This window comes from Myroides sp. WP-1, assembly GCF_014145635.1.
Taxonomy (GTDB): domain Bacteria; phylum Bacteroidota; class Bacteroidia; order Flavobacteriales; family Flavobacteriaceae; genus Flavobacterium.
Genome location: NZ_JACHTC010000011.1, coordinates 1 through 57,671, shown reverse-complemented (window position 1 = coordinate 57,671; position 57,671 = coordinate 1). Strand labels below are relative to the sequence as shown.

The window sequence follows — 57,671 nt, the reverse complement described above, 5'->3', positions numbered from 1 at the left end:
CATCAGCCACATGCTCAAATCCATTGGCTTGTAGCTCTCTTTCAATATCAGGATGTATCGCGTTTTCTTTGCGTTCAGAGTTTGCAAATTTTAGCGAATACAAGGCATTATAGCAAAGCGAATTGACAAATTCATTTTTTGATATATTCGTATGTTCTCTTCTCAATGTAAATACTCCCACACTTCCTCGCATACCGATAAAAAACAGAGGAAAAATTAACAATCCTATTAATCCATATAGTTTTGCACGTGTCTTGGTAGGTTTGACTAAATTGCGCTTTATACGCTTACTCCAATACAACCAAGCAAGGATAACAAAAATATAAACCAAGGCAATATAAAACAGTGGATAATCTGTCCAAACTGAAGTTAAAACTGCTGTCGTGTCGTCATTGAAAATTCCGAAAAACAACAGGTTTATATGAGATTGAAAAAATTGATAGAAAAAATAATCAATAATGATAAGTGTAACAAACACAATCGCTACAAACAACAAGTAATAACGGGAAAAAGTAGCATAAATTCGACTAAATCCCGCATCCCCTTTTTTAGGAACAAACAAAGAAGTTAACCAAAAAAGTACCAGAGGAAGAAATCCATAACAGATCGCAGATACATCAAAACGAGCACCTACTAAAAAAGCTTCTCCAATTTTCCATTTTTCGTTTTCAAAGACTTCGGAAGATCCATAACTCCATAAAAACACAAATCGTCCGACCGCAAATAGTAAAACAAAAAACAAAAAATAACACAGTCCATTCCAAACTGTTTTGCGAAAAAGAGTAAGATTCATATTCTATTTTTTCATAAGACTCAATTCGCAAAAGTAAGGATTTAATGACATTCTACTCTTGTATTTAGCAAGAAATAACGACCTTTTGCCTAGCTTTTCATTTCGATAAGCAAAAAAATCTCCAAATGCCTTAACAATTTAGAAATGCCCAAGTTTTGTTCTCTATTGTGATACGTAAACAAAAGTACAAGTGAAAAATAACTATAATTAGGGATTTCTCATTTTGAGAAAAATAGAGAATTTTGACTCAAGTAAGAAAAAGTAAAATTGCGCTGAAAAACAACTATATTATTACTTACAAGTTTGTTTACGATCGCTCTTAGTTTACTAGGAGCGATTTTTTTTATGTGAAGTTGTTTACCCTTTACTTAAAAAAACTCACCTCGTAAATATTATTCATACCACACAACTTCCCCTATAATTAGGGATGGTTTACTGGGATAATTAAGCGTAATTTTAGCTTAAATAAAAAACACTATGAATTTAGAAGAATACAAAAAGACTTATAATGAAGAAGATGCTGTGGGATGGGATTGCATTACTGCTTCCTTGGATAAGATCTATGGCACACAAGAACCACAACACTTCGGCAATCAGCTACCTTATTCTTTAGGAGGTGAAAACCCTTTGGATGGACTAAGTGTATATCAAAGTAACCAACAAGAAGATCACTTTCACTTGGTGAGCTATGGATTTTCAAATTTGTATTACGATGAGGAAAAAATCGAGGCTGAGTACAGTGATTTTGGATTTGAACTGACTTTTCGCATAAAAAAACAAGGAGATGAAAATATTCATTGGGCGATGAATTTGATGCAAAATTTAGCTAAATATGTATTCGATTCAGGAAAATGGTTTGAAGCTTTTCATTTCATTCCCACTAACAGTCCTATCCGAATAGGATATGATACTGATTTAGTAGGAGTTGCTTTTGTACAAGATCCTGAACTAGGTTTTATTGATACTCCTCATGGTCGAGTAGATTTTTTACAAATGGTGGGAATCACACAACGTGAACTAGATCAATTATGGGAAAATCCGAAACTAGAAGAAACTGAAAAACTATTGGCACAATTACAACTAAACAATCCTCTATTAATCACTGATTTAGATCGAAAGTAAACCAAAATGAAACCCCATATAACCACTTTTCTTTTTTTTATTCTTGTTGGATGTAGTTCAACGCCGTTAACCTTGTCTCCAACGAAATACACGATCGAAGGAAAAGAACGCGTCAAACAACCTGACAAAAGCAATCCTAAACTAGAACCAACAGTGTGTTTAAAAGATATTAAAAATTCGATTTGGGGACGTAAGGCGGTAGTAAAAATTCAAGGATGGTACAGCTCTCAAGGACATCAAGCTCGAAGATTGAAAGAAATTAAGTGGACGAAAGAAATTGACGGCGATCAGTTAACTCTTATCTTTTATGTGCAACCCAAAACGGGTGTAGGCAAAGAAAATGCTTATGTAAATGGGTACAACTATCACCAAGAAGTAACGTTCAAAATCCCTTCGGCAGTACGTCAATTAAATTTTAAATTAATTGAACAGCACGCCACACAACAGGATATTTTGAGTTACCAATCACGTGAATTTTTACCTCAAGTACACTAGCCTATGCCTAATGTATATATTTCAGTGCGTAGATCATAAACAGCTATATCTCACTATAAACTAACAAAACAATACGCTTTATACAGTAATTAACAAATAGTTTGTGTTCATATGAAATCTAAGTATAAAAAAGCAGGAAACTCCATTTTTACTTTTCATTAAATTATCGAAAGAAAAAACAGATTAACTTCAAAAAACAACTTAAATCCCATTTATTTTTTCGATTTTTCCTTATCTTCACTTCTACTTAACACAATCCTTATGAAAATACAACTACCTAAGCTAAACTATTCTTTACTGACCTATCTTATTGCGTCAATCATTGGGATGATCTTCTTTTTTAACAACAATACGGATGGACGTTATTTATATTTGCTGCTTTCTGTTGCGCTTGTAATGATTCTTTCAACAAGTTGTTTTCATGCACTAACTTTTAGAAGTTATCGAAGTGTGTTATGGCCATTTATACTCAATATGGTTTTACTTATTGTTTATGTTATCGCTAATGAAGGTATAGGTAATACTTCATTCTTTGGATCGAATAATGTTGCTCTAACGCTATTTTTTACCATTTTAGGATTTAACTCTCATTGGTATATTCTACTAAATTCTGCTCCATTATCTGATTTTAATTTCCTACTAATCAATGTCGTACTTTCTTTTATAATACCAAGTCTAGGATATGTTTCAGGATACATTTATACATCGAAAATCAAACAAAAAGAAACCTCTACATATTCTAACTCGTGAATTTGATCATTCTTTTTTGTTTAAAAACATCAAATAGGATTGGTTACTATGGCTATTTGCAGTAAATCGATATTTATTCGACTGAAGAAATGTACCTTTGAATGAAACTAAGTCAATTTTGCAAAAGCAGGTATTTAGTTCTGCTTTTCCTTATTACCTAATCCATCTTTCAAAAACATGCAAGAAGAACACATCGAATGTAGCATACACGGTCAACAAGCAATGGCTTTGTTATGTACACATTTAGCACATAGTTTACACCATCGAAATCCTGTTGGCTTTTTTGAATACGACACTGGAGACACAGGAAGACCAGATGCCTGGTGTAATGCTTGTGAAGAAGCTTGGAATCACACCCAAACGGAGTCTGATCGAGAGCAATGGTTTATCAATTGTCAACACAAATTGGTATGTGTTGGTTGTTGGGATGAAGCCAAAATATTGAATAAGCCTGCATCCATCATTACCTTCAACCTATTGACCTTAGGGGAAATACAAACTATCTTAGCAAACGAACAAAAGGCGAAACAGAACTTTCCTTCTTCTGTTTCTTTTCCATTTTCTTTGTTATATCGTGATTTGGTTACGTCTATTCCGACTTTAACCATCTCTTCAGAAGCTATTTTATATGGCTCAGTAGAAGCTGTGATAGAAAACAAAGACCGTGAACATCCTACCTATTGGATATTTGCGGGAAATGGTCAAGGTGATCGTTGGTTAATGGACGCAGAAGGGCAAGTTTTCTTCGGCGATCACGATGAAACCCCGATGTCTCTACATCCATTAGCTCTTGATTTTCAACAATGGCTACAAATGGCTTTCCTAACCCAGCAATTGGATGAATGGTATAACGGAGATTACGATATGAAGCAAACGAATAGGGCTTTTGTCCGTAGTTTAAATCAAATTCACCCTAAGCTAGAAGAAAATTATCCCTTTGAAATTGAATACGAATAAAATCCATTTTATGAAAAAGCACATCGCATTAGCTGTTTGTGGTAGTTTCTTGATATTTACAAATTGTCAGACTAAAGAAAAAGAACAAACAGCCACTCTTTCTGCGGAAGAAATAGAAAATTATGCAGAAGAAATCCCTCACCCTCCCAAAGAAGAACAACCAGACTTTATTCTATCTCCAGATCATAAAACCAACACCATCTCACTAGATATCGATGGAGATGGTCAAACGGACTACATCGAAATTGTCAAATCAACTTCGGATGGTTCATATGGAATTGTTGTAAAACGAGGCAATGGCACATTGGATATTATAGGTCCCCTTACGGGATCGACACATCGTGTTTTATCCATCGATATGGAAGATTTAATTTGGGCTCAAGATATATCTGTTGAAGAAAAGAATACGGTAATTTACGAAGTTACCGATGAAAATGGCGATTTGCGTTCCGAAGAGGACGTTCCTGATGAAGAAAAAAGCATATTACCCTATGAGAGCTTACACCTTAGTGTGCCCGAGAGTTGTGGAAGTGGATTACTATACTGGTTAGATGGAACCTATCATTGGCATCAAACAAGCTAAATACAAAAAGCGCTATTCGAATTGAATAGCGCTTTTACTTATCTTTTATATCGTTCAAAAGACTGCCAGTATTTATCTTTATAGATTGCATACCCAACAGTAAAATTCTCTTGGTATTTTTTCTTCTTTTGCTCTAAAACTCGAGCAGCTGTTCGAAAATCTTTACAGGCAAAGAATATATCCCGATTGCCATCAACAGTTTCTCTTCCAAGATTTAAATATCCCTTTTCATCTGGTAATATCTCGATTAACTCGTCTTCAAATTCATTCAATAATTGATAGGTATCTTGATCAGGAAAACCATTTTCATTCGCTTGATAAGCAATTTCTACGCGAACAATCCAAGGATGAGATGCTTTGGCATCCCAATCTAAAATGGTTCTATTAATTAATGCAATTAAAGGCATTCCATTTTCTAAAGTTGCTTCTAAACCAACATAAGAATCGTTTGCTGTATTGTAGCGTGTACCTTCGTACTTTTCGATAAATTCCTTCTCACGCCATACTAAATAATCTTTGAGCTTTAAAATGGGAATTAATTCTCCCTCTGCTTCATTTGGTCCTACTACTCTTAAATTATCAATGGAAGTAATTGCATTTAATTCACCTATAAAATTATCCAAAAAGATATAAATTCCATTGGTAATTGCTGATCTATCGCTTTCTGCAAAGTCTTCATAAACAAACACTAAATCTACTTCATCAGGATAATTGGGATGTTCAATGGCATAGAAGCTAATTTTTTCTTTCGAAAACTCGTAGTTATTCATGCGTATATTAAACTGATTAATGTCTACAGCTGGTTTTAAAGCCGTAAACTTCCAGTTGGTCAATGCAGGTGCCGCTTGTACTAAATCTTCAACAAAAGCAACGTTTTTGATGATACCATCAGGAGTAAAAATCAACTCCGCTGTATGCTCATTCGACATTCCTGAAAGGAAAAAAACGCCTTCTTTCAGTCCTTGTAATTTGGGAGCTAAGCGATCAAAGAATTGTTCTTCAATAGCATCGCGTTCTTTAACCACTTTAAAAAATGCTTGTTCATTTTCTGCAAACCATTGCCAAAATTCTTCAATGGTCTGAATGGGTTTTTCTTTTTTAGCAAAAATATTTTTTAGTATACTCATATAATAATAGTATTCGCTTTCAAGAGGTTAACTTCTTTAAAAGCTATAATTGTGATTTTATTTTATCTTGAATAGATGTTACCCAAATTTGCGGTTCATTCACTCGAAACTTAAACGTCATATTCTCTTTCGTCCGAATAAGAATTCCAAACTCAAATAACCACATAGATTTGTAAACTTCAACTTGCACAATATTTTCAAAAGCAATAGACAAAGGGCTTTCTATAAAATTAGTTGTTTCGGGGATAAAAATCAATTGTTTTTCTTGTGCATACATAACGCCCATAATCCCTGATGTTTTTTTTACTTGATGCGCTACCCCATAAAAAGAAACTTCTTGAAGTCCAATAACATCAACCATCGGTTTTTCCTGTCTTTTTATTTTCAATCGAAAGAAAATGAAATACCAGAATAAAGCAAAAAAAACAACTTGAAAGACTACTTGAATCGGATCAATCGGCTCCTTACTCAAAAGTCGAAAAAGACAGTGAACAAGCGCGTAACTTACTCCCATTATCGCTCCAAAATAAATGCGATATTGTTTATTTAATTCTATTAGATCTCCACCAATTTTCATTTGTTTATATTTAAAAATATTCAAATAAAGGCTATTTACTTTGCTGTACTTGTTTTTTTCATCTTTGCTTTGATAAACTCAAAAATAATAGGCAATATCGAAATAAAAATAATTAACAAGGCAATTTTAGAGAAGTTATCCTTTACAATAGGAAGGTTGCCTAAGAAGTATCCCGCTAAAGTTAAACCAACAACCCAAACAATACCACCTATCACATTGTAGGTCATAAAAATGCGATAGCGCATACTCCCTACTCCCGCAACAAAAGGTGCTAGAGTTCGTACAATAGGAATGAATCGCGCAATAACAATTGTTCGCTCTCCGTATTTTTCATAAAAAGCATGGGTTTTATCTAGATGTTCTTCTTTGATCACCTGCTTGCCAAACAAGCGTATTTTCGTCATTTTCATGCCTACTTTTCGACCGATAAAATAATTTAAAGAATCTCCTGAAATAGCAGCAATCAAAAGTAAAATGATCGCCACGGTAATATCCAATTCAGACGATTGAGCCACGAGCATTCCCGTTGCAAAAAGCAAAGAATCTCCAGGTAAAAAAGGCATAATAACCAATCCTGTCTCTACGAAAATAATCAAAAATAGAATAGCGTAGATCCAAGCTCCATAATCTGCAATTAGCATATGTAAGTATTGGTCAATGTGAAAGATAAAATCTAATAACTCCATGTTTTTAAAAGTGAGTGTAAAATTGAACGATTTAGTTTGTAACACAAAGATGTAAAGATTATTCTAATTAGAAAGAAAAAAATAGCCTTTCTCCCTTCTATTTTTTTTCTCAGACTCCTCATTTATACTTAAATTAGTTTATGTTTGTTACGTATTACATACACTAATAAAATTACTTTAAAAATGAGCATTATATTCTGGCAATTATTTCTAATTGGTATTCTTCTCTTTACTATTTACAGCTTATATCAGGTAAGCCAATCAAAAGAAAGTTCCAATCAAAAACTTCTATATGCCTTTCTAATCTTGTTTTTTCCTCTTTTAGGAAGTCTCTTTTACTTTTTTGTAAGCCGAAATAAACAAAGAGCCAACTAGGAATTTTTACTTTATTAACATCCTTTTTTTACTATAGTCGTGATTGATTGAGAAAAATTAAATATTTTTATCTATTCATTAGGAGATTAAAATTGAAATCATGATGTTGTTATCCCTTCTCACCCCTTTAGGAACAAACCTCGCTTCACTACAAGCGATTACAAACATGTTACACCTTTGCTTTGGTGTTGCACTCCTCGTTGTATTGAGTCGACTTTTTCGCGATTTTTTCTTCTATAGACATTCGTTCAAACAAGCTTTCAATAGGCGAAAAGCTCCCTTGTTCATCTTGGCTGTCGTTTATATCGCAACGATGTTCGCGATTTATTTTTTATGGTAAAGGAACATGGAAAGAGGAAATCGAAACGAAGAAAGAGGAAAGAGGAAAGAGGAAATCGAAACGAAGTGAAAATCGAAACGCAGTCGAGATTCATCGAACACAAAAACCAATATAAAATAGGTGAGATAGATTGAGATGTTGAGAAGTGAGTCATCAACCGTCAACGGCACTCATCAACTCACCACCTCATCACCTCATCAACTCATCAACTCATCAACTCATCAACTCATCAACTCATCAACTCACCACACTCACCATCTCATCAACTCACCAACTCACCAACTCACCACCTCATCAACTCACCACATTCCCCAACAAAAAAAGGAAGACCTCTCAGCCTTCCTTTGTATTTTATACCGTACTTTCACTTATATGCTATTAACCGTAAACGGTTAACTAATCTTCTTCGTCTTCTTCGTAAAAATCAAGCCATTCGACGTCTTCTGTCATGGTTTTGTCAACAAACATATCCAATTGTTCAACATAATCAGTAGCGAAGTAAACGCGTTGTGTTTTTCCGATACTCTCTGATAATCGGTATAAACGAGGTTCATGTCTATTTCTCAATTGCTGATCTACGTCGTCAATGATATACATTTTTAATTGATTGACGTCAAATCCTGCACCGCTAAACATCAAATTTAAGCGTTCTGCTGTTCCAATAAGAATATCATTCCCCAGAGACATTTGATTCTTATCATCATCCAAATCAGTATAATCGTGTACACCAAATACGCGGATATTCATTTTATCTCCTATGCGGTCAAACTCCTCCAAAAGGCGTTCCACTTCAAATTTATCTTTCACAACGATCAACACGCGAGTGGAGATCATATCGTCTACAGGTGCTTCAACGCGTTGTAAAGCTGCCATGATTAACGTTGTTGTTTTTCCTTCTTCTTGGGGTGCAATCAGCACAAAATCCTGTCCACTTTTAATGCGTCCAAAAGCTGACTTCTGTAAAACAGTTGGTTCAACAAACCCGTTTTGACTCAAATTATTTTGTAGGACTGGATGTATTTTTTTTAATTTCATATTATTTTGTAGCAAATAGCTTTACGTCTTCTAGTGTTACTTGATTTCCGCCTAAAATGATTAATCGTTCAATTACATTTCGCAACTCTCTAATATTTCCACTCCAATCATATTGTTGCAACAATTTAATGGCTTCTGGGGTAAATATCTTAGGTGCCGTTCCATGTTCGGCTGCAATTTGTTTGACGAAATGTTCGAGCAACAAAGGTATATCATCTCGACGATCATTCAAAGCGGGAACTTTGATTAATATAACAGCCAAACGATGATATAAATCCTCTCTAAAACGTCCTTCTTCAATTTCTTTGCGCAAGTCTTTATTCGTTGCTGCTAATACGCGAACATCTATTTTTTGATCTTTCTCTGCACCAACGCGTGTAATTACATTTTCCTGTAATGCACGTAGTACTTTTGCTTGAGCAGACATACTCATATCGCCAATTTCATCCAAAAAAATAGTTCCTTTATCTGCGAGTTCAAATTTTCCAGGACGATCTTTTACGGCAGAGGTAAAAGCACCTTTGACATGACCAAACAGTTCACTTTCGATTAATTCGGACGGAATAGCTGCACAGTTCACTTCGATCAAGGGCTTAGCCGAACGCTGACTTTGAGAATGGATTTGGTGTGCTACCAATTCTTTTCCTGTTCCATTCGCTCCTGTAATCAAAACACGCGCCTCAGTTGGTGCCACCTTTTCAATCATCGCCTTGATTTGTTGAATGGATTCATTCTGACCAATGATTTCGTACTTTCTAGATACTTTTTTCTTGAGGATTGTATTCTCAACCACCAATTTACTTTTATCTAAAGCATTGCGCACTGTTGTTAGTAAACGATTTAAATCAGGTGGTTTTGAAATGTAATCATAGGCACCTAATTTCATCGTATTGATTGCTGTTTCCAGATCACCGTGTCCTGAGATCATAACAAAAACAGTTTCTGGTTTTATCTTTTTTGCTTCCACGAGTAGCTCATCACCACTCATCTTTGGCATTTTTATATCAGAAATTACCAAATCATAATCTTCTTGGGTAATTTTCTGTAGTCCTTCCGCTCCATCTTCTGCCCCATCTACTTTGTAATCAGACGATTCCTCTTCTAAAATCCGAATTAATACACGGCGAATAGCGGATTCATCTTCAACAATTAAAATCTTAGATTCTTTACTCATAACGTTTTTTTTAGCAGGAAATGATTAATATTTCAACCATTTATATAGTTCTTTCCACGAAGGGCGTTTTCCATACATCAAGATACCTATTCGGTAGATTTTTGCTGCAAACCATACGGTTAATATAAATGTAGCAAACAACAACACAATAGATAATATTACCTCCCAAATTGGAACGCCAAAAGGGATTCTCATTAACATCACTACAGGAGAAGTAAAGGGAATCATGGAAAATACAGTGGCTACTGTACCATGAGGATCTTTAATCACTGTAAAAAAACCAATGTATACCCCCAACATCAAGGGTAAAAGAACAGGAAATACAAATTGTTGTGTATCAGTTTCGTTATCCACTGCAGCACCAATAGCTGCATACAGGGAACTATAAAGGAAATAACCTCCAATAAAGAAAATGATAAAATACACAAACCAAGAAAACAAAGGTAAACTCAGTACTTCTGCCATATAATTTTGGATATCCGTCATCATATCTGTTGGCATAGTAGCTGCCATTTGAGCAGCCTCTACTTGTGCAGCACCAGCACTTAATCCAAATACAGAAGTGGCGACAAACAGTAGTATTCCACCAATAACGCCCCAGATTAAAAACTGTAATAATCCAGCCATAGAGGTTCCTATAATTTTCCCCATCATCAATTGGAAAGGTTTTACTGAAGATACAATAACTTCAATAATGCGATTCGTTTTTTCCTCTATTACAGAGCGCATTACCATATTACCATAAATAATAATGAACATCATAATACAGTAACCAAATATAGATCCGATGAAGATCTTAATTTCATTTAACCCTCTTACTGTTTGCTCTCCAGAAGCTTTTTCTAAATGTAAATTTACACTGGCTTGGTTTTCTTTGATCACCTGAGGATCGATCCCTTTTTCAATGAGACTTAAACTGGAAACTTTATTTTCAATAGCAGATTCAATTTTGCTAATAAAGGCAATACCTGGACTTTCATTAGAGATATAGTAAACCCCATTTTCATAAGCGATGATTTGTTCTTGCTTAGGAATGTATAACAAACCGTCGTATTTTTCCTCTAGGACATTCGTTTTTAATACATCAATGGGTACTTCGGATAAATTCTTATACTCGTATTCATCCGAGTTATCGAAATCACCTTTAAATAGTCCGCTTTCATCGTGAATAGCAATAACTTTCGTCGTTGACTTCATTGTACTCAAATACCCTACAAGTACCGCAATAGCCACAAAGAAAAGAGGAGCCAAGAAAGTCATCACAATAAATGCTTTATTGCGAACTTTAGAAATAAACTCTCTTTTTATAATTAGTTTTAAAATACTCATACCTATTTGCTTACTGTTTGAATAAAAATATCATTTGCCGTTGGTAATTTTTCGACAAAATGTGTGACTTGTCCATTGTTAGATAAAATATGCAGCAACTCATTAGGCATTGCATTTCCAAGATCCACCTCCAACTGTAGTTCATCGTTTAGAGATTTAAACGACGTTGGTTGTACAGTAAATTTTTGAGAGAGCTCAAACATCAAACGATGAACATCGCTAGATAAGATTCCTACTTGATATAAATTGGTGCGAAAATCTCTTTTTACATCGACTAATCTCCCTTCGATTAATTTATTTGATTTATGTATAAGCGCAATATAATCACACATTTCTTCTACACTCTCCATACGGTGTGTTGAAAAAATAATCGTAGCTCCTTTTTCTTTAAGTTCAAGAATTTCGTCTTTAATAATATTGGCATTAACAGGATCAAAACCTGAAAAAGGTTCATCGAAGATCAGCAGTTTAGGTTTGTGTAATACAGTTACCACAAACTGTATTTTTTGTGCCATTCCCTTAGAGAGTTCTTGAATTTTTTTATTCCACCAACCTTTGATATCCAATTTATCAAACCAGTAATCAAGTTGTTCTTTGGCTTCTGCCTTACTCAATCCTTTCAGCTGTGCGAGATATAGCGCTTGTTCTCCCACTTTCATGGTTTTGTACAATCCGCGTTCTTCTGGCATATAGCCAATATCTTTAATATGATGTGGACTCAAAGGTTGTCCATCCAAGATAATTTGCCCCTGATCAGGATATGTAATTTGATTTATAATTCGAATTAGTGATGTTTTTCCTGCACCATTTGGTCCTAGTAGACCATATACAGATCCTTTTGGGATGGTTAGCGAAACATTATTTAAAGCTATTTTATCAGAATATCTTTTTTCTACATTCTTAACTTCTAAGATAGGTTGCATCAATCGATCTTTTATATTTCTTGTAAAAATAAATCTTTTATTTCAACTTGCGAAGTAGAAGGTATATTTTGATTACAAATAGGCATAAAAAAACCCAACCTTATATTACTATAAGGTTGGGAAAAATTGCTATGAAAAAGAAAATCCACTGTTTAATAAGTGTGCATCAAATGTATGACTTCTTTTCTAATTATGAAAACATTTCTTTGACTTTTTCGAAAAAAGATTTATCTCCTTTACCTGGAGCTGGTTTAAAGTTACCATCTTCCTCCATTTTTTCGAAAAATTCTTTTTGTTCTTTTGTCAACTTTTTCGGTGTCCAAACGTTTACATGCACGAGTAAATCACCACTGCCATAACTATTTAAATGCGGCAATCCTTTTCCTCTCAATCGGAGAATTTTACCCGATTGAATTCCTTCTTCTAATTTAATGCGCACATTACCTGTTACAGTATAAATTTCTTTATTACCACCTAAAGCGGCTTCTGAGAAGCTAATATAAAGATCATAATGCAAGTTATCGCCCTCTCTTTTTAGCGTTTCGTGTTCTAATTCTTCAATTACAACCAATAAATCACCTGCTACACTGTTATTTCCAGGTGCTTCATTTCCTTTTCCTGCTACTTTGAGTTGCATTCCTTCTGCTACTCCAGCAGGAATTTTGATTGAAACTGTTTCCTCTTGCAAAATCATTCCTTCCGCATCTGAACCTGCAGGTTTTTGATCAATCATTTGTCCTGTACCCTGACAAGTATGACATGGCGAGGCTGTTTGCATACGGCCAAACACTGTATTGGCCACTTTTGTCACCTGTCCTGATCCGTTACAAGTTGCACATGTCTTATAAGTAACACCAGCTGCTTTAGTCTTGCGTTTTACTTTTACTTTCTTTTCAACACCATTTGCGATGTCTTCCAACGTTAGTTTTACTTTTATACGCAAGCTTGTTCCTTTAGCTCGGCGTTGACCACCGCCGCCAAAGCCACCAAAGCCACCGAAACCTCCGCCACCGAAAGCGCTTCCGAAAATATCTCCAAATTGACTGAAGATATCATCCATATTCATATGACCTCCGCCAAATCCTCCTCCGCCTTCGAATGCAGCATGTCCGTATTGATCGTAACGTGCCTTTTTATCCGGATCACTTAATACTTCATAAGCTTCCGCAGCTTCCTTAAATTTTTCTTCGGCTTCTTTATCCCCTGGATTTTTATCTGGGTGAAATTCAATCGCCTTTTTACGGTATGCCTTTTTAATGGCAGCTGCATCTGCTCCTTTATCTATACCTAATATTTCGTAATAATCTTTCTTCATTTGGATTCTGAGTTTCTATTAATAAATTGATCGCAACACAAGTTTATTGACCAATAACAACTTTAGGAAAACGAATAATCTTATCGCCTAGTTTATATCCCTTTTCAACAACATCAACTACTTTTCCTTTTAGATCATCTCCTGCAGGAATTTGCGTGATTGCTTCAGACAAATCCGCGTTAAAGACATCGCCATTTTGAATGACAACCTCTTCTAGTCCTTTTGCTGCCAAAATATCTACTAATTTGGTTGAAATTAGACGCACACCTGTTAGATGATCACTTTCTCCTTGTTTTTCTAACTCCGATAAAGCACGACCAAAATCGTCCAAAATAGGAAGCATCGCCGATAAAACTTCTTCGTTTGCAGTTTTAAATAACTCTAAACGCTCTTTTGAAGTACGGCGTTTGTAATTTTCAAACTCAGCAAATAAGCGCAAATACTTGTCTTTCTCTTCTGCAATCTTTGCGTTTAACGTATCTTCTACCGACTCCGTATTCGCTGTCGTTGCTTCTGTTTCTGGCGTACTCTCTGTGTTTAAATCCACTTCTTCCTTGTTTATATCTTTATTTTCCATACGTATACTCTAATTTATTATTGCTTTCTTTTAATCAAATCCTTTGCCAACTGTTTATTTATGTCATAATGGCAGATTTTTGAGGAATCTGATAACAGTTAACAGCGATTGCTTAACGACAAACGAAAAAGGTGAGGTGATGAGGTGATGAGGTGGTGAGGTGGTGAGGTGATGAGGTGGTGAAATCGAAACGTAGTGTAGATTCATCGAACACCAAAACAAATATAAAATAGGTGAGATAGATGATGAGGTGATGAGGTGATGAGGTGATGAGGTGATGAGAGGATGAGAGGATGAGAGGATGAGAGGATGAAATCGAAACGCAGTGAAAATCGAAACGCAGTGAAAATCGAAACGCAGTGTAGATTCATCGAACACCAAAACAAATATAAACTAGGTGAGATATATTCATCGAACACTAAAACCAATATAAACTAGGTGAGATATATTCATCGAACACTAAAACCAATATAAAATAGGTGAGATAGAGGATGAGAGGATGAGGTGGTGAGGTGGTGAGGTGATGAGAGGATGAGGTGGTGAGTCGAACCTCACAAAGAAACGAGCAACAACAAACAAACCTATCCTTTATACAACTCAGCAAAAGCTTTCTTTAATGTAGGAAAGTGAAAATGAAAATCCAAAGCGAGTATTTTAGTACAACTAATTCGTTGACCTTTAGTTACTAGCATGGCCTTTTCACCCAAAGCTAGTTTCAATACCCAAGTGGGGACTGCTGGTAAAATCATCTTTCGATTTAAAGCACGACAAAGTGCTTGAGTAAATGCTTTATTTGTTTCGGGTTCAGGCGAAACAGCGTTGAAAATACCTGCTAAACGATTATCTAATACAAACAGAAAAAGTCGAACCAAATCATTTAAATGAATCCAAGAATAGTATTGACGTCCTGTTCCAAGCGGAGAAGCCAGATACAATCGCGCCACTTGTTCCATTTTAGGTAAAGCACCTCCCTGACGAGCAAGAACCAAACCAATGCGCAAGATAGAAACCGATATTCCTAAAGTTTCGAAACTCCTGTTTTCTCCTTCCCATTGTTGTACTACTTTTCCTAAAAAATTAGTCGCCGGTATGTATTTATCTTCTGTTTGCATCTCCTCTATCGTATCGTAAATACCTACAGCCGAAGCGCAAATAATTTGCTTTACTTGATGAGTTTCTTTACTCAATAATTGATAAAGTGTACGAGACCCCTCTACACGACTATTGATAATTAGCTGTTTTCCTGCAGTAGACCAAGATCCGTCTATAGAACTACCTGCCAAATGAATGATAATCTCTACTCCTGTAAGGCAATTAGAATCAATCTCTCCCTTTTGCGGATTCCAATAATACCCATTACCCCCTGGCAGATGATCCAATTTATCTTTCGTCGTAGTTAAGAACGCAACCTCAATGCCTTTTGCTTGCAATTGTTTCAATAACTCCTTCCCCACCAATCCTGTTGCTCCTGTAACTAAAACTCTCATACCTAAACTTTTATTTTATTTCTTTGTTCGCACTTTTAATGTCCATTCAAAATTAAACGTCGACACTTCATCTCCCTTTTCATCAATCCCTACCGATTTCATCCAGATCGTTACCCCTTCCTGTGTGTCAATTGCCTTTTTAATAGCCTCATCTAACAGGTGACCCTCTGTGCAAATAAAAGAAATCTTTCCCGTTGCTTTTTTGACAAAAACCGAATTATTCTGAGCCACAAGCATTGAAATACGTTGACCACTTTCGTTTATCTTCTTCATGACCAATGCACCTGTAGACAATTCAGCGGCCATAGCTTGCACAGCAAAATACATCGATCGAAAAGGGTTTTGATTCACCCATTTATGTCGAACAGTTGTCGTAGCCTGTGTATCGGAAATCTCTTTTAGTCGCACACCCGTCCAATAGGCTGATGGCAACTTAAAGAATAAAAACTTATTGATTGATGAAACTGAAAATTCCATGATATTCTATTTTATTTTAGCCTAAATATACAAAAATATACTATTGAAAACCCTCAAAATTAAAATATCCCCCTCCTGGATTCCCTCCTCTTTTATTCTTTTACTTTCTTATTGACAAAGCGTCATTATTTCAAAAAAACAAACAAACCCCTTATAAATAAACAACTTACACTTACAACACTCTTACTATAGCAAATATAAAAACGTTAAATCTAAGTTAATTATAAGTACTTTGCAATACATAGTACATGCTTTTAGCTATATCTTTGCATAAGATAAATCATTGAACCTATGAATAGTGAAAATACAAAAGCGCAAATGCGCAAAGGTATCTTAGAGTTCTGTATTCTTTCCATTCTAAAAGAGCGCGATTATTATACCTCTGAAATATTAGAGGAACTTAAAAAAGTAAAGCTTTTAGTGGTAGAGGGCACAGTATATCCTTTGCTAACAAGACTTAAAAATGGAGATTTGTTAACCTACAGATGGGAGGAATCCAATGCAGGTCCTCCAAGAAAATATTACAAACTAACGGAAAAAGGTGAAGCTTTTTTGACTGAATTGGCAGAAACTTGGGAAGAACTATCCCATGCTGTTCAAGAAATAACCACAAAAACACAAGAAAATGAATAGAACATTAACAATAAATATAGGTGGTTTAGTTTTTCACATTGAAGAGCAAGCCTTCCAGCGATTAGAGCAATATATCAAAGCAGTTCGTCGATCTATCGCGATTGAAGAACAAGATGAAGTGATTCAGGATATTGAATTGCGCATTGCAGAGATTTTTAATTCTAAAATCACAACGACGAAACAGGTTATTACTTCTGAAGATGTAGATGAAGTTATCCAAATCATGGGGCGACCTGAAGATTATTCAATCGATGATGATACGACCTATCAACAGAGTGAAAAGGCGTATTATCGCGAAAAGAAGTTATTTCGAGATACAGACAATCGCATTCTAGGTGGGGTTTTAGCAGGATTAGCTCATTATTTCAAAATCGATACGATTTGGGTTCGCTTAATCTTTATCTTTTTGGTTTTCTTCTACGGAACGGGAATCTTACTATACTTTGTTTTGTGGATTATCATTCCCAGTGCCAAGACAGCGAGTGAAAAGTTGGATATGATGGGAGAACCTGTCAATATTGAAACGATAGAACGCAAAATTAAAGAAGGGGTTGATTATACGACAACTAAAATCAACAATATCGATTACGAAAAGTTCAAGCATCAAACGCAAAGAGCAACAAACCAAGGAACTAAGGTTATTCGTTATATTTTGGGAATTGGTTTTATTGTAGTAGCTGTGGTAGGTATGCTTGTCAGTTTTTTTGTCAACCTGATGATCATTGTCAACACAAGTGTTGTCATGAGAGAACTTGATCTTCCAGCTGATATTATTGATCCTAATATTCCTCGTTGGATTTTGCATACTTGTATTAGTTTAATTACGTTCTTACCTTTTATTGTCATGTTGTTATTGGGGTTAAAGCTACTCTACACCAACATGAAATACATTTGGATTACGGCTATCACCATTTTCGTTTTGTGGATTGGAAGTTTGATTGTTTTTCCGATTATGATTACCAATGGAGAAACTGGAGGGTTTACTAAAACGAGCAAAGGATATGGCTATACCATCACGTATTCATCTGACGACTCAACACAACAAACACCAGATGATTATACTTTATTTACGACCAGTAAAGATTTAGTATTACAACTAGCGGATACGATACAATCGACAGATGATTATGTCAATAAAATCGAAATTGTGCCTTCTTACCAAGACAATGCCTATGGGAAATTTGGCAATACAGGAGCTGAACACTTAGCTGTTTTTCAGACGGAGGAAAACGATACTCAATACATCGTTCAAATTACAGAGGAACAATTAAAACTCGATCCTTTTTTTACGATATATCTGCCAATAGGAAAAAAGGTTTTGATTGACGATAAGCTAAAACCATTCTTGTTTTTACAGCTTCAATCTAGTATAAAACCGGGAACACACTGGTATGAAATGAGAGACGATTTCAACTTACACTGCACAGACTGCAACTAAAAAAAGGGAGCCAAATGGCTCCCTTTTATATTTTAAATGTGATTACATCGTAGCTGCTTCGTTTTGAGCATCGATAATCATTTGTTCGTTTGCTTTAATAGCAAATTCTACGCGACGGTTTTTAGCTCTTCCTGCTTCTGTATCATTACTAGCAACAGGGTCAGCAATTCCCATTCCCTCCGTAGCTAAGCGCTTGTTAGAAACACCGTTTTGCATCAAATACGTTTTTACAGCATTCGCGCGTTGACGTGATAATTTTAAATTGTACTCTTCTCTACCTGTGTTGTCCGTATAACCAAAAATACTAATGTTTGTATTTGGATTTTCTTTGAAGACAACGATTAGTTTATCTAAGTTTTGTTTTGCTTTATCTGTCAAAGTAGCTTGATTCAAATTAAAGTTAACTGAGCTTTCTCCTAACGTCAATTTGATTCCCTCTCCTACGCGCTCAACTTGAGCCCCTGGAACAGTTTGTTCTATTTGACGAGCTTGTTTATCCATATTGTTTCCAATAACACCACCTGCAGCTCCACCAATAACACCACCTAATACAGCTCCTAAAGCACTATTACCGCCTTTTATATTATTTCCTAATACTCCTCCGATAATTGCTCCTCCAACAGCGCCAATTGTCGCTCCTTTTTGCGTATTATTCGCATTTTTGACAGATTCACAGCTTGTCAGCGATAAAGACCCTACAAGCAAAGCTCCTGCTAATAGGGTAGTTGTTGTTTTTTTCATAATATTACCTTCTTGTTGTTTCTTAATTTTTTACAAAGTGATATGTCACATCATATCCTTGTCCATCTACATAAAAGTTATCGATCAAATCAAAACTCGAAGCGGTTTGATTTTTAACTTTCATCTTATATCCTGTAGTAACATTTTTAGCTTTTAATCCCGCATCGATGAACTTAAATTCAAATTCGCCATTCGGATTTACAAACCACTTAAAATTACTCTCAAACATAGGGCATGAGTTTCCGCCCTGTAAACTAACGACGCCAGTATTATTGTTTGAAACAAATTTCCACTGACTTCCTTTAAAACAATGAGCATCAGCAATATTAAAAGAAGTAACTTTTACAAACTCCCCTCCGATATGAGACACATTGGTTAATGTCCAATCTCCTTTGATTCCGTATTGCGACTGCTTATCCATTGTCGGCTTACAAGAAACTAATGCTAAACCTATAAAACTTAATAAAAATAACTTTTTCATAATATTTTCTCTATTTTATACAATAATACAAACTTTCTAGGTATAATTAGATTTTAGCCCCTAAAAAAAAAGCTTTCTAATGACAAATTGACATCTGCTTTTGGGTTGGTATCTTTTTTGCCTATTCATATTCTATATAAAAATATTAAAAATAATAATACCATAATAAATATGACATCTGGAAAAATTAATGTTACTGTAGAGAATATCTTTCCTCTGATTAAAAAGTTTTTATATAGTGATCACGAGATATTCTTAAGAGAGTTAGTTTCGAATGCAACTGATGCTACATTAAAACTAAAACACCTAACAAGTATAGGAGAAGCTAATGTAGAATATGGCCATCCTATTATTGAAGTTAAAATTGACAAAGACAACAAAAAACTGCACATCATTGACCAAGGATTGGGGATGACTAAAGAAGAGGTTGAAAAATACATCAACCAAGTGGCTTTCTCTGGAGCAGAAGAGTTTTTAGAAAAATACAAAGACAGTGCGAAAGACACAGGGATTATTGGACACTTTGGTTTAGGATTCTATTCTGCCTTTATGGTAGCAGACAAAGTGGAGATTATCACCAAATCTTTCAAAGATGCACCAGCTGCACATTGGACATGTGATGGAAGTCCGGAATACACTTTAGAAGAGGCAGACAAACAAGATAGAGGTACGGAAATCATTTTGCATATTGCAGAGGATTCGCTTGATTTCTTAGAAGAGTACAAAATCCGTGAGCTTCTAACGAAATACAATAAATTCATGCCAGTACCCATCAAATTTGGAACACATGAAGAAGGTGAAGGTGATGACAAAGTAGAAGTAGATACCATCATCAACAACCCTAATCCTGCTTGGACTAAACAACCTGCGGACTTAACAGATGAAGATTACAAAAACTTCTACCGTGAGTTATATCCGATGCAGTTCGAAGAGCCTTTATTCCATATTCACCTGAATGTAGACTATCCGTTTAATTTAACGGGAATCTTGTATTTCCCTAAATTGAGCGCAGATATGCAAATGCAAAAGGACAAAATTCAATTGTACCAAAATCAAGTATTTGTAACGGATAACGTGGAAGGAATTGTTCCTGACTTCTTAACGATGTTAAAAGGGGTGATTGACTCACCAGATATTCCGTTAAACGTGTCTCGTTCTTACTTACAAGCGGATGGTAACGTAAAAAAAATATCCAACTACATCACGCGTAAAGTAGCGGATAAATTAAAATCCCTATTCAACGAGAATAGAGCTGATTTTGAAAGCAAGTGGAACGATATTAAAGTAGTGTTGGAATACGGTATGTTATCTGAGGAGAAATTTGCTGAAAAAGCAGGTGCTTTTATGCTATATCCAACAACAGACAATACCTATTATACAATAGAAGAATTAAAAGAAGCAACAAAGGATCTACAAACAGACAAAGATGGTAACCTTGTTGTTTTATATACATCAAACAAAGATGCGCAACACAGCTATATCAGTGCTGCAAAAGAAAAAGGATACCAAGTAATTGTTCTTGATTCTCCAATTGTGTCACACTTGATTCAAAAATTAGAGAGTGAGAATGAAAAAATGACCTTTGCTCGTGTGGATTCAGATCACATCAATAACTTGATTAAGAAAGAGGAAAACTCAATTTCTAAATTATCAGAAGAAGAACAAACTACATTGCAATCATTTATTGAGCAAGTGGTACCGAAAGAAAAATACACGGTAAAGCTAGAATCAATGGATAGCCAAGACGCTCCTTTAATTTTAACACAACCAGAGTTCATGCGTCGTATGAAAGAGATGAGTCAATCAGGTGGTGGTGGAATGTTTGGTATGGGTAATTTCCCAGAGATGTACAATTTAGTAGTGAATACCAACTCGGAATTTGCTTCTAAAATCTTAAACAATACCAATGAAGCAGAACGTACATCTGCTTTCAGTCAAGCCTTAGATTTAGCGAAATTATCGCAAGGATTATTGAAAGGCGAAGAATTAACTGCTTTCGTGAAGCGAAATTTTGAAAAATTATAATACATCGTTTTTCTTATATGAAGGTTCATATCCGATTTGGATATGAACCTTTTTCTTTTCTTATGAGGTAGACATTTGTCCTAGACCTCCAAAAAAATAATACCTACCTTTGCGCCGTTAAAAATAGAGCAATGAAAGAACAAAATTTGGTAAAGGGCGTATTTTTAGTAGCTATTGGAGCATCTAGCTTTGGAATGTTGGCTTCTTTTGTAAAATTGGCGTATTCTCACGGTTATACGACTGCCGAAGTAACCCTATCTCAAGTATTACTAGGGTTAATCGGTATGTTTATCATCAACCTGATTCGCAAAAAACAACCCAATGAATTAACAGCATCAAAGAAAGACATCCGCAACCTCGTTTTAGCGGGTACTTCTATGGGATTCACTTCTGTGTTATACTATATGGCGGTGAGTTATATTGACGCTTCTATTGCGGTTGTATTATTGATGCAATCGGTGTGGATTGGCGTAGTTATTGAAAGTGTAGTAACCAAACAATTTCCAAGCCTACTTAAAATCATCGCTGTTGCCCTAATCTTATTCGGAACCGTATTAGCAACTAATGTATTAGCCAATGAAATTGAACTAGATTACAGAGGGGTAATCTTCGGTTTTCTTGCTTCTTGTTCTTTTGCAACAACCATGTTTGCCTCTAATGTAGTAGCCAATCACCTCGCTGCTCCTAAACGAAGTTTATTCATGCTTTGTGGTGCAACGACCATTGTGCTTATTTTTTGTTTCATTACACAAATAGGCCCTAACAACTCTGACACTATGCTGTCTTTTTATCAGCTATTTACAGACAATACAGCGGGTATTCGCGATTTCGATTGGAGTATTTTCTACTCTTGGGGATTGCTATTGGCCCTTTTTGGAACCATCCTTCCTCCTATCTTCTTAAATATGGGATTCCCTCATACAGGAGTGGGACTAGGAAGTATTGTCGCTTCAATTGAATTACCTGTGTCTGTTACTGTTGCCTTTATGGTTTTACAAGAACAAGTTGTCCTAATTCAATGGGTGGGAATTCTCCTCATCTTGAGCGCGATCTTTTTAATGAATAGTCGACTCATTTTTAAGAAAAAAGAATCCTTAGCCTAAGTACTAAGCAACTGAACATAAATCCAAAAGTCTTTGTATCAACTACAAAGACTTTTTTTATGCTTTATACTGAAATATGCTACATTCACTAAAAGTAGTGATGTTGTTTTTCTGTGGTTTTATCTACATTTGTTGTACAATAAAAACACATAGTAAAATGTACAAAAAACTATTACCTATTGCCTTGTTATTTTCTTCTGCCATCTACAGTCAAACGGCAAAAGATACCTTATGGGTAAATACCTATGATGAAGTTACAACCAAAGCGTTGGCTAGTTCATTCAAAATTGCTAAGCCTGTAAAAAATAAAGAAGGTTTTAAAGAAATTTCAACCTATAACAAAGAAACAAAAGCAATTGAAGTTAAAGGTATGGGTAGTTTTGACCAAAACAACACCATTACTTATGATGGAAAAGTAACGTATTTCAACGCAGATGGTTCCGTTAATTTCGACATGTTTTTTGAACAGGGAAATGCAACAAAAATTACGTCTATTGACCCTTTTACACAAGAAGACTACACCTTGACCTATGAAAACGGTTATCCGTATGATGGAACCATGGTGCAATTATATAAAAATGCTTATTTCTACTATGCTATTAGTGAAGGAGTTTACTTGTCTTACATCTATGTGAATAAAGACAATGCAGATGAAAAATACATCTTTACTTTTGATGAGGATAACAATATTGTAGACGAACAATTCATCAATGCAGAAGGAGAAATCGTTTATTCGGCAGCATATGAAGATGGAATGGTAAAAAACGGTACGTCAATCACGTTAGACTATGACACTTTCCGTCCTATCTCAACTAATGTTTATGTCAATGGTGTCAATACTGAATCTGTATTTTACTATAAATCAGGACAGGTAAAATACAAAACAACCACTAGCACTACAAAAACAACTACAGTGTTCTATGACAGCAAAGGAACGAAAGTAGGAACTTATACGGCAGATGTAGATGAATATGGTTCAGAATCAAACCAAGAAGGAATCTATTTATTCTACAACGAGTATAGTGATGCTCCTGATGAAGTAACGAGTCAATCTGAATACAAAAAAGGCAGTTTGGTGAAAGAAACTATTTTCTATGCACAACCGACTGCTTTTGTTCCTAAATCGATTAAATATTACAAAGGTGATTATTACCTAGAGAAAATCGAATACTTCAACGAAAATGGAAGTAAAAAAGGAGAATTAATCTACAACGAAGATGGATATACACCTCAAAATGGAGTTGCTTATGATGACGATTCTGTAACTACTTATAAGGATGGTATTCTAATAGCGAAGAAGTTGTTTTATTCTACAGGAGAACTTTTTGAAGAAGCGAATGAGAACACGTCTACGTATTACAATAAAAAAGGAAGTGTAATCGGTAAGCTACAATCTAAAAAAGGAGAACCTGGATACTATACAGAACCTTATCAAGGAGATTATCTCACTTTGACTAATGATGAAATTGGCACTAAAATCTCGTATGACAAAGGTCAGATTGTGTATTCTGCTACTTATGAACCGTATCCATCGTATGACAGTAAGCCCGTCTTGAGAGAAGAGACCTTTTCTCCAGTAAATGGACCTTCAAAACGCATCTACTACAGTAGAGAAGGTAAAAAAAGCAGAGAGGAAATCCTCAACAAAAGCGATTACGATCAAAGCATCTTAAAAGTTACGTATTTTGATGCTAAGGGGAAAGTAACGGGTGTTTTTGACAATGTAGAAAAAGAGGGAACACAATATGCATTCTTTGACAATGACGCTATTCAATCTGTTAGTACATACAGCAAAGGGCAATTGACTTATAAAAAAGAATATGCCAATAAAAACGGAATGTACAGTGAGGATATTGTTCCTTATTTAGTTTCTGAGATTAACTACAACAAAGAAGGTGTTTTTTACGATGCTGAAGGCAATCAAATCGCAAAAGCTTCTTATAAAGATGGTAAACCCTACACTGGTACAGTGAGCACTACTGATGGTTATTCAACAACAGTTACTACATACGCTAAAGGATTAAAAGAAGGGTTAGAGACATTTCAGAGCGATTATTCCGATTCTATCGACAACAAAACCTACTATGAAGCAGGAGAAATTGTAAAAGAAGAAGTATATAGCGACTCCTATTTACAATCAACCAAAACCTACAAAAAAGGAGAAGTACTAGACACAACAGTATTCTATGATGAATCGGGAGAAGAAATAGCTCATTTACAATACAGAGATGGATATCCTTATGAAGGTACATTCATTGCATACGGATATGAAAGCAACGTATACACAACTTACGAAGAGAGTCGCATTACCTATGAGAAAGGAGTAAATACGTATACTGGAAACACAGTGTATGAGAAACAGCTTTTACCTGACGGATCAATGCAACGCAGTGTGTACGACGAGAACGAAACCCTTGTTTACCAATTTGGCATCAAAGATTATACGTTACATGGATCGTGTATTTACTATGAAAATGGCAAAGCAAAATACAAAAGTAGATTCGAAGATGGCCATTTAGTAGAAGGAACTGTTGCCTTAAAAACGTGGACTGATTCTTACAACTACTACAGTTATGACGAATCGACTTATTTTGTATGTACAGTACAAAAGAGCAGCATGACCATCCAACGTTTATCAACAGAGACTAACAAAGTGACATTCGAGTTAACGAGCAAGCTTAAAAAAGGTGAAATGAAAGATAATCCTATTCTTCAAAACGCTATTGACAGCAGTAACCTTTATCCATATTACGAAGGTAATTCTTCATACTAAAAACAAAAGGTCATCCCATAGGATGACCTTTTTTTATGCTCAATAGTTCTTAGATGAACTGTAGTAATCATACGTTCTCTTTTCGTTTAACTCCTTCTCTTCTTCCATAAACTCTTGCGGAATTACTTTTAAGAATGAAGGATGTTGCTCAATAGCCATTTCAATTTGTTCAACAATTTCATCAATGCTACTGTCCTCGTAATCTATTTCTAAAGGTTCTTTAATAACCATAGATTGGAGAATCCCTTTCTTTTTCAGGTGCAATCCCTTTTTATCAAAAGAACGGCGAAAACCGTCAATTACGATAGGAACTACAACAGGCTTATAATTTTTAATAATATGTGCTGTTCCTTTTCGAATAGGTTTAAATGACTTGGTTGTTCCCTGTGGAAACGTAATGACCCAACCGTCATCTAAGGCAATTTTAATACTTTCAACTTGATCCTGGTTAACCTCGCGTTTTTCATCAATATCAACGCCTTTACTTCTCCAAGTTCGATCCACTTGAACAGCCCCTACGTAAGCCATAATACGAGGTAATAATCCTGCTTTCATCGTTTCTGCCGCAGCTACATAGTAAAGATTGAGCTTGGGTTTCCAGATGTACATAATATTTTTAATTGAATTATCTCGTCCTTTCAGACTAGCATTAAATACGTGATACATAGCTACCACATCGGCAAAATAAGTCTGATGATTTGAGATAAACAATACATTTTTATCGGGCAAATGGCGTAAAACTTCTGATCCTTCGATTTGTAAGTCGTTAAAACCTCTAAAACGTTGATGGGTTAAAAAACCAAACGTTCTAATGATCCATTTTTTAAGCCATAAAATATGTCCAAACGGATTTCTTTTAAATAATCCCATGTTCCTACATCCTGATTAATGAACTACAAATTTAATGCTTTTAATACTTTCAATAGGTTAAAATTTGCTAATTCCTCCTTATTTATATGTTTTTAATGCGAATTTCAAGGTTTCTTTGAGTTCACTCAACATCATAGCCGTTGCCCCCCAAATTGTATACTCCTTGTAGATAAATGCCGGAACATGTGTCCAAGAAGCATAACTCGTTTTCATTTCCACCTCTTTGACAATACTATCTTCTAGCAAAACATGCAAAGGAAGTTCTATGATATTAGCCACTTCAAACGCATTGGGACTAAAGACAAGTTCCTTTTCAGCAATCCCCAAGTAGGGTTGAACATAAAAGTTGCTTGGAGGAATATAGATCTTCGTAAACGGTTGAATAATTTGAATATCCCTTTGTACTATTCCAACTTCTTCGTGAGTTTCTCTCAAAGCAGTTTGTTGTAAATCCAGATCGTTGAGTTCATATTTTCCCCCAGGAAAACCAACCTGTCCCGAATGAACACCTTTATACGTTGCTCTTTCTATAAGTAATACATTGGTTTCTTTTCCCTTAGGATACAACAACATCATTACTGCAGATTCTTTTGGATGTTGCTCCACAAAATCTTCTGCATACAAGTAGGGAATCCTTTCGACAGGGATCATCAATCGGTGCGCATCAATTCCAACAGGAGTTGCACCTTTAATTTGCTCAATCTTATGCAAAAAAGAATCAAAAGTCATAGATTTGCTATATCAAATTAACACATACCTAAATTTACGACTTTATCAACAATGTATAGTAAAGAAGACGCTAAAAGAATAAAAAAAGAATTTTGGATCCAGTTTGCTGAAACCTATCCAAGAAAATGGTTATTGCACAATACCAAGATTAAGGATGTTTCTTTTAAGTTCTACGCCGACAATAAAAAAGCAGAAGTTCTATTAGATATTGAACCTCGAGATGAAGAAAAACGAAAAATCTATTACGAGAAGGTAGAGTCACTCAAGGGAATTCTCTTAGAGGATCACCTTCCTGATGCTTTATTTGAACGTGAATATTATCTTGAAAATGGAAAATTAATCAGCCGTATATGGGTTTCCTTAGAAGGGGTTTCAATCAATAATCCGAAGACTTGGGATCAGATGTTTGATTTTTTTAATGAAAAAATGACTGCTTTTGAAATTTTCTTTTATGAGTATGAAGATTATATCCGAGATTTAGAAATAAATACTTAACTTTTGCGTTACAATAATCGAGTTGCTCTACGCCAAAAAACCAATGCTGAGATTTATCACCTTTTTAATTTTCGTTTGTCTCACTGTGCAAGTAAATTATGCGCAGGTTAGACCTATTCTAAAAGTAGATACAATCGTACCGAAGTTTGAGCCGACTAAACTCGAAAAACTACCTTTTCAAGTTGAAAAAGATACCACCGAGATTTTTGCTAATTTTAAAGAGAAAAACAAAGGAAGTAAATTAGGTCGTTTATTCAATAAACTCGTATACAAGAGCAACAAGCGCTTAGTAGCACACGCTCCCGAAGTTCAAATCAATCGACACTTGGACAAAGGAGAAGGAAAAATCATTCGAAATATCAATATCACGACTTTAGATCCTTTTGGTTATTCGGAAAAAGACTCCCTCAAAAAGCCTACAAAATCTTTAGAAGTATGGGGAAATCGATTGCACTTAAAAACGAAAAAATTTACCGTTCGCAATTTTTTACTCTTCAAGGAGGGGGATGTTTTTGACTCGCTAAAAGTAAAGGAATCCGAGCGTTTAATCCGTACCCAACGATATGTAAGACGAGTAATGATCTCGGCTATTCCTACCTCCTCGCCAGATTCAGTGGATATAGCGATTCGAGAATTAGACTCTTGGACGATTTATCCCAGTGGTTCTATTTCAACTTCTTCCATGCGCGTGAAATTGACAGATCGCAATTTCGGTGGTTTTGGTCATGATGTAACCGTGCAATACATTACGCGTTTCAAAGAAAATAAACAAGGTGCTTATTTCAGTTATTCTGTCAATAACATTCAAAATACCTTTATTCGCTCTAATATTTTGTTTAATCAAGATACTTGGGGCAATTATGTCAAAGGCGTCTCTTTAAATAGACCTTTTTACTCTCCCTATGCAAAATGGGCTGGTGGCTTTAGCGCGCAACAGCGTTTTAGACGAGACTCTCTCCCAGATCAAGACATGAAGTATAGTCTCGAATCAATCAAATACAACACCTATGATTACTGGGCGGGATATTCCATTCCGGTATCAACGAAGAGTCCTATTATAACGAATTTGCGTACCTCGTTGCGCTTTGTAAAAGAAAACTACCACTCAACCCCTGGAAAAGAGTACGATCCGTATAATTATTATCGAGATCAACGCTTGTATTTAGCTTCTGTTAGTTTAAGTTCTACCAACTATGTACAAGATCGATTCATCTTCAATTACGATATCATTGAAGACGTTCAAGTAGGTAAGATTTTAGCGCTTACTGGTGGGATGCGAGATCGGTATGACAAAAGACGGGCTTATTTAGGTGCTAAATTTTCTATGGGCGGCTATACTAAATTGGGGTATTTTTCAGGAAATATTGAATGGGGAGGCCATTTTCACGGTGGCAAAACCGAACAAGCAGCCTTTCGTTTAGAGGGAACCTATTTTACTCGACTCTTTGTTTTGGGGAATTGGAAATTCAGACATTTCTTTGTACCTCAACTAGTTATAGGATCACATCGCCTTGATCATATCGGTGATGAATTGAAAATTGAAGGTATTATTCAAGGAATACGCGCACAAAAAATTACGGGTACTAAACGATTATCCTTGGCCTATCAATGGCAATCGTATGCTCCTTATGAATGGAAAGGATTCCGCTTCAACCCTTATTTTAGTTTTGAAGGTGCCTTTATTGGCGACAGCAGCAACCGCTTACTCGATCCTAAACTCTACTCTCGCTTTAGCTTAGGTCTAGTTGCAAATAACGACTATCTCGTATTTAGCAAGGTTACCATTTCTTTAGTTTACTACCCTACCATGCCTGATTCTGGGAATAGCGTGTTCCGCGCCAATTCAGTTCAATACAACATGGATTTACCAAACTTCAATTACGATCGACCGCAAACGGTTTCGTATTATTAGAGAAATGAGAAGGGAAAGAAGAAAGGAGTGATTTTTTTTGAGGTTTGTGAGGTTTGTGAGGTTTGTGAGGTTTGTGAGGTTTGTGAGGTTTGTGAGGTTTGTGAGGTTTGTGAAGTTTGTGAGGTTTGTGAGGTTTGCTCTTTGTGGTTTGTATTTTGTGATATAATTCTCGATTAAAGTAAAAAGCACAAGCAACACTAAATAAAAAAACAAAGGACGAGTATGGCTCGTCCTTTGTTTTTTTATACTAAGTAGAAACTGGTTTAAATTGAAAAAATCTCTATCCTCTCTCCTTTTTCTAATAAGCCAATTTTGCTTGAAAGCGTTCCAATCTATTATCTTCTGCTAAATGGCGAATAATATCTTCTTCTATTGGCGTCCATTCAACATGGCGACGACTCATGACAATTTTCATAGTAGCAATGGCTTTATCGACATCATATACATCGTCTAAGTCTTTACCTCCCCAAGTAAAACTTGGTAAAAATGTTTTGGGAAAACCACCGCCAAAAATACTACAAGCAACACCTACTACAGTTCCTGTATTAAACATGGTATTGATTCCACTTTTACTGTGATCTCCCATCATTAATCCACAAAACTGCAAGCCTGTATTTTCTGTTGTATTCGTTTGGTAATTCCACAATTTTACTGGTGCATAGTTGTTTTTAAGATTCGAATTATTGGTATCCGCACCTAAGTTACACCATTCACCCAAAACAGAATTCCCTAAAAATCCATCATGCCCTTTGTTGGTATAGCCAAACATAACTGAGTTACTCACTTCACCTCCTACTCTACATTCTGGTCCTATTGTTGTTGCCCCATAAATTTTAGCGCCCATTTTCACCTGTGCGCCTTCGCACAATGCAAAAGGGCCGCGAATAATTGCCCCTTCCATAATTTCTGTATTTCGACCAATATAGATAGGTCCTGTAGTTGCATTCAGGGTAACAAAATTCAAGACAGCACCTTCTTCTATAAATACCTGTTCCTTACCTAGTACTTGCACTGTTGAAGGAATAGGTTCTGAAATACGATCTTCAGTCAGCAACGTATAATCTTGACGAATTGCAATATCATTGAATTGGAAAATATCCCATTTATGCGCGATTTTGATTAACTTATCTGTATAATCCAAAACCTCATATTCATCAAAATCAATTTCTTCTTGTTCTTCTTCAGTAAAAAAAGCAACAATATCATCTTGATAAGAGATGGCTTGGTTCGGTTGCAAATCTTGAATTAATCCAACTAATTTTTCATTGGGCAAGAAAGCACTATTAATCATAATATTTTGAGCAGCTTCCACCATAGGAAACTTTGCTTCCAAATATTCTTCAGTAACCGTTGTAGTAGTATAGCCCAAATACTTTTCCCACTTTTCGCGAATCGTTAGAATTCCAACGCGTATATCAGCTACCGGTCTTGTAAAAGTAAAAGGCAATAAAGCATTTCTTACTTCTCCATCAAATAAAATATAATTCATAACAATAAATATCGGTTCATCTAATAGTCAAAGTTAAGAGAAACTCCTATAAAAAACACAACATCTTAAATATATATACAAAAAAAACCTCCCAATTGCTTGGAAGGTTTTCGTTATCTTGATTAAATTCAGACTATTTGTTGAATTTAGCATATTTGCTTTTGAATTTATCGATACGTCCTGCAGTATCAATAAGTTTAGATTTACCTGTGTAGAATGGGTGAGATGTACGAGAGATCTCCATTTTGAACACTGGGTATTCTACTCCATCAACTTCAATTGTTTCTTTTGTTTCAACTGTTGATTTTGTAATGAATACGTCATCATTTGACATATCTTTAAATGCTACTAATCTGTAATTTTCTGGGTGAATACCTTTTTTCATGATAAATCTATTTTAAAAAATTGAGCTATTCTCTATTTCGAAGCTTTCTGTTTTCAAGAAAGGTGTAAACGTCAAATAACTTTTGGGTTATACTTATTTTCTTTAAGCATGCAAATTTACAATTTAATTTGAATCTACAAATACTTTTTCACTTTTTTGTAGCTGTTTTTTTGTTGTTTGTTGAATACCCCTAAATACGGTTGACCATTTTTGAAACATTAATTTCACTAGTAAAGATTGTATTACTAGAAATAGTTTGCTCTATCTTAACGAAACGATATAATAAAGAATAGCATTTAGGAACTATCGTTGTACCGTCAGAGCAGCACTCTAACTAGTTCGTACGAGATGAGTCCATAGTGCGTCCATTAATGATTGTTTTTAATAGACTCACCATAGACTCATTAATGAGGTACATTGGAGGTAAACTATACTTAACTCCTATCGTGTCAAACTAAAGTGATCCATTATCAGTTGATTCACTCATCGAACGACACTCCTACAACTCTTCTGCTTTAAATCCTTTTTTATTAATGATAGCTACTACTTCTTCAGCCGTTAATGCATCGTTTTTAACTGTTAGAATTTTATCACTTACAGAAGTATCTACAGACCATTGTCCTTCCCCTAGGGCTTCATTTAAATCTGCTGTTACTTTTCCTACACAGCTTGAACAATTTAAATTAGTTTTGTATTGACTTGTATTATTTACCATATTCTTTCATTTTTAATGTTAAATACTTCAACAAAGTTCTTTTCTTTTGTATGAAATATCGTTATATAATTCTTGTTATAATTTGTGAGATTTCACGGTTTCATCGGCTGAATTCTATTTAAAATAGCTCTTCCTATAAGCTTACGCCCTACTTTTTCCACTTCAATCGCAAGCTATTACTCACCACACTTACACTACTCAGTGCCATAGCTGCGCCAGCAATCATTGGATTTAGCAGAAATCCATTCACGGCATATAGAATACCTGCAGCAATGGGAATTCCAATTAAATTATAGATAAACGCCCAGAATAAATTTTGCTTAATGGTACTTACTGTTTGTTTAGACAATCGAATGGCTTGTGGAATTTTGGTTAAATCTGAAGAGATGATAGTCATTTTGGCCACATCCATAGCAATATCACTTCCTTTTCCCATGGCAATACTCACGTCTGCTGTTGCTAAAGCTGTACTATCGTTAATTCCATCCCCTACCATAGCTACGATATGACCTTGTTTTTGTAAATCTTTGACAAACTCTGCTTTGTGTTGTGGTAAAACTTCTGCTTGATAGTGTTGTATTCCTGTTTGATCTGCAATAGCTTGGGCTGTAGCTTTATTATCACCTGTTAACATATACAATTGAATACCCATATTTTGCATTTCTCGAATCGCTTGAACCGAAGTTTGTTTGATTTGATCAGAAATAGCAAGGACAGCTAAGGCTTGTTGATCATCTGCAAACCAAATGACTGTTTTTGATTCTTGTTCCCACTGATTGGCTTGTTGTTGCAAAACGGGAGCAATTGCAATCTGATGTTCGTTCAACAATTTTTTATTTCCCACAGAATAGGTAATCCCTTGATGATCTGCCTGCGCTCCTTTTCCAGTGATACTTTCAAAATTTGAAATTACCGTGGTCTTCACTTCCTTCAAATAAGTTACAACCGCTTCCGCCAAAGGATGTTCCGATTGTTTTTCTATACTCAGTAACACCTCTTTTCTTTCCTCCTGATCTTTGAGCCATTTTACTCCAGTTACTTGAGGTCTACCTTCAGTAATAGTTCCTGTTTTATCTAAGACAATAGCTGTAATTTTCTTGGCTAATTCTAAACTTTCGGCATCTTTGATAAGGATTCCGTTCTCTGCTCCTTTCCCTACACCTACCATAATTGCTGTTGGGGTTGCCAACCCTAATGCACAAGGACAAGCGATAACTAAAACCGTTACAGCGGCTAATAATCCCTGAACCACCCCGTGTTCTCCACCAAGTACAACCCATAACAGGAAGGTTAATATTGCTATTCCAATAACTACAGGTACAAATATTCCCGCAATCTTATCCACTAATTTTTGTACAGGGGCTTTACTTCCTTGTGCATCTTGTACCATGCGAATGATCTGAGCCAACAAGGTTTCTTTTCCCACTTTTATGGCTTTAAACTGAAAACTGCCCTTTTGATTCATTGTTCCTGCAAACACTTTTTCTCCCTCTTTCTTCAATACAGGAACCGGTTCGCCACTTAGCATACTCTCATCTACATAAGAACTACCAGTAACAACCATTCCATCTACCGCAATCTTTTCACCTGGTTTGACAACAATCACATCCCCTACTTCAACTAGTTCAATAGGTATTTGTTTTTCGGTTCCATCTACTTGTAATACAAGCACCGTCTTAGGTTGAAGTCCCATTAATTTCTTGATTGCTGACGATGTATTGCCTTTGGCTTTTTCTTCCAACAATTTACCAAGTAAGATAAAGGCTATAATTACCGCTGCGGCTTCAAAATACACGTGTGCTTCTAATCCTCGACGAATCCAAAAATCCGCAAAAAGCATATTAAATACACTGAAGATATAAGCAATTCCTGTGCTCAATGCCACTAAGGTGTCCATATTAGCCGAGCGATTTTTAGTTTGTTTCCACGCATTGATAAAGAAATCTTTTCCGAAATACAACAATACAGGCGTTGAAAACAACCACATGATTTCATTCCCATACGGCATATCCATGAAAAACATTCCGATGACAACAACGGGAATTGACAGAACAACCGCCCCAAAAGTTTTCTTTTTTAGTTGTTTGAATTTTTCGGCATGAATCGCTTCTAGTGATTCTTGTTGTTTCATTTCATCCACAAGCAATAGATCATAACCTGCACCTTGTACTGCCTTTTGTAATTGAGTAGCGTTAGTCAATGTAGGAAGATACTCTACTGTTAGGTTTCCTGTAGCAAAATTTACAGCAGCCTCCACGACACCTTCTTCAAAACTGACAATACTCTCCGCACTTCCAGCACAAGAAGCACAGGTCATCCCTAAAACAGGAAACGTTTGTTTGACCGTAGGTACATCATAACCTAAATCTCGAACTTTTTTTACTGCTTGTCCGATCACTTCTGTAGCTGAAATCGAAATAGCTACGCGTTGATTGTTGAGTTCGACCTGAGGTGATTCGATTCCTTTTACCTGGGTCAACCCTTTTTCTACCACCAAGGCACAATGTTCGCTATTCACTTGTTCTAAGGGTAGATATACTACTTTATGTTTACTATTTGTTGTCATACTTTTATTGGTATTTGTACAACACAAAGTTGGGAACTATCGCCTCATAAAGTGTTACGTAATTTCAGGTATAATTTGTAACATTTACTTATACCTCATCTAAGGGTTTTCTCTTTTTTTCGCGTATTTTCTTGAAGTAACTCGGTGTTAATCCCGTTACTTTCTTAAACTGATTGCTCAAGTAAGCCACACTAGAATAGTTGAGTTGAGCTGCAATTTCACTGAGTGACAGCTCATCATACACCAATAATTCTTTAATTTTTTCAATTTTTTGAGCAATAAAGTATTTCTCAATTGTTTTTCCCTCCACTTCGGAGAATAAATTGGATAGATAATTGTAGTCGTGTCCAAGTTCTCTACTTAGATAATCGGACAGATTTACTTTCAAATCGTTATTTTGATAGTGCACCAGTTCGACAATTGCCGTTTTAATCCTTGTGATCAATTGACTTTTTTTGTCATCTATAAGGTAAAATCCCAAAGTAACTAAGGCTTCATGAAGCGCTTCTTTTTCCTTTGCGCTAGGTTCAGCGTCCAATTCTACTTCTCCCAACTTGATTGCTTTGATCGTCAACCCCATCATTTCAATTTCCTTTTGGACCATTAGCACGCAGCGATTACACACCATGTTCTTGATAAAAAGTACACTCATCTCAATTCGTTTACTGGAGAAAAATCTCCTGTTCATTACCTGTAAAAATAGTAAAAACACAAGACTCAAAAAAGAGATTCCTTCACCCAAGTAAGAGAAGTACGAAGTAAAACTAGCTAGTTCTATTTCAATCCAGAGGGCGTTTCCTTATCTTTTGTCTTATATTACCTCAGAGAACAAAAACTAAAAGGGTATTTTAGTATATTTGTAACTTACATTTTTTTGAAAACACATCAATGAAGAACCCTCTCAACAAAGTAGGCATAACCTTTGGGATTGTATTAGCCTTATATTACGTCCTATTCAACTGTACCTTATTTTTTACAGACAAAACCCTTTTTGCAAATAAATTTGTCGGATTTTTTAATATGTTCGTCATCATTGTTATTGGCGTATTATGCGTTTTTATGGCAAAAAGAAAAGTCGGAGGTTATGTAACATTTAGAGAAGCTTTCACCCCTTATTTAATTACAGTAGCCATTGGTGTTACAGTAAATTATCTAATGTATAATATTCTATTCAACCTCGTTGATCCTTCTGCAAAAGAATTGATTAATACAGTTTTACACGATATGTTGGTTGATACCTTAAACAATTCGGGGTTACCACAAGAACAGATTAACGAACAGCTAAGTAAATCAGAAGAGTTAAATCAATTTGAACCAGGTTCTCAATTATTTATGTGGGCAGGTAGCATTTTACGTATGTCTATCTTAGGTTTATTATTAGCCGCTATTTTCAAAAATAAATCGGAGTTTACAACACCGATAAAGGAAGAAGATCAAGCAGAATCGACTTCTTCTGAATCAAACAGCTAAACCATGAGTATTAATATATCCATTGTCATTCCCTTGCTTAATGAAGCAGAATCTTTACCTGAGTTATATACTTGGATCAGTAAGGTAATGCATGCAAACAACTATACCTATGAAATCTTATTTATAGATGATGGTAGCAAGGATCAGTCATGGGAAATTATTACAAAATTATCTCAGCAAGATTCGAGTGTAAAAGGGATTAAATTCCAACGCAATTTTGGCAAATCACAGGCATTACATGCGGGTTTTGCACAAGCTGAGGGCGACGTTGTCATCACGATGGATGCAGATCTACAGGACAGTCCGGACGAAATTCCGGCGTTGTATCGAATGATCATGGAAGAACACTACGACATGGTATCGGGTTGGAAGAAGAAGCGATACGATTCAATAATCGCTAAAAATCTACCTTCAAAACTTTTTAATTGGGCTGCTCGTAAAACATCGGGTGTACAACTAAATGATTTCAACTGTGGATTAAAGGCCTATCGTCAGGAAGTGGTTAAAAACATAGAAGTTTCAGGTGAGATGCATCGCTATATACCCGTATTGGCAAAAAATGAAGGTTTTGACAAAATTGGCGAAAAAGTAGTACAGCATCAAGCGAGAAAATACGGTACAACTAAATTTGGGATGAGTCGTTTTATCTATGGATTCTTGGATTTAATAACGATTTGGTTTTTATCTCGATTTGGCAAAAGACCCATGCACCTTTTTGGTACATTAGGAGTAATCACTTTTATCATTGGTTTTTTAGCTGCCGCAAGCATCGGTGCTAATAAACTAATAAAACTATACCATAACAAACCTGCTATTTTAGTTACGCAAGATCCGTGGTTTTACATCGCTCTATCTACCATGATCATCGGAACATTATTGTTTTTGGCTGGTTTTTTAGGAGAGCTTATTTTACAAACAAAATCAAATACAAGTAGATATAAAATTGCTGCATACAGTGGTTTAAACAAACGCTAAATTAGAAGAAAATGCAAATAGAAAAAGAAATTTTAGCAAAGGCAGAACAATGGTTACAAAAACCATTTGACCAAGCGACACAAGCTATTGTTCAACAATTACTTGAGCAAGATCCTGTTCAATTACAAGATAGTTTCTACAAAAACTTAGAATTCGGTACAGGAGGTATGAGGGGTATTATGGGGGTAGGTACAAACCGAATCAACAAATACACTTTGGGAAAAAACACGCAAGGATTATCGAACTTCATCAAAAAATCTTTTCCTAATCAAGAAGTAAAAGTAGCAATCAACTATGATTGCCGTCATAATAGTAAAGAATTAGCCAAGGTTGTTGCGGATGTATTCACAGCAAATGGCATTCACGTATATCTATTTGGAGATATGCGTCCTACACCAGAGTTGTCTTTTGCGGTACGCCACTACGGATGTCAGGCGGGAATCGTTTTAACAGCATCACATAATCCACCGGAATACAACGGATACAAAGTATACTGGTCTGATGGAGGGCAAATTGTACCACCAGAGGATGGAGCAGTAATTGACGAGATCAATCAGTTGACTTATGAACAAGTAAATTTTGCAGGAGATGATTCGCTCATAACTATTGTAGGAGAAGAATTAGATCGTGCATTCATTGATTCAACGATAGAAAATGCGAGTTTTAACACGCCACAAGCAGTCAAAGATGGCTTAAAAGTTGCGTATACTTCCCTTCATGGAACTTCGATCAAATTGATTCCAAGAACCTTGAAAGAAGCGGGATATAACAACGTATATATTGTCAAAGAACAAGAAGAACCCAACGGCGATTTCCCAACGGTACAATCACCAAACCCAGAAGAACCAGAAGCATTAACTATGGCCATGGCACTGGCAGAAGAAAAAGGAGCTGATATCGTGATTGGTACAGATCCAGATTCAGATCGTATTGGTATAGGGGTTCGCGATTTGGATGGAAAAATGATCTTGTTGAATGGAAACCAAACGATGGTAATGATGACGGCGTTCTTGTTAGAACAATGGAAAGTCAACCGCGGTTTTTCAGGTAATGAATTCATTGGATCTACCATTGTTTCTACACCAATGATGCTAGACCTAGCAGAGAGCTATGGTGTAGAGTGCAAGGTGGGATTAACAGGATTTAAGTGGATTGCAAAATTCATTAAAGAGTTTCCTCAACAACAATTCATCGGCGGTGGAGAAGAAAGTTTCGGTTATATGGTTGGCGACAAAGTACGCGACAAAGATGCTGTAGCTTCTGCTTTATTGGTTTGTGAGATTGCAGCCTTAGCTAAAGCAGCAGGTAGTTCTTTTTACCAAGAATTAATGAATTTGTATATCGACCACCGTTATTATAAAGAACACCTCATTTCTCTAGTGAAAAAAGGAATTTCTGGTGCAGAAGAAATCAAACAAATGATGGTTGAATTACGCGAAAATCCCCTGTCAGAAATCATCGGACAACGCGTGGTTTGCGTAGAAGACTACCAAACAAGTCAAGCGAGAAACTTACTCACGGGCGATACGGAATCGATTAATATTCCGAAGTCAAACGTATTGATTTACTATCTAGAAGACGGAACAAAAATTGCGGCTCGCCCAAGTGGAACAGAACCAAAGATTAAATTCTACTTCAGTGTAAATGAATGGTTAGATAGTCTGAATGACGTTCAAGCAGTGGAACAATTCTTGACAGACAAGATTCAGTCCATCATCGATGAAATGAAACTGAACTAAACAGCATACAAAAGGACTGGTCAATAACCAGTCTTTTTTCTTTATTTTTGCCTTTTATATTTTACAAATATGAACGAATATTTTAAAAAGATCATTTATTTCGCTAAGCCGTATAAATCCTACGCTTATCTGAATGTTTTTTTCAATATCCTCTATGCACTTTTTAGTGCCTTAGGTTTTTTGGCCTTAATTCCAATGTTAACCATTCTGTTTGGCGATGGAAAGAAAGTAACAGAACAACCTGTTTATACAGGCATTGGTCATCTAAAAGGTTATTTAGAAGATACGATGTCTTACTTTCTGACTCAATATACGGCAGAACATGGTGCACAACACACATTGATGGTGATGGCTGGTGTTGTCATCACTATTTTCTTGTTGAAAAACTTGTTCAACTATTGGGCGATGTATTTTATTACTTTCTTGCGCAATGGTGTTTTAAAGGATATCCGCAACGCCATGTTTAAAAAATCTGTGGATCTTCCTCTTTCTTTTTTCTCAGAAAAACGCAAAGGAGATGTAATTTCTAGAATGACTTCTGATGTATTGGAAATTCAACACTCGTTTTTATCGATCTTAGAGGTTTTGGTTCGAGAACCGTTAACCATCGTCTTTACAATCATCGGTATGTTTGCTATTAGTACGGAACTAACTATTTTTGTTTTTGTTTTTGTACCTGTTTCGGGAATAATTATTTCTAAAGTGGGAAAAACACTAAAACGCAGTTCTCAACGAGCATCAGAAGAACAGGGATACTTCCTATCTATCATTGAGGAATCACTATCGGGCTTAAAGGTGATTAAGAGTTTTAATGCAGAGCAAAGATTCAATAAAAAGTTTCAAGATTCAACGCAAACTTTTTATGAATTAAACAATACTATTTTAAATCGTCAAAACTTATCTTCTCCTTTAAGTGAATTTTTGGGGATTGTCACTATTGCGGTTTTATTAGTTTATGGAGGACATTTAGTATTAGGTACAGGAACCTTAACTAGTGCGGCCTTTATTGCGTATATTGGAATGGCTTACAATATCTTAACACCTGCTAAAGCGATGTCTAAAGCATCATACTCATTAAAACGAGGAAATGCAGCGGCGGAACGCGTATTGGAAATCTTAGAAGAGAAGAACCCAATTACTAGTTCAGAGAATGCTATCCGAAAAGAGAGTTTTGACGATAAAATTTCGATTGAACATATTGATTTCAAATACGAAGATGATTTAGTACTCAAAGATTTTACCTTGACCATTCCAAAAGGAAAATCAGTAGCTTTAGTCGGGCAATCCGGTAGTGGAAAAAGTACACTGGCCAACTTACTAACACGTTTTTGGGACATCAATAACGGGGCAATTAAAATTGACAATGAAGACATCCGCAATTTAGATTTACAAAGTTTGCGTGGTCTCATTGGTTTAGTTACACAAGACAGTATATTATTTAACGACTCCATCAAAGCCAATATGCTCTTAGGCAATGAAGATGCAACCGATGAAGAGATCATTGCGGCGTTGAAAGTAGCTAATGCGTACGAGTTCGTTAAGGATCTTCCACAAGGAATCGATACTAACATTGGAGATTCGGGAAGTAAATTATCAGGCGGACAAAAACAGCGCTTATCTATTGCAAGGGCGGTTTTAAAAAATCCTCCTATCATGGTCTTAGATGAGGCAACTTCTGCTTTGGATACAGAAAGCGAAAAACTCGTTCAAGATGCCTTGGAAAACATGATGAAAAACAGAACTTCTGTGGTGATTGCTCACCGTTTATCTACCATCCAAAATGCCGATCTCATCGTCGTAATGCAAAAGGGAAAAATTGTAGAGCAAGGAACACACGAGGAATTAATGAAGCAAAATGGAACGTACACTAAATTAGTATCGTTGCAATCCTTTGAATAAAAAACCTAAAACAAACCCGCTCTTATCTCATTTAATAGCGGGTTTCTTATTTTTATCTCCATTTTAAGAGATATCCTTTCTACTTTTCGTATCTTGTATTTTTGTGTTTAAAACTTGAGATACAAGTCGATTGATTAATTCAATGAAGCTATGGAAATAACACTTTCACCTCAAGTCATTCCGTCTATTTTAGACAATGACTTCTATAAATTCACGATGCAACATGCCGTGGTAAAGCAATTCCCTTATGCAAAAGCTGCTTATATTTTCATCAACCGCGGACAACATAAATACCCTCCCGGATTTGCTGAAGCACTAAGAGCTGCCGTAGATGAAATGGCAAAACTTAAACTGACAAAGCAAGAAAAAGCTTTTCTTCAAGTAACTTGTCCTTATTTAGATCCAACCTATTTGGATTTTTTACAAGGGTATCACTTCGATCCTTCTGAAGTGGAAATCACACAAGAAGGAGAAGATTTGGAAGTAGCCATTAAAGGATATTGGTATAGAACGATCCTTTGGGAAGTGCCTTTGATGTCGATGATTTGCGAGTTATATTACAAATTAACGGGATCGGTAAGAGAGTCAGACGATATCATCCGCGCGAAAACGAAAGAAAAAATTGAAAACTATAAAAAATTAGGTATTACTATTGCCGAATTTGGAACAAGACGCCGACATTCGTATGCCGTTCATCAAGTAGTTGTCGAGACCTTACAGCAATATGGTGGAGGTTCTTTCATTGGAACGAGCAATGTACATTTAGCGATGAAGTACGGTACAAAGCCCATCGGAACACATGCCCATGAATGGTTTATGTTTCACGCTGCAAAATATGGCTTTAAGATGGCAAATTCAATGGGACTTGAGCATTGGGTAGATACCTATAGAGGTGATTTGGGTATTGCCTTAACAGATACGTATACCAGTAAAGTTTTCTTTGAATCCTTTGATAAAAAGTTTGCAAAACTATTTGATGGAGTTAGACACGACAGCGGCGATGCCATCGAATTTGCCAACCAAACGATTGCCCATTACAAAAAGATGAATATCGATCCACTATCGAAAACAATTATCTTCTCTGATGGGTTAAATCCAGAAAAGGTTGATCGCATTGCTACTTACTGTAAAAATCGCATCGGCATGTCGTTCGGTATTGGAACGGACTTCACGAATGATGCGGGATTACCTGCATTGAATATTGTCATTAAAATGACGCAAGCCTATCCCGAAGGAGGGCCATGGACCGATGTTGTCAAGCTATCAGATGAACCTAAAAAACACACTGGAACACCTGAAATGATTGATCTAGCACAGCGTTTATTAGATATTCCGACAACATAATACAACTACTTCAATTTGAATGTGAATATTTTGAATCAAAATTCACTATATTAAACATAAAAAATCTATTTTTGCAAAAAATTTAATTTTAGAACAAATGGCAACGAACAGAACTTTTACAATGATTAAACCTGACGCAGTAGAAGCAGGTCACATCGGTGGAATCCTTAACATGATTACAGAAGCAGGATTTAAAATTGTTTCTATGAAGTTAACTCAATTAACAGTTAGAGACGCTCAAAAATTCTACGAAGTACACGCTGAAAGACCTTTCTATGGTGAATTAGTTGAATTCATGTCAAGAGGTCCAATCGTAGCGGCTATTTTAGAAAAAGATAACGCTGTTGAAGATTTCAGAAAATTAATCGGAGCTACTAACCCTGCTGATGCAGCTGAAGGTACAATCCGTAAAAAATACGCTAAATCAATTGGAGAGAACGCAGTTCACGGATCTGACAGCGACGAAAATGCTGCTATCGAAGGTGCATTCCACTTTGCTGGTAGAGAGCAATTCTAATTTATTTAGAAGCTAAAAATAAAAAAACCACGAGCAATGCTCGTGGTTTTTTTTATGCCTTTACTTTTTACAACAGATTACAGACTGGTATTTGACACCTGCTTTTTTTTACTGCAAAAAATTGTATTTCACAGATTCACATTCATGCCAAAACAAAGGATAAAAAACTCATTTATTAAATTCGAATACGTTTATCTTATCAAAAACAAATTATTTTAACACTATCTTTTTTCTTATCTGAAATATAATACCTAAATTTAGTTGATTTACAACCAAAAACAATCTAATACTATATACAATATGCATGTTCAGCTTACTTTATAAGGACTTTAAAACGGTGGTAATGGTTCTACCTTAAATATTGAAACAGTTTTGATGTTCTTATTAAAAATAATGCGATACATTCTTTTTTAGTTTCACATTAACTTAAATTTTCTATTATGAAAACGGTACACATCAAACTCTTCTTTCCCAGAAACTGGTATCACGCCCGGCGGTTAAAGCTTTATCATGAAGGAGAACAAATTGCCTATATCATGCACAATGATTCTCTTGTTCTTCAACTTCCACAAGAAGCCACTACTCTTCATTGGAAACTCGATTATTTTAGAAACTCAATTGAGCTCCCTAAAGAAGAAACTTCTTATTTAATTCTCTTTATGAATGTAGGAGAAGGAATAATTCAACTCTATTTAAAAACCTTACGCCGCAAATGCATTCAGGGTAAATTTGTTCCTCAGGAAGAATTTGAAAACAGTACAAGTGCCACTATCTATCAGAGCACACAAACTTGGCTCCCCATAACAAAAATAGATCGTCCCATTCTATATATCGGACTTTTAATTGGTGTAATTAGTTTACTTTACTCTATTTATGCTCAAACCGATTGGAGTGCGATACTGTTCTTATTAGGTGGTGGGACCATCGTTTCTCTACTCATTTTAATTTTTGAAAAGAACAGAGTTCCCATGGGAGATTACAAAAGTAGAATGTGGGCTTCAGTTGGTTGTTTTATTTTAATCATCCTCATGATTCCTAGAACTGATCACATTGTTCAAATCTTAGTAACAATTCTTACCGTAGGTTTTATCCTGCGTTTTCTATATCACATTCGAAAATTACATGTTAAATAACGAGTATACTAAACCACAATAAAAGCCCTACTAAAACATTCATTTAGTAGGGCTTTGCTTTTTTATTGCGTTCCTTATTTGTGGTACTGTTAGAAGAGACTCAAATCCAATTGATTGACAAAATCATAAAGCATATGATACCCCACAACTGAATTTCCGTGTTGATCTAATGCTGGGTTAAAAACTCCAATTCCAATTTTATTGGGTACACTTACTGCAATTCCACCACCAACTCCAGATTTACTAGGCAATCCAACAGTTCTCGCATATTCACCACTAAAATCATACATACCCGCAATGAGCATTTGCGCTTGAATCAGTCTTGCTAAATCACGGTTGTAATACGTCTTATCTCCATCAAATCGCGTACAACCATGAGCGTAGAAATAGCCTATTTTCGCTAAATCTTCTGCAGTAACTTCAATGGAACACTGTTTGAAATAATTGTCTAATTTATTTTCTTCTCCATCGATTAAACCATTATTTTTTAATAGATAAAAAATTCCTCGATTGCGGTGTCCGGTTTCTTTTTCAGACAAATACACCGCTTGATTGATCGCGATAGATTCATTTTTAGTAATATAACGAAGCATCTTTAGTATTTTCTGATAAGCAACATCTCCTTCTCCTTCAATAAAAGCAGTTGTTAAAATAGCTCCAGCATTCATCATGGGATTCAATGGTTTTCCTGCTGTTTCTAAATTTGCATAATGGTTAAATGCTTTTTCAGTACCATAGTACCCTATGCGTTCATATAAGGCTTTTTCTCCTTTTTCTTGTACGGCAATCATCAAAGCAATAACTTTAGAAATACTCTGAACCGTAAATTTTGCTTTTACGTCGCCTACATTAATGATTTCTCCATTTTCTTTCACAACAGAGAAAGCAACTGCTTCTGGATTAGCTTTTCCCAATTCGGGGATGTAATCAGCTACTTTTCCTTCTTTGTAGTATTGGTGATTTTTATTTGCAATTTGTTGCATCATCTCTTTCGTAATTTGCTCGTCCAGCGATGTCTTACTTTGTTGCGCCATACTTGGACTTACCTGACCTATTCCTACCAACATAACCAATAGTACTATTTTATGTAATTTTATTCTATTCATCTTTTTCACTTCTTTTTACGATTTTAAACTTTTACTTCGAATTACCTTACCTGATGCTGTTTCTACAAATTGGTCTACAAATTGTATTTCTTTGGGTTTTTCGTATTTTGCTAATCCTTCGAAAACGTCCTCTGCCAAAGCATAAGGTTTACTTTCGATCACCAATACAACAATAGTACCGAAGTAATTATCTGATTTACCTGTTATAAAAAAACGAGCGGCAATCTTTGTTGCCAATTTTTCTTCAATCTGCTCTGGAAACAACTTAACACCTCCACTATTGATTACATTATCATAACGTCCAAGCCATTCAAAGCGCTTGTTGTCAATTTGATCAACTAAGTCATTGGTAACAATTTGATTGGGATTAACACTTGGCGCATCGATAACCAAACATCCGCGATCATCCGTTTGTATACTTGCATGAGGTAATACCTCAAAATAAGGAGTTCCGATGCGTTTAGCAGCCATATGGGTAATGGTTTCCGTCATTCCATAAGTTTCGTATACCTTAGTAGGTTTGTTCTTTAACTCTTGTGCTAAAACTGGAGATACTTTCGCTCCCCCGATGATCAACGTGTCTATTTGATTTAGTTCTGCTATACTATTTTCTACCTGCATAGGCACCATAGCCACAAAATTATAGTGCTTTTTTATCCCTTCTAAAGGTCGAGCTGTAGGTTTACAAACATCTAATTCCCAACCAAACAAAAGGGCACGAATAAACATAAGCTTCCCTCCTACAAACTGTGCTGACATACACAAAAGGGCAGTACTACCCGCATGGACCTCAAAAAAAGAAACTGTTGCTTCAGCAGAAGCACGCATCGCTTGTTTAGCTAAATACATTTCTTTGGGTGGTCCTGTTGTTCCGGAAGTACGTTGAATAATAGAATCATTAGCATCAAACCAATGCAAAATCAACTGGCCCAATTCACGCCAATAGTCTTCTGAAGATGCAGTCATTTTGTTTGCCACATCAACAAGAGATTGAAAGGTATGCGTTACCCCATTTAGTTTAAACTGAGGATGAATATAAGTATGGTCCATAAACATTACTTTATATAAAGTTAAGCGACTCTTCCCAATAATCGGTTTTTCCAATCTTTCCATTGGTATCGCTTAGCAAATACAACTAGTAAAATAGGATAAAAAACAAACACCTGCCACACAAATTCCCATACGGATATATTTTCTTGTGGTGTAGTGTTTAAAAAGATCGAATTAGTTTGAAAAACCGTCCAACTAGAAGTCACTAATAAAGCGCCTATTAAATTATTCGCTGCGTGAAAACCCAGAGCCAACTCCAATCCATCATCCATTAACGTGATTATCCCTAAAAAGAAACCTGTTCCAATATAGTAAATCATAATGGCGCTTCCCAAAGTTTCTACTTCGGGGTTAGCCATATGCAACAATCCGAAGATAACGGAAGTGACAATTAAAGCTATTCCTCTGTTTCTTGTAGCTAACCCAACACCTTGCATTAAATAACCGCGAAAGAAATATTCCTCAAAACTCGTTTGAATAGGAATAAAAATTAACGCAATAACAAAAAAGCCTAGAAAAGCAGTCCAATTAAAATTAAACACAAAATCACTAGGATCTAGGATATAACTAACTGCAAAGCTCAGAAGAATTAAAACAGTTTGGCAACCAAAAGCAAAGGCAAATCGCTTTACATCGATTTTTGTTCGAGAGGTTGTTAAACTCACTAGCGATTGTTTATGAACAAACAATACCCATAAGATCAACAATATCAAAAAGATAGTAAAAGGAACAATAAGCTGAAAAAAAGCCATATTTTTTCCCATAATCTCAACTTGTGAATGAATTAACTCTTTGGTTGAGATTGATGAAAGTTTGGTAACTATCCAGTTTACAAACATTATCATCAAATAAAAGAAGGTAAATGGAAGATAATATAGTAATTGCTTCTTATTTACTTGCGAGACTAGTTGATCGATGTATTTCATTTTTCAAAAAAATTGCTATATTTGAGAACAAACCTTAACACTATGATTACAATTTATCACAATCCTCGTTGCAGTAAATCCAGAGAAAGTATCGCGTTTATGGAACAACAAGGCGTAGCTTACAAAATTATAAAATATTTGGATGCAAACCTTGGTTATGACGACATTAAAGCACTTTTACAAAAACTAAACTTTACTCCAATTGAGCTTGTTCGCACTAAAGATGCGTTTTGGCAGGAGAATTTTGCGAACAAAACACTTTCTGATGAGGATATAATTCAAGCGATGGTCTCTTATCCACAAATTATTGAACGCCCTGTGGTGGTTAATGGATCTAAAGCTATTGTAGCAAGACCCACAGAGAAAATATACCAAATCCTTTAATTAACGTTTTTTTAACAAAACAACTATTAAACCATTGGTTTAAATTATAGTCTAATTTATGAAAGTAAACTAACAGACTATAATGAAAAAACAAACGCCTTCATCAGTTCTCCTGCTGTTGTTCGTATTTTTAACGGCACTAACAACAGCAGCTCAGAACCGCTCTCAAAGTACCGTCACGGGCACGGTAATAGAGGCATCCACAAACACGCCTTTAGAATACGCTAGTATTTACGCCCAAAACGAGAGTAACTCTTCTATTGTTTCTGGAGCAATGACAGACGCAAAAGGAAACTTCTCTTTTGATGTTCCAGATGGTAATTACTATATAAAAATTGATTTTCTAGGATTTAAAACCTTAGAACTAAAGCATATTGCCGTAAATGGCAACACAAATATTGGTACTCACAAAGTGCAAGACGACACTCAAATGCTAGAGGAAGTGACGGTTATTGCGGAACGTTCAACAGTTGATATCAAACTTGACAAAAAAATCTACAATGTCGGACAAGACATGATTGTCAAAGGGGGTACTGCAGCAGATGTATTGGATAATGTTCCATCTGTGGTGGTAGATAGTGAAGGAACTATCAGTTTAAGAGGAAATGAAAACGTCAAAGTATTAATTGACGGTAAACCAACAGGATTAGCCAATAACATCCAAGAGGCCATGCGTATTTTACCTGCTGAATCAATTGATCGTGTAGAAGTAATTACCAATCCATCTGCTCGATATGAGGCAGAGGGAGGAGCAGGAATTATCAATATCATCCTACGCAAAGGCAAAGCTCAGGGAATTAATGGAAGCATTACAGGAACTATTGGAGATCCGCGTAACTATGAACTTAATACGATGTTTAACGTCAGAGGTGAAAAATATAATTTCTTTACTTCTTTGGGATATAGAGACTCTAAATCTGAAGGATACAACTTAAATGACAACCGCTATCTTGATCCTGCAACTGGTGAACCGACACAGCGTATCTACGAGTATAAAGACAACAATAGAGAAAGACAGGGTTACAATGGTACTTTTGGTTTGGAATGGAATCTAACACCTTCTATTACATGGACCAATACCGTAACGGCTCGACGCAATACTGGGTCTAACCCTAATAGAGTAAGCTACGATTACTTCGATGCATCGAACGCTTTCTTATACAATAGATACCGCAACGAAGAAAAAAAGAGTACGCGTAATAACCTAGATTACACGACTACATTCGAGAAAAAATTTGACAAGGAAGGTCATGTACTAACTATTGAGGGATCTATCTCTCAAGATAAAGACAACGAAAATGCTACAATAGACGACATCAATGATTTTTTAAATCAAACGTCATTTGAGCGTACCTTTAATAAAGAGAAAGAAAAAAGCGGATTAGCCAAATTAGACTATACACTGCCTATAGGGGAACATGGAAATTTTGAAGCAGGGTATTTGGGTACTTTCAAAGACAACTCAACCGATTTTAACCTTCAACGTTTACAAAATAGTCATTGGAATACAGACACTCGTTTATCCAATAGCTTAGAATACAAAGAAACAATTCACGCGCTTTATGCTCAATATGGAAATCGTATCACTTCTCAATTGAGTTTTATGGTAGGCTTGCGTTGGGAAGATTCTTCTATTGATGTTAATCAATTAGCTTCTCAAAGCTACAACAAGAAAAAATACAACGATTTCTTTCCTAGTGCTTTCTTAAACTATGAACTCAATGAGAGTACAAGTACAAGTATTAGCTATAGCAGACGTGTAAATAGACCTCGTGGTTTTTTCTTAAACCCATTCTCTAACTACACGAGTAATATCAACTTTTTTCAAGGAAATCCAGACTTAGATCCGGCGAAAACTCATGCAATTGACTTGGGCTTTATGAAACGTTGGACTGGTTTTACTTTAAATGCTTCTGCATACTACAACAAAACAGAAGATACCTTCCAATTTGTACGTAGAATTGCAGGGGAAACAGAAGATGGAACTCCTATTTCTGTTAGTTCACCTATTAACTTAGCTACAGAACACCGCTACGGATTGGATATTACCCTAAACTACTCGCCTTTTAAATGGTGGAGATTGAATGGTAACTTCAACTTTTATCGTACAGAGACAAGAGGTGATTATACCTTTACGCATTTAGATGGTACATTAGAAACGCAAAACTTTGATCAAAATGCTTATGCTTGGTTTACCCGTGTATCGTCTAAAATTACATTGCCTTACAAAATTGACTGGCAATTAAATGGAATGTATCGCGCGCCATATAATACAGCACAAGGAAAAGTATTGGGCAACTTATCTGGGAATATTGCTTTGAGTAAAGACATCTTAAAAGACAAAGGAACCATTACGTTTAATATTAGCGATATCTTCAATTCAAGAAAAAGAGAGCAAGATTTAGTACTACCTCAATCGCTTTCACATAGTGAAATGCAATGGAGAGGAAGACAAATTAATCTTTCGTTTACTTATCGCTTTAATCAACCTAAAATAGATAAAAAAAATATGAAACCAGGAGGTCCTGAAGGCGCTGCTGGTGGTGATATGGAAGGCATGGAAATGTTATAAAAAAAAGCTGAGCAAATGCTCAGCTTTTTTTGTATGTTGATTGTTGGTTGTAGTTACTTATTAGTTGAACACGGCGATTTCCTCTCCAGCTAAAAACTATTCAATAATGTTCAATTGATACAACATAAATACATTGAGTTGCTCGTTTAATTCATTAGTAGCTTGATTAAAGGAATAATCTCCTGGATATTGCTCTAAATACTTTGTCCTTAATCCATTTAATTTTTGAGAGAAGAAAAACTCTTTAAATCCTGTTGTTGATTTACTTCCTTTCATTGTCAACCATTTCTCAAACTCTTTAAGGTGATCGTCCATTGCTTGTCGATAGGTTTCGTCTTCTACTTCTTTGTCTTTGGTCAAGGTGATGGTCGTTTTAGGCAAAGCGGCATAAGGTTTTTTGTCTAGCAAAAAAGAAATTCTATCCTCGCTAACCTCGTGTACAAAATCAAGAAAATCTTGCTCTCGGTAGATTTTGTATACGGTTTCTTGAAATCGTCCTGCTTGATAATTGGGATCATCGAGCAATTGACGATTTCTTCTTGTCACAATAGGACTTGATAAATCTACTTGATTAGGCATCGGTTCGTCAATGTTGTACTTCCAATCGAAATCTGTTTTACTGATGAATATCTTATTCGATACCTGAAAAGGTACAAATAAGGTCATGACCGTATCATTTACAACCAAACGAAGAGAGTCACTCTGTGTACGCATGGCCCATTCGACAAACTCATCCGTTGATCGTGCATCATTTTGATCGATATACAATCGCTTATAAAATACATAATTACTTTGCGTTGGATTGATAATGGCCTGCGACTTGTTTACGCGACCTCCATTGTGAAAATTCAACACTTGATCGTTGTATTTCATTTGGTGTTTTCCAAATTCTAAATCAATTGCAATTTTCGTTTGAGGAGGAATCTCATACACCTGTTCATCGATGTAAACCGAAATAGTTTCCTTTGTAGGGTTATCCATCCAATAGGAAGCTGTACCCGAATCACAAGAACTCACTAATCCACTAAGAACTAGTAAACTAAACTGAATAATCTTTTTCATTTTTTCTTTTTTTTAGCTAGTACAAAGATAGTTCATTTAGTTGAGAGCGTGAGAATCTCCACTTCACGACGATTTCCAAAAGAAAAGCCCTTCTCAGTAGAGAAGGGCTTTTCTAATGATAAATGTATGATCATTCACCGTTATTTTCTTAAAATTTTCACGTCTTCGCCTTCGCTGTTTGCATTCATTTCTGGTGCATATACACTTTGAAGGGTCGTAATTCCATTAGAGAAATAACCTGCATTATTGGCGCGTACATCGTATTCAAATACATACGTTCCTTTGCGAAGGTGTGTGATGAAGAAGTTTGTTGCTGCATCACGTGTTTCTTCATAATACCCAAAATCTCCTTTTCTCTTATAACCTGAATGCACATTCATTGGTTCGAATCCACTTGCTCGCATATCTTTTAAGTGTACGTAATCCATATCACGATCAACGGTAATCTCTAAGCGAACGGTCACAACATCTCCAACTTTGATCGGTGTTTCGTTAGTGATTTCGCGTAATACTTGTCCTTTATCTGTATTGGCTTTAATCATCAACTGTTTGTCAAATACAATGCCCGTTCCTGATTTAGATACTTTAGACAAGTCTTCAAAATACTGCCAGTACATAGCTCCATAAGCAACTCCTGCGGATTTCTTGTCTAATTCGACGATACCCATTTTATCTTGGATATCGGATCCGTTCCACACTTTTTTATAGTATCCTGCATTGCGCTGTTCAGATGCTTCAAAAGCAACAGGATATCCTCCTACTTTCACCTCAACTCCTTGCTCTGTACTCATCCAATTTTTACCTAAATACAACAAGGCATATACCGCACGTGTTGTTGCTTTTGTCGATCTCCAAGCTACCGTTTGCTTGTTTTTCAACAACCACACTTTCATGTCTTCAATGGCATTGGCATATTTTACTGGATCTACTTCGTGGGCTGCTTCAATTACCATCACTTGCGTTTCAATTGGCGAATTATACCACAACCATCCTGCAGCGTTTTCTTTCCAATACATGCCCATTTCATCACTTCGAACCGCTGTTTCCATAATTGTCTTCACTGCATTATTTGCTGCTTTAGCATCTCCAAATCGCTGTAAAACAATTGCTCTCATTGCAGTTGTATATAAGTTATCTCCCGATTTCTGATTGGCTAATTCTTTGCGGTAATCACCAATCATCTTCGTGTATTTCTCTTGAATTTTCACCTCATCTTTAAACAGACTACGCACATATAAATAATGCATATCTAACGCTGGTAAATTTGAGTTATTCTTATTTTTCTGATACGTTGCATAATGTTGTTCATCTAGATAAATCAAAGCTTTTTTCACTAATTCACTTGCTGATGCATCGAGTGTACCTGCTTGTTTCATCTGTCCGAATCCTTCTACAATTGCTTGCGTAATATATACATTGGATTGATCTCCACTAAACCACGGAAATCCTCCGTCTGTGTTTTGTTGATTTGTCAGGCGTTCCAATTCTGAAGTTAACTCGTTCTTCATTTTGTTTAGATCAAAAAGAACAGCTAAACGCTTCATTTGTTCTGTTTCATCTGCTGCTTGACGCACCCATGGTGTTTCTTCTACTAATACTTGTTTAAGTTCTTCATTTTGTTCTAGTTTAGATTGAATAGCACCTTGTTTAGACCAATAATCAAATACCGATTGAATGCGAGGGTTACTGCTTAACAATTGTGTTGCAATTGTATTAGCAAATACTTTACTAAAGGTTTGTTCTGTTCCTTTGTATGGATATTCTTTCAAATAAGGCAACGCTAAAATGGCAGTCCACATTGGATTTGCTGTTACTTCTAACGTCAACTTATAATTTTCACGTGTTGCAGAAGCTGGTTGCTCTAAAGCATCGAAAGTAAAGATCTTGTTTTGTCCTTCCTTGATGTATAACGGCATTGTTTCCGTTACTAACGTACGATTTGACAATACAGGCATAGCAGCTTCTTCTCCATCGCTAAAAGTTCCTGATTTTGCAATAATACGATAGCCAAGCGCTACTGTGTTTTTCGGAACGTTAATAGTCCATGCTGCTTCTGTATTGGCTTTTGCGGCTACATTGAAACTTTGTTTAGCTAAGCTATTCGCCTCCAAAACAGTTGTAATTGGCGCAGAAGTTAATGCGTCAAAGAACTGAATTTCCACTTCTCCACTTAGGGCTTTATCGTTTAGGTTAACGATTTTTGTAGAAACGATAATCTGATCTTCTTCACGTACAAAACGCGGCATATTTGGTTGCACCATCAATTCCTTTTGAGTGCGAACCAATTGCTCAATCGAACTACTCTGTAAGTTCTTCGTATGAGCAAAAGCCATAAATTTCCATTGTGTTAACGCTTCTGGTGTGTTAAAAGAGAAACTCACATTTCCTTTGTCATCTGTTTGTAACATCGGATAGAAGAAGGCAGTTTCTTGTAGGTTCTTTCTGATTTGAACTTCACCCGAACTTCTTTCTTCTTTTAGAGGCGGTGCAGGAACAACCTTATTATCTGACATAGCTTGTCCTGCTGTTTCAACAAAAACCAGATTTGAACTCGCATCCATCATCTCTTCTTGTTTAGCTGCCATAACTGGTGCTCCAAGACTCGCCGTTCTTTTAACGTTAGAATATCCGTAATATCCTCTTGCACCACTGCTAAATCCAAACAGATTCAACTCAATTGGTGTACTATATGAAACTAGGCTTGGATATAGGGAATTACTCAAAATATTTTGAGCATAGCTCTTTTTGCTTAGGTTATATGTTCCGAAATCAGAATCTTGTCCATAGTTAAAGAAGTAATCAAAACTCGTTTGGAAAGAGGTATTACTTCTAAATTGATCTAGAGAAGCGTCGTACATACCTGCTACGACCTCTGCAGCAAATTTGTCTTTGGTTTTTCCTGATACTTTTAAACGCCAAGTTTCTTCTTGTCCTGGAGTTAACTTATCTCTAAACGTTGCAAGTTCTAGCTTTAAATCCTCTTGACTAGAATCTAAGACCAATTGAGCCGATTTTTGAGTAGCGAAGTTGTGCTTGATCGCAGTAAAGCTCACACGTACATCGCCCATTTCGCCTGTCATTGGATATTCAAAATAACTTGCCTTGCGGTTTACTTCTAATGTTTTCTTTTGTTTTAAATGTCCATTTACAAAAATAGAAGCAACAACTGTTGTTTGATTTTCACCACTTTGCAGTCTAATTTTTGCTACTTCACCTGTTTTATACTTTTCTTTATCCGCTTTAATCGATAACAATTGATAGATTAAACCGGGTTCTTCTTTGGTATTGTCATAGTAGAAATACTGCTCTACTTCTGTTTTCTCACCTTTTTCCCATACAAACCCCTTGAGTAAATAGAAGCCTGAGGCTAATACTTTCGCATTAGGAAAAGCTACTTCATTTTCTTTAGCGGTATCAAAAGCTTTCGTAAAGACAACTTTTCCTTGCTTCCATTTGGTGTGATCAATCTCATCTCCATAGGCTGCATAAGGAAACTTGCTTACGAACTCTTCATAAGTATACAATTCATAATCTTCTTTGGTGTAGTTGTCATAGGGCAATAACATTCGTCTTGCGTATGGTGCTTCTAGCTCTATAATACTCAACTCTCCTTTTGCAGCGAATGCCGCTCCATTGAGGTTGTTGGTTTTTACTTTGATCGCTTCTAGTTCTTTGGTCGAAACCATTTCATTTGTACTGATTGGCAACTGTAAGCTGATGTTTTTATCCCCTACATAAATGGTTTGTGTACTGCTATGTGTTTCTCCATTGATATCTACCACATCTGCATATACAACATAAGAATGTACACGTAAATCATCAGCTTTATAGTCTTTGCGTTCAGGAACTGCAGTAAATTCAACAGTGAATTTTCCATCTGCATCAGTTTCTACTTCTCCTTGTGCAAGGGTTACCTCTTGTGCCTGACGTGGCCATCCGTAATATCCTCTTACATCATAACGGAATCCCGATTGACGCACTACGCGATAATTTACTTTACTTTGAGAAACGGTAGCTCCTGTATAGTCAACAGCCTGTCCTTTTGCTTCTACTTTGTCATTGAAGTAATATACCCCAGTAACAGCGTCCATGGTTACTTCAAACTTAGGTCGTTTGTATTCTTCAACGGAAATTGACGTATATTCTTCGATGTTTGCATCTTTTAAAAGCACTTCAAAATTCATATTCCCCAACAATCCTGCTGTTGGCAAAATGAATTCTCCTTGTACAGATCCAAATTCGTTGGTTTTCAAAGCCAAGCTCCCCACTTCTTGTTGGGTTTGTTGGTTCATCAATTTAACGGTAACCATTTGGTTGGCGCCTACCTGTCTTGTTTTTCCTTTTTGACGGAAGACAATCGACTTAAAGTGAACCACTTGTCCTGGGCGATAGATTGCGCGATCAGTTAGCACTTTGGCGTTCCAATTTGCATTTTCTATTCCTTCTTCCGTTTCTTTATTTTTAGGATAAGCATAGGTTGAATAGTAAATCGATTCTCCTTTTACCCCATAGTATAAATTGGCGTATTCTTTGATAAAATCAGCAGTAAACTCTCCGTTTACATCTGTATTGACCATTGTTTCCCAATACGCTTTACTCAGATCTTTTTTAGGTCCATTGGCTAAAAATACGGCTTGATTTGCTTTGGGCTGTCCTGTTTTTCTATCGTATAATCGAAACTTGTTACCATTGGTTAAAAAGGCGTTTGACGTACTATTAATTAACGCCATACTTACCACGTCTTGCTCTTCTGTCAAGTAATCAAAATCGCGATTGGCCAACAAAACGACATAACGTCCTGGTGGAAGTGGTTTTAATTCTACATGCGTTGTATGCGCTTTATAATCCGTAAATGGCTTTAACTCAATTGTGTAGTCCATTACTTTTTCGTAATCTGACGCAATTTTCTTATACCCTGCTAAGGTACTTGGTTGATTGATGGCGAAGGTTTTATCCTCTCCTTCAAATTTTAAAATTTTAAAATGTAGGGTATTAAAATTTTTGTGTGTTACCGCCAATATTGAACTAGTTTCTGGTAATTCGTATGCGTTGTAACTGATATCCAATGCAGGTGCTTCAACTACTTTTTTGATTTGCATCAAACGCTGTGCAGTTTCTGTTCCAGGAAACTTCGCCACTGTTTGTTCGATAAACGCCAGTAAGGTTGCCCCAGCTGTTTCGCTTACTTCTTTTTCTTGCCCATCACGGTACGTATAGTACATAAACTGAGCAACTGCTTCGTGTACTAAAACAGATTTTGGGTGTTGCTTCAGCAGTTCTTGATATACTTTATTGCGCGTTGCAAGATCTTTCTGATCATCCACTTGATTTAGTGCAAAGATTTGCACATAAGCTGCTAACTCTCCTTGTCCTTTTTTAGTTAACTCTTGGATAATTTGCTGCATCAAGGCTTTTGCTTGGCTCTTTTTCTCTTGTCTTTGCTCTTCCGTAATGCGATAGTTAAATCCGTTGTTTAAGAACAGCGCATAATCGATGCGCAAAGCATCGTAAACAGCAAACTTAGAAAAATCTAAATTGTAGAGTTCAGCGGATTGAAAGATATCACTCCATCCTCCAACTGTTGCTGTACTTTGTTTCTTCGCTGTTTCTAATGCAAGTTCCCAATAAGCTGTGGTTTCTCTTTCGAAATCTTCTTTGGTCCAAAAGCGAATGTCGTTGCTTTTCTGTTGCTCTATTGTTGTTCTATCGCTAATTTTATAAGCGTTTTCCTCGTAGTACAATTGGTATAAATGCGCGATATACGCTTGAAGAATTGCCTTATACTCTCCAGAAGCTGTTTTTAACTCCCCTTCAAAGGTTTGTAAAACGGAATTGATATCGTATTCTTTGTCTTCTTTGGTTGTGATATTGATTCTCGCCTCATAAAACATTCCTTTTAAAAGACTGGCATAGGCTTTTGATTGTCGCGAAAGTGCAATGACTTCCTGTACTTCAGGAAGCATACTTTGTACCTGCTGTTCTGCTTCTTTGTTTTCGATACTTTTCCAAAGCTCTTGTATCTTTTTATTAGGCTGTTGTGCAAAGCCTAATATTGGAGCAAGTATCATTAAATACATATTTAATTTTTTCATAAGAAATAATAAATTGGGTGCATAAATATATAACTATTCGCAATGATATAAGTCATTACTTCCCTAAAAAACACTTGATTATAAAAAAATAAATAAATTATTTAAAATCTTGTACTTACATCAATAGAAACAAAACTTTTCTCGATTCAACTTGTCTTTTTTCGCTCTACAAGTTTATTCTTTCTTCAAAAAAAAGAGCGCCCGAAAGTACGCTCTTTTGCTATGGTTTAATTACTCACTTAAATTATCTTTTTACTTCGACTTTTTTTAATCTGGAATAGTACGTGGACCTCCCTGAATACCACCATCGACTACTGATAACGAGGAGTTGGGCTACTTCAAAAAACAATTAACTGTGTATCATCAAAATACACCTATACTATTGAGAGTTATTGGTGAACTTTTACTTTAAATATCAGATCATCAAAATCATCATCAGGACATCCATCATTACAATAATAAACAAAACTATCCTCTATCTTTTCAATATAGAAAGCAGCACCATTATGCCAATAATCTACAGTTCCATCAGTTGTTCTCCAGACATTGTAAACATTTACTTTTTTATCCTTGGAAAATATTTCAATTGAAACTTTTTTAGGAGCTGTATCTTCCCATAACACAATTTTAAATGGTAAGATTTGGTTATTAACTTTAAAATCTCCCTTGGTTTCAATAACAATTCCTTGTACCCATTTACTATTTGTTGAAATAAACTCTACATCGATTGTTATTTCATTCTCATTTAAAAAAAGTTTTTCTATTAAACGTAATTCTTTTCCTTTGTAATGAATCGGTTGTCCCTTGGACTCCGTAAATAATGTTTGAAATTCCATAGTACTATTTTTTTAATATCTGAAAGGATCTAGTTTTCGGTGTTCATCAGGCCAAACTTTAATAAAATCGAACAAACCACCATTGCGCT

General features: G+C 35.9%; 49 protein-coding genes (1 of these 49 running past the window's edge). 22 read left to right on the top strand and 27 right to left on the bottom strand.

Going from position 1 to position 57,671, the window contains the following annotated elements:
- Positions 1-793: the start of an LTA synthase family protein gene (locus H4K33_RS10995; RefSeq protein WP_182648877.1), read on the bottom strand. It extends 1,247 nt beyond the left edge of the window; 793 of the gene's 2,040 nt are visible here — the first part of the coding sequence; the start codon lies at positions 791-793; the stop codon falls past the left edge of the window.
- 477 nt (positions 794-1,270) lie between these two features.
- Here H4K33_RS10995 and H4K33_RS10990 point away from each other — a divergent pair, with 477 nt between their 5' ends.
- The 5 genes from H4K33_RS10990 to H4K33_RS10970 all read left to right on the top strand — a co-directional run bounded on the left by H4K33_RS10990 (position 1,271) and on the right by H4K33_RS10970 (position 4,700).
- On the top strand, positions 1,271-1,915 hold the full coding sequence (locus H4K33_RS10990; RefSeq protein WP_182648875.1) for a suppressor of fused domain protein: 645 nt from the start codon (positions 1,271-1,273) through the stop codon (positions 1,913-1,915).
- A 6-nt stretch (positions 1,916-1,921) separates the two neighbouring features.
- Positions 1,922-2,410 carry a hypothetical protein gene (locus H4K33_RS10985; RefSeq protein ID WP_182648873.1) on the top strand — a complete coding sequence of 163 codons (489 nt, stop codon included), beginning with the start codon at positions 1,922-1,924 and terminating at the stop codon, positions 2,408-2,410.
- A gap of 261 nt (positions 2,411-2,671) precedes the next feature.
- The gene (locus tag H4K33_RS10980; protein WP_255493665.1) at positions 2,672-3,160 is read left to right on the top strand and encodes a hypothetical protein; all 489 of its coding nucleotides are present in this window, start codon (positions 2,672-2,674) and stop codon (positions 3,158-3,160) included.
- A gap of 177 nt (positions 3,161-3,337) precedes the next feature.
- A complete protein-coding gene (locus tag H4K33_RS10975; protein ID WP_182648871.1) occupies positions 3,338-4,117 on the top strand; it encodes an SMI1/KNR4 family protein in 780 nt (259 codons plus the stop codon).
- A 10-nt stretch (positions 4,118-4,127) separates the two neighbouring features.
- The gene (locus H4K33_RS10970) at positions 4,128-4,700 is read left to right on the top strand and encodes a VCBS repeat-containing protein (protein ID WP_182648869.1); all 573 of its coding nucleotides are present in this window, start codon (positions 4,128-4,130) and stop codon (positions 4,698-4,700) included.
- A 38-nt stretch (positions 4,701-4,738) separates the two neighbouring features.
- Here H4K33_RS10970 and H4K33_RS10965 read toward each other — a convergent pair whose 3' ends face one another.
- Genes H4K33_RS10965 through H4K33_RS10955 form a run of 3 tightly spaced genes read right to left on the bottom strand, consistent with a single transcriptional unit; the run spans position 4,739 to position 7,090 of the window.
- The gene (locus H4K33_RS10965) at positions 4,739-5,827 is read right to left on the bottom strand and encodes a DUF695 domain-containing protein (RefSeq protein WP_182648867.1); all 1,089 of its coding nucleotides are present in this window, start codon (positions 5,825-5,827) and stop codon (positions 4,739-4,741) included.
- 43 nt (positions 5,828-5,870) lie between these two features.
- The gene (locus H4K33_RS10960) at positions 5,871-6,404 is read right to left on the bottom strand and encodes a hypothetical protein (RefSeq protein WP_182648865.1); all 534 of its coding nucleotides are present in this window, start codon (positions 6,402-6,404) and stop codon (positions 5,871-5,873) included.
- Positions 6,405-6,439: 35 nt separating this feature from the next.
- Positions 6,440-7,090: a DedA family protein gene (locus tag H4K33_RS10955; protein ID WP_182648863.1), complete on the bottom strand. Its 651-nt coding sequence runs from the start codon at positions 7,088-7,090 to the stop codon at positions 6,440-6,442.
- Between the two features lie 183 nt (positions 7,091-7,273).
- Between H4K33_RS10955 and H4K33_RS10950 the strand changes: the two genes are divergently transcribed.
- Positions 7,274-7,465: a PLD nuclease N-terminal domain-containing protein gene (locus tag H4K33_RS10950; RefSeq protein WP_182648861.1), complete on the top strand. Its 192-nt coding sequence runs from the start codon at positions 7,274-7,276 to the stop codon at positions 7,463-7,465.
- A 736-nt stretch (positions 7,466-8,201) separates the two neighbouring features.
- Here the strand turns inward: H4K33_RS10950 and H4K33_RS10945 are convergent.
- The 8 genes from H4K33_RS10945 to H4K33_RS10910 all read right to left on the bottom strand — a co-directional run bounded on the left by H4K33_RS10945 (position 8,202) and on the right by H4K33_RS10910 (position 16,122).
- Positions 8,202-8,840 carry a DEAD/DEAH box helicase gene (locus H4K33_RS10945; protein ID WP_182648859.1) on the bottom strand — a complete coding sequence of 213 codons (639 nt, stop codon included), beginning with the start codon at positions 8,838-8,840 and terminating at the stop codon, positions 8,202-8,204.
- Position 8,841: 1 nt separating this feature from the next.
- Positions 8,842-10,014: a sigma-54 dependent transcriptional regulator gene (locus H4K33_RS10940; RefSeq protein WP_182648857.1), complete on the bottom strand. Its 1,173-nt coding sequence runs from the start codon at positions 10,012-10,014 to the stop codon at positions 8,842-8,844.
- A gap of 24 nt (positions 10,015-10,038) precedes the next feature.
- Positions 10,039-11,343, bottom strand: a complete 1,305-nt coding sequence (locus H4K33_RS10935) for an ABC transporter permease (protein ID WP_182648855.1) — start codon at positions 11,341-11,343, stop codon at positions 10,039-10,041.
- Positions 11,344-11,345: 2 nt separating this feature from the next.
- On the bottom strand, positions 11,346-12,266 hold the full coding sequence (locus H4K33_RS10930) for an ABC transporter ATP-binding protein (RefSeq protein ID WP_182648853.1): 921 nt from the start codon (positions 12,264-12,266) through the stop codon (positions 11,346-11,348).
- Positions 12,267-12,456: 190 nt separating this feature from the next.
- On the bottom strand, positions 12,457-13,581 hold the full coding sequence (gene dnaJ, locus H4K33_RS10925; RefSeq protein ID WP_182648851.1) for a molecular chaperone DnaJ: 1,125 nt from the start codon (positions 13,579-13,581) through the stop codon (positions 12,457-12,459).
- A gap of 43 nt (positions 13,582-13,624) precedes the next feature.
- Positions 13,625-14,158 (bottom strand): nucleotide exchange factor GrpE, encoded by a 534-nt coding sequence (locus tag H4K33_RS10920; RefSeq protein WP_182648849.1) that lies wholly within the window; start codon positions 14,156-14,158, stop codon positions 13,625-13,627.
- 581 nt (positions 14,159-14,739) lie between these two features.
- On the bottom strand, positions 14,740-15,645 hold the full coding sequence (locus H4K33_RS10915) for a TIGR01777 family oxidoreductase (RefSeq protein ID WP_182648847.1): 906 nt from the start codon (positions 15,643-15,645) through the stop codon (positions 14,740-14,742).
- Positions 15,646-15,660: 15 nt separating this feature from the next.
- Complete coding sequence (locus H4K33_RS10910; RefSeq protein WP_182648845.1) at positions 15,661-16,122, bottom strand: DUF4442 domain-containing protein; 462 nt, start codon at positions 16,120-16,122, stop codon at positions 15,661-15,663.
- A 291-nt stretch (positions 16,123-16,413) separates the two neighbouring features.
- On the opposite strand from H4K33_RS10910, the gene H4K33_RS10905 reads away from it, so the two are divergent.
- The gene (locus H4K33_RS10905) at positions 16,414-16,755 is read left to right on the top strand and encodes a PadR family transcriptional regulator (protein WP_182648843.1); all 342 of its coding nucleotides are present in this window, start codon (positions 16,414-16,416) and stop codon (positions 16,753-16,755) included.
- The gene (locus H4K33_RS10900; RefSeq protein WP_182648841.1) at positions 16,748-18,193 is read left to right on the top strand and encodes a PspC domain-containing protein; all 1,446 of its coding nucleotides are present in this window, start codon (positions 16,748-16,750) and stop codon (positions 18,191-18,193) included. The genes H4K33_RS10905 and H4K33_RS10900 overlap by 8 nt, the downstream gene beginning before the upstream one ends.
- 42 nt (positions 18,194-18,235) lie before the next feature.
- On the opposite strand, the gene H4K33_RS10895 is transcribed toward H4K33_RS10900, so the two are convergent.
- Both H4K33_RS10895 and H4K33_RS10890 read right to left on the bottom strand, forming a co-directional pair.
- A complete protein-coding gene (locus tag H4K33_RS10895; protein WP_182648839.1) occupies positions 18,236-18,934 on the bottom strand; it encodes an OmpA family protein in 699 nt (232 codons plus the stop codon).
- Positions 18,935-18,956: 22 nt separating this feature from the next.
- A complete protein-coding gene (locus tag H4K33_RS10890) occupies positions 18,957-19,415 on the bottom strand; it encodes a lipocalin family protein (protein ID WP_182648837.1) in 459 nt (152 codons plus the stop codon).
- A 171-nt stretch (positions 19,416-19,586) separates the two neighbouring features.
- Between H4K33_RS10890 and htpG the strand changes: the two genes are divergently transcribed.
- The 3 genes from htpG (at position 19,587) to H4K33_RS10875 (ending at position 25,316) form a co-directional block, all read left to right on the top strand.
- A complete protein-coding gene (gene htpG / locus H4K33_RS10885) occupies positions 19,587-21,440 on the top strand; it encodes a molecular chaperone HtpG (protein WP_182648835.1) in 1,854 nt (617 codons plus the stop codon).
- 131 nt (positions 21,441-21,571) lie between these two features.
- The gene (locus tag H4K33_RS10880; RefSeq protein WP_182648833.1) at positions 21,572-22,543 is read left to right on the top strand and encodes a DMT family transporter; all 972 of its coding nucleotides are present in this window, start codon (positions 21,572-21,574) and stop codon (positions 22,541-22,543) included.
- Between the two features lie 157 nt (positions 22,544-22,700).
- A complete protein-coding gene (locus tag H4K33_RS10875) occupies positions 22,701-25,316 on the top strand; it encodes a hypothetical protein (protein WP_182648831.1) in 2,616 nt (871 codons plus the stop codon).
- A 39-nt stretch (positions 25,317-25,355) separates the two neighbouring features.
- Here the strand turns inward: H4K33_RS10875 and H4K33_RS10870 are convergent, their stop codons facing one another.
- Positions 25,356-26,186: a 1-acyl-sn-glycerol-3-phosphate acyltransferase gene (locus tag H4K33_RS10870; protein WP_182648829.1), complete on the bottom strand. Its 831-nt coding sequence runs from the start codon at positions 26,184-26,186 to the stop codon at positions 25,356-25,358.
- Positions 26,187-26,264: 78 nt separating this feature from the next.
- Positions 26,265-26,915, bottom strand: a complete 651-nt coding sequence (locus H4K33_RS10865) for a CoA pyrophosphatase (RefSeq protein WP_182648827.1) — start codon at positions 26,913-26,915, stop codon at positions 26,265-26,267.
- 51 nt (positions 26,916-26,966) lie between these two features.
- Here H4K33_RS10865 and H4K33_RS10860 point away from each other — a divergent pair, with 51 nt between their 5' ends.
- Together H4K33_RS10860 and H4K33_RS10855 are read left to right on the top strand one after the other, a co-directional pair.
- Entirely contained in the window at positions 26,967-27,410 is a 444-nt protein-coding gene (locus tag H4K33_RS10860; RefSeq protein WP_182648825.1) for a DUF4268 domain-containing protein, read from the top strand.
- A 43-nt stretch (positions 27,411-27,453) separates the two neighbouring features.
- On the top strand, positions 27,454-29,322 hold the full coding sequence (locus tag H4K33_RS10855) for a hypothetical protein (protein WP_182648823.1): 1,869 nt from the start codon (positions 27,454-27,456) through the stop codon (positions 29,320-29,322).
- A 298-nt stretch (positions 29,323-29,620) separates the two neighbouring features.
- Here the strand turns inward: H4K33_RS10855 and H4K33_RS10850 are convergent, their stop codons facing one another.
- The 5 genes from H4K33_RS10850 to H4K33_RS10830 form a co-directional block, all read right to left on the bottom strand.
- Positions 29,621-30,811 (bottom strand): GlmU family protein, encoded by a 1,191-nt coding sequence (locus H4K33_RS10850; RefSeq protein ID WP_182648821.1) that lies wholly within the window; start codon positions 30,809-30,811, stop codon positions 29,621-29,623.
- A gap of 133 nt (positions 30,812-30,944) precedes the next feature.
- Positions 30,945-31,196 carry a type B 50S ribosomal protein L31 gene (locus tag H4K33_RS10845; RefSeq protein WP_182648819.1) on the bottom strand — a complete coding sequence of 84 codons (252 nt, stop codon included), beginning with the start codon at positions 31,194-31,196 and terminating at the stop codon, positions 30,945-30,947.
- Between the two features lie 499 nt (positions 31,197-31,695).
- Positions 31,696-31,911, bottom strand: a complete 216-nt coding sequence (locus H4K33_RS10840; RefSeq protein ID WP_182648817.1) for a heavy-metal-associated domain-containing protein — start codon at positions 31,909-31,911, stop codon at positions 31,696-31,698.
- Between the two features lie 148 nt (positions 31,912-32,059).
- Positions 32,060-34,477: a heavy metal translocating P-type ATPase gene (locus tag H4K33_RS10835; protein ID WP_182648815.1), complete on the bottom strand. Its 2,418-nt coding sequence runs from the start codon at positions 34,475-34,477 to the stop codon at positions 32,060-32,062.
- A gap of 88 nt (positions 34,478-34,565) precedes the next feature.
- Entirely contained in the window at positions 34,566-35,129 is a 564-nt protein-coding gene (locus H4K33_RS10830; protein ID WP_182648813.1) for an AraC family transcriptional regulator, read from the bottom strand.
- Between the two features lie 236 nt (positions 35,130-35,365).
- Here H4K33_RS10830 and H4K33_RS10825 point away from each other — a divergent pair, with 236 nt between their 5' ends.
- The 7 genes from H4K33_RS10825 (at position 35,366) to H4K33_RS10795 (ending at position 43,554) form a co-directional block, all read left to right on the top strand.
- Positions 35,366-35,947 carry a DUF4199 domain-containing protein gene (locus H4K33_RS10825; RefSeq protein WP_182648811.1) on the top strand — a complete coding sequence of 194 codons (582 nt, stop codon included), beginning with the start codon at positions 35,366-35,368 and terminating at the stop codon, positions 35,945-35,947.
- Positions 35,948-35,956: 9 nt separating this feature from the next.
- Positions 35,957-36,922 (top strand): glycosyltransferase family 2 protein, encoded by a 966-nt coding sequence (locus tag H4K33_RS10820; RefSeq protein WP_182648987.1) that lies wholly within the window; start codon positions 35,957-35,959, stop codon positions 36,920-36,922.
- An 11-nt stretch (positions 36,923-36,933) separates the two neighbouring features.
- Positions 36,934-38,661, top strand: a complete 1,728-nt coding sequence (locus H4K33_RS10815; RefSeq protein ID WP_182648809.1) for a phospho-sugar mutase — start codon at positions 36,934-36,936, stop codon at positions 38,659-38,661.
- 69 nt (positions 38,662-38,730) lie between these two features.
- A complete protein-coding gene (locus H4K33_RS10810) occupies positions 38,731-40,560 on the top strand; it encodes an ABC transporter ATP-binding protein (RefSeq protein ID WP_182648807.1) in 1,830 nt (609 codons plus the stop codon).
- Between the two features lie 150 nt (positions 40,561-40,710).
- Complete coding sequence (gene pncB / locus H4K33_RS10805; protein WP_182648805.1) at positions 40,711-41,904, top strand: nicotinate phosphoribosyltransferase; 1,194 nt, start codon at positions 40,711-40,713, stop codon at positions 41,902-41,904.
- 97 nt (positions 41,905-42,001) lie between these two features.
- On the top strand, positions 42,002-42,421 hold the full coding sequence (locus H4K33_RS10800) for a nucleoside-diphosphate kinase (protein ID WP_158962782.1): 420 nt from the start codon (positions 42,002-42,004) through the stop codon (positions 42,419-42,421).
- Between the two features lie 440 nt (positions 42,422-42,861).
- The gene (locus H4K33_RS10795; protein WP_182648803.1) at positions 42,862-43,554 is read left to right on the top strand and encodes a hypothetical protein; all 693 of its coding nucleotides are present in this window, start codon (positions 42,862-42,864) and stop codon (positions 43,552-43,554) included.
- Between the two features lie 89 nt (positions 43,555-43,643).
- On the opposite strand, the gene glsA is transcribed toward H4K33_RS10795, so the two are convergent.
- Genes glsA through H4K33_RS10780 form a run of 3 tightly spaced genes read right to left on the bottom strand, consistent with a single transcriptional unit; the run spans position 43,644 to position 46,636 of the window.
- Positions 43,644-44,660, bottom strand: coding sequence for a glutaminase A (gene glsA, locus H4K33_RS10790; protein WP_182648801.1), 1,017 nt, complete (start codon positions 44,658-44,660; stop codon positions 43,644-43,646).
- A 15-nt stretch (positions 44,661-44,675) separates the two neighbouring features.
- Positions 44,676-45,710, bottom strand: a complete 1,035-nt coding sequence (locus tag H4K33_RS10785; RefSeq protein ID WP_255493663.1) for an AMP-binding protein — start codon at positions 45,708-45,710, stop codon at positions 44,676-44,678.
- Positions 45,711-45,730: 20 nt separating this feature from the next.
- Positions 45,731-46,636 carry a CPBP family intramembrane glutamic endopeptidase gene (locus tag H4K33_RS10780; protein WP_182648797.1) on the bottom strand — a complete coding sequence of 302 codons (906 nt, stop codon included), beginning with the start codon at positions 46,634-46,636 and terminating at the stop codon, positions 45,731-45,733.
- 42 nt (positions 46,637-46,678) lie between these two features.
- On the opposite strand from H4K33_RS10780, the gene arsC reads away from it, so the two are divergent.
- Entirely contained in the window at positions 46,679-47,020 is a 342-nt protein-coding gene (arsC, locus tag H4K33_RS10775) for an arsenate reductase (glutaredoxin) (protein ID WP_182648795.1), read from the top strand.
- An 82-nt stretch (positions 47,021-47,102) separates the two neighbouring features.
- Entirely contained in the window at positions 47,103-49,592 is a 2,490-nt protein-coding gene (locus H4K33_RS10770; RefSeq protein WP_182648792.1) for an outer membrane beta-barrel family protein, read from the top strand.
- Between the two features lie 96 nt (positions 49,593-49,688).
- Here H4K33_RS10770 and H4K33_RS10765 read toward each other — a convergent pair whose 3' ends face one another.
- The 3 genes from H4K33_RS10765 to H4K33_RS10755 form a co-directional block, all read right to left on the bottom strand.
- Positions 49,689-50,654, bottom strand: coding sequence for a hypothetical protein (locus H4K33_RS10765; protein ID WP_182648790.1), 966 nt, complete (start codon positions 50,652-50,654; stop codon positions 49,689-49,691).
- Between the two features lie 140 nt (positions 50,655-50,794).
- Positions 50,795-56,746 carry an alpha-2-macroglobulin gene (locus H4K33_RS10760; RefSeq protein ID WP_255493662.1) on the bottom strand — a complete coding sequence of 1,984 codons (5,952 nt, stop codon included), beginning with the start codon at positions 56,744-56,746 and terminating at the stop codon, positions 50,795-50,797.
- Between the two features lie 389 nt (positions 56,747-57,135).
- A complete protein-coding gene (locus H4K33_RS10755; RefSeq protein ID WP_182648788.1) occupies positions 57,136-57,582 on the bottom strand; it encodes a hypothetical protein in 447 nt (148 codons plus the stop codon).
- Positions 57,583-57,671: the final 89 nt, after the last annotated feature.

Coding starts and splice junctions, on each gene's coding strand:
- H4K33_RS10800 (WP_158962782.1), top strand. CDS start 42,002: ATGGCAACGAACAGAACTTTTACAATGATTAAACCTGACGCAGTAGAA.
- pncB (WP_182648805.1), top strand. CDS start 40,711: ATGGAAATAACACTTTCACCTCAAGTCATTCCGTCTATTTTAGACAAT.
- H4K33_RS10965 (WP_182648867.1), bottom strand. CDS start 5,827: ATGAGTATACTAAAAAATATTTTTGCTAAAAAAGAAAAACCCATTCAG.
- H4K33_RS10915 (WP_182648847.1), bottom strand. CDS start 15,645: ATGAGAGTTTTAGTTACAGGAGCAACAGGATTGGTGGGGAAGGAGTTA.
- H4K33_RS10755 (WP_182648788.1), bottom strand. CDS start 57,582: ATGGAATTTCAAACATTATTTACGGAGTCCAAGGGACAACCGATTCAT.
- H4K33_RS10860 (WP_182648825.1), top strand. CDS start 26,967: ATGTATAGTAAAGAAGACGCTAAAAGAATAAAAAAAGAATTTTGGATC.
- H4K33_RS10920 (WP_182648849.1), bottom strand. CDS start 14,158: ATGGAAAATAAAGATATAAACAAGGAAGAAGTGGATTTAAACACAGAG.
- H4K33_RS10815 (WP_182648809.1), top strand. CDS start 36,934: ATGCAAATAGAAAAAGAAATTTTAGCAAAGGCAGAACAATGGTTACAA.
- H4K33_RS10785 (WP_255493663.1), bottom strand. CDS start 45,710: ATGGACCATACTTATATTCATCCTCAGTTTAAACTAAATGGGGTAACG.
- H4K33_RS10795 (WP_182648803.1), top strand. CDS start 42,862: ATGAAAACGGTACACATCAAACTCTTCTTTCCCAGAAACTGGTATCAC.
- H4K33_RS10845 (WP_182648819.1), bottom strand. CDS start 31,196: ATGAAAAAAGGTATTCACCCAGAAAATTACAGATTAGTAGCATTTAAA.
- H4K33_RS10930 (WP_182648853.1), bottom strand. CDS start 12,266: ATGCAACCTATCTTAGAAGTTAAGAATGTAGAAAAAAGATATTCTGAT.
- H4K33_RS10765 (WP_182648790.1), bottom strand. CDS start 50,654: ATGAAAAAGATTATTCAGTTTAGTTTACTAGTTCTTAGTGGATTAGTG.
- arsC (WP_182648795.1), top strand. CDS start 46,679: ATGATTACAATTTATCACAATCCTCGTTGCAGTAAATCCAGAGAAAGT.
- glsA (WP_182648801.1), bottom strand. CDS start 44,660: ATGAATAGAATAAAATTACATAAAATAGTACTATTGGTTATGTTGGTA.
- H4K33_RS10935 (WP_182648855.1), bottom strand. CDS start 11,343: ATGAGTATTTTAAAACTAATTATAAAAAGAGAGTTTATTTCTAAAGTT.
- H4K33_RS10870 (WP_182648829.1), bottom strand. CDS start 26,186: ATGGGATTATTTAAAAGAAATCCGTTTGGACATATTTTATGGCTTAAA.
- H4K33_RS10780 (WP_182648797.1), bottom strand. CDS start 46,636: ATGAAATACATCGATCAACTAGTCTCGCAAGTAAATAAGAAGCAATTA.
- H4K33_RS10875 (WP_182648831.1), top strand. CDS start 22,701: ATGTACAAAAAACTATTACCTATTGCCTTGTTATTTTCTTCTGCCATC.
- H4K33_RS10880 (WP_182648833.1), top strand. CDS start 21,572: ATGAAAGAACAAAATTTGGTAAAGGGCGTATTTTTAGTAGCTATTGGA.
- H4K33_RS10975 (WP_182648871.1), top strand. CDS start 3,338: ATGCAAGAAGAACACATCGAATGTAGCATACACGGTCAACAAGCAATG.
- H4K33_RS10840 (WP_182648817.1), bottom strand. CDS start 31,911: ATGGTAAATAATACAAGTCAATACAAAACTAATTTAAATTGTTCAAGC.
- H4K33_RS10985 (WP_182648873.1), top strand. CDS start 1,922: ATGAAACCCCATATAACCACTTTTCTTTTTTTTATTCTTGTTGGATGT.
- H4K33_RS10990 (WP_182648875.1), top strand. CDS start 1,271: ATGAATTTAGAAGAATACAAAAAGACTTATAATGAAGAAGATGCTGTG.
- H4K33_RS10905 (WP_182648843.1), top strand. CDS start 16,414: ATGAATAGTGAAAATACAAAAGCGCAAATGCGCAAAGGTATCTTAGAG.
- H4K33_RS10810 (WP_182648807.1), top strand. CDS start 38,731: ATGAACGAATATTTTAAAAAGATCATTTATTTCGCTAAGCCGTATAAA.
- H4K33_RS10760 (WP_255493662.1), bottom strand. CDS start 56,746: ATGAAAAAATTAAATATGTATTTAATGATACTTGCTCCAATATTAGGC.
- H4K33_RS10970 (WP_182648869.1), top strand. CDS start 4,128: ATGAAAAAGCACATCGCATTAGCTGTTTGTGGTAGTTTCTTGATATTT.
- H4K33_RS10900 (WP_182648841.1), top strand. CDS start 16,748: ATGAATAGAACATTAACAATAAATATAGGTGGTTTAGTTTTTCACATT.
- H4K33_RS10980 (WP_255493665.1), top strand. CDS start 2,672: ATGAAAATACAACTACCTAAGCTAAACTATTCTTTACTGACCTATCTT.
- H4K33_RS10950 (WP_182648861.1), top strand. CDS start 7,274: ATGAGCATTATATTCTGGCAATTATTTCTAATTGGTATTCTTCTCTTT.
- dnaJ (WP_182648851.1), bottom strand. CDS start 13,581: ATGAAGAAAGATTATTACGAAATATTAGGTATAGATAAAGGAGCAGAT.
- H4K33_RS10850 (WP_182648821.1), bottom strand. CDS start 30,811: ATGAATTATATTTTATTTGATGGAGAAGTAAGAAATGCTTTATTGCCT.
- H4K33_RS10825 (WP_182648811.1), top strand. CDS start 35,366: ATGAAGAACCCTCTCAACAAAGTAGGCATAACCTTTGGGATTGTATTA.
- htpG (WP_182648835.1), top strand. CDS start 19,587: ATGACATCTGGAAAAATTAATGTTACTGTAGAGAATATCTTTCCTCTG.
- H4K33_RS10945 (WP_182648859.1), bottom strand. CDS start 8,840: ATGAAATTAAAAAAAATACATCCAGTCCTACAAAATAATTTGAGTCAA.
- H4K33_RS10960 (WP_182648865.1), bottom strand. CDS start 6,404: ATGAAAATTGGTGGAGATCTAATAGAATTAAATAAACAATATCGCATT.
- H4K33_RS10865 (WP_182648827.1), bottom strand. CDS start 26,915: ATGACTTTTGATTCTTTTTTGCATAAGATTGAGCAAATTAAAGGTGCA.
- H4K33_RS10940 (WP_182648857.1), bottom strand. CDS start 10,014: ATGAGTAAAGAATCTAAGATTTTAATTGTTGAAGATGAATCCGCTATT.
- H4K33_RS10895 (WP_182648839.1), bottom strand. CDS start 18,934: ATGAAAAAAACAACAACTACCCTATTAGCAGGAGCTTTGCTTGTAGGG.
- H4K33_RS10855 (WP_182648823.1), top strand. CDS start 27,454: ATGCTGAGATTTATCACCTTTTTAATTTTCGTTTGTCTCACTGTGCAA.
- H4K33_RS10830 (WP_182648813.1), bottom strand. CDS start 35,129: ATGAGTGTACTTTTTATCAAGAACATGGTGTGTAATCGCTGCGTGCTA.
- H4K33_RS10835 (WP_182648815.1), bottom strand. CDS start 34,477: ATGACAACAAATAGTAAACATAAAGTAGTATATCTACCCTTAGAACAA.
- H4K33_RS10955 (WP_182648863.1), bottom strand. CDS start 7,090: ATGGAGTTATTAGATTTTATCTTTCACATTGACCAATACTTACATATG.
- H4K33_RS10770 (WP_182648792.1), top strand. CDS start 47,103: ATGAAAAAACAAACGCCTTCATCAGTTCTCCTGCTGTTGTTCGTATTT.
- H4K33_RS10910 (WP_182648845.1), bottom strand. CDS start 16,122: ATGGAATTTTCAGTTTCATCAATCAATAAGTTTTTATTCTTTAAGTTG.
- H4K33_RS10890 (WP_182648837.1), bottom strand. CDS start 19,415: ATGAAAAAGTTATTTTTATTAAGTTTTATAGGTTTAGCATTAGTTTCT.